54 protein-coding genes and 1 pseudogene are annotated in these 56,464 nt (G+C 61.1%); 21 read left to right on the plus strand and 34 right to left on the minus strand.

All coding sequences use genetic code 11. The features are described 5' to 3' along the window. Positions 1-146 precede the first annotated feature (146 nt). From AC4PS6_RS26345 to cmoB, 4 genes are read left to right on the plus strand one after another with little or no spacing between them, the layout of a single operon-like run. Positions 147-536, plus strand: a complete 390-nt coding sequence (locus AC4PS6_RS26345) for a protease inhibitor I42 family protein (protein ID WP_014717082.1) — start codon at positions 147-149, stop codon at positions 534-536. A 1-nt stretch (position 537) separates the two neighbouring features. Beyond that, positions 538-1,194, plus strand: a complete 657-nt coding sequence (locus AC4PS6_RS26350; RefSeq protein WP_336826986.1) for a lysoplasmalogenase — start codon at positions 538-540, stop codon at positions 1,192-1,194. A 36-nt stretch (positions 1,195-1,230) separates the two neighbouring features. Further along, positions 1,231-1,974 carry a carboxy-S-adenosyl-L-methionine synthase CmoA gene (cmoA, locus tag AC4PS6_RS26355; protein WP_014717080.1) on the plus strand — a complete coding sequence of 248 codons (744 nt, stop codon included), beginning with the start codon at positions 1,231-1,233 and terminating at the stop codon, positions 1,972-1,974. Next, positions 1,971-2,927, plus strand: a complete 957-nt coding sequence (cmoB, locus tag AC4PS6_RS26360) for a tRNA 5-methoxyuridine(34)/uridine 5-oxyacetic acid(34) synthase CmoB (RefSeq protein ID WP_020301206.1) — start codon at positions 1,971-1,973, stop codon at positions 2,925-2,927. Before cmoA ends, cmoB begins: the two co-directional genes overlap by 4 nt. A 140-nt stretch (positions 2,928-3,067) precedes the next feature. Here cmoB and tadA read toward each other — a convergent pair whose 3' ends face one another. The 10 genes from tadA to lptF form a co-directional block, all read right to left on the minus strand. Then, complete coding sequence (tadA, locus tag AC4PS6_RS26365) at positions 3,068-3,565, minus strand: tRNA adenosine(34) deaminase TadA (protein WP_019817664.1); 498 nt, start codon at positions 3,563-3,565, stop codon at positions 3,068-3,070. Then, positions 3,565-4,947, minus strand: coding sequence for a multicopper oxidase family protein (locus AC4PS6_RS26370; RefSeq protein ID WP_336826987.1), 1,383 nt, complete (start codon positions 4,945-4,947; stop codon positions 3,565-3,567). Before AC4PS6_RS26370 ends, tadA begins: the two co-directional genes overlap by 1 nt. 225 nt (positions 4,948-5,172) lie before the next feature. Further along, complete coding sequence (pdxJ, locus tag AC4PS6_RS26375) at positions 5,173-5,916, minus strand: pyridoxine 5'-phosphate synthase (protein ID WP_014717076.1); 744 nt, start codon at positions 5,914-5,916, stop codon at positions 5,173-5,175. Between the two features lie 51 nt (positions 5,917-5,967). After that, positions 5,968-6,654, minus strand: a complete 687-nt coding sequence (gene recO, locus AC4PS6_RS26380; RefSeq protein WP_019817662.1) for a DNA repair protein RecO — start codon at positions 6,652-6,654, stop codon at positions 5,968-5,970. Positions 6,655-6,808: 154 nt separating this feature from the next. Continuing rightward, positions 6,809-7,711 carry a GTPase Era gene (gene era / locus AC4PS6_RS26385; protein ID WP_005785147.1) on the minus strand — a complete coding sequence of 301 codons (903 nt, stop codon included), beginning with the start codon at positions 7,709-7,711 and terminating at the stop codon, positions 6,809-6,811. Beyond that, the gene (rnc, locus tag AC4PS6_RS26390; protein ID WP_003188856.1) at positions 7,704-8,393 is read right to left on the minus strand and encodes a ribonuclease III; all 690 of its coding nucleotides are present in this window, start codon (positions 8,391-8,393) and stop codon (positions 7,704-7,706) included. Before rnc ends, era begins: the two co-directional genes overlap by 8 nt. A 144-nt stretch (positions 8,394-8,537) precedes the next feature. Beyond that, complete coding sequence (gene lepB, locus AC4PS6_RS26395) at positions 8,538-9,392, minus strand: signal peptidase I (RefSeq protein ID WP_003188855.1); 855 nt, start codon at positions 9,390-9,392, stop codon at positions 8,538-8,540. Between the two features lie 5 nt (positions 9,393-9,397). Next, on the minus strand, positions 9,398-11,197 hold the full coding sequence (gene lepA / locus AC4PS6_RS26400) for a translation elongation factor 4 (RefSeq protein WP_003188853.1): 1,800 nt from the start codon (positions 11,195-11,197) through the stop codon (positions 9,398-9,400). Between the two features lie 222 nt (positions 11,198-11,419). After that, the gene (gene lptG, locus AC4PS6_RS26405) at positions 11,420-12,499 is read right to left on the minus strand and encodes an LPS export ABC transporter permease LptG (protein ID WP_003188851.1); all 1,080 of its coding nucleotides are present in this window, start codon (positions 12,497-12,499) and stop codon (positions 11,420-11,422) included. Beyond that, on the minus strand, positions 12,492-13,610 hold the full coding sequence (gene lptF, locus AC4PS6_RS26410) for an LPS export ABC transporter permease LptF (RefSeq protein ID WP_034128657.1): 1,119 nt from the start codon (positions 13,608-13,610) through the stop codon (positions 12,492-12,494). Before lptF ends, lptG begins: the two co-directional genes overlap by 8 nt. Before the next feature lie 284 nt (positions 13,611-13,894). Between lptF and AC4PS6_RS26415 the strand changes: the two genes are divergently transcribed. The 5 genes from AC4PS6_RS26415 to rlmF all read left to right on the plus strand — a co-directional run bounded on the left by AC4PS6_RS26415 (position 13,895) and on the right by rlmF (position 20,583). Beyond that, positions 13,895-15,385, plus strand: a complete 1,491-nt coding sequence (locus AC4PS6_RS26415) for a leucyl aminopeptidase (RefSeq protein WP_014717073.1) — start codon at positions 13,895-13,897, stop codon at positions 15,383-15,385. A 74-nt stretch (positions 15,386-15,459) separates the two neighbouring features. Beyond that, positions 15,460-15,888, plus strand: coding sequence for a DNA polymerase III subunit chi (locus AC4PS6_RS26420; RefSeq protein ID WP_336826988.1), 429 nt, complete (start codon positions 15,460-15,462; stop codon positions 15,886-15,888). A gap of 7 nt (positions 15,889-15,895) precedes the next feature. After that, positions 15,896-16,270: a DNA polymerase III subunit chi gene (locus AC4PS6_RS26425; protein ID WP_336827020.1), complete on the plus strand. Its 375-nt coding sequence runs from the start codon at positions 15,896-15,898 to the stop codon at positions 16,268-16,270. A gap of 210 nt (positions 16,271-16,480) precedes the next feature. Beyond that, positions 16,481-19,327, plus strand: a complete 2,847-nt coding sequence (locus AC4PS6_RS26430) for a valine--tRNA ligase (protein ID WP_005785134.1) — start codon at positions 16,481-16,483, stop codon at positions 19,325-19,327. 239 nt (positions 19,328-19,566) lie between these two features. Beyond that, the gene (gene rlmF / locus AC4PS6_RS26435; RefSeq protein WP_038449024.1) at positions 19,567-20,583 is read left to right on the plus strand and encodes a 23S rRNA (adenine(1618)-N(6))-methyltransferase RlmF; all 1,017 of its coding nucleotides are present in this window, start codon (positions 19,567-19,569) and stop codon (positions 20,581-20,583) included. Positions 20,584-20,765: 182 nt separating this feature from the next. Here the strand turns inward: rlmF and AC4PS6_RS26440 are convergent, their stop codons facing one another. Continuing rightward, on the minus strand, positions 20,766-21,047 hold the full coding sequence (locus AC4PS6_RS26440; RefSeq protein ID WP_003188840.1) for an HU family DNA-binding protein: 282 nt from the start codon (positions 21,045-21,047) through the stop codon (positions 20,766-20,768). Positions 21,048-21,444: 397 nt separating this feature from the next. Here AC4PS6_RS26440 and yejK point away from each other — a divergent pair, with 397 nt between their 5' ends. Beyond that, positions 21,445-22,449 (plus strand): nucleoid-associated protein YejK, encoded by a 1,005-nt coding sequence (gene yejK, locus AC4PS6_RS26445; RefSeq protein ID WP_014717069.1) that lies wholly within the window; start codon positions 21,445-21,447, stop codon positions 22,447-22,449. Continuing rightward, positions 22,449-22,799: a glutaredoxin family protein gene (locus AC4PS6_RS26450; RefSeq protein WP_020301210.1), complete on the plus strand. Its 351-nt coding sequence runs from the start codon at positions 22,449-22,451 to the stop codon at positions 22,797-22,799. The genes yejK and AC4PS6_RS26450 overlap by 1 nt, the downstream gene beginning before the upstream one ends. 136 nt (positions 22,800-22,935) lie before the next feature. Here the strand turns inward: AC4PS6_RS26450 and AC4PS6_RS26455 are convergent, their stop codons facing one another. The 6 genes and pseudogenes from AC4PS6_RS26455 to AC4PS6_RS26480 form a co-directional block, all read right to left on the minus strand. Further along, complete coding sequence (locus AC4PS6_RS26455; RefSeq protein WP_020301211.1) at positions 22,936-25,176, minus strand: TonB-dependent receptor; 2,241 nt, start codon at positions 25,174-25,176, stop codon at positions 22,936-22,938. Positions 25,177-25,331: 155 nt separating this feature from the next. After that, entirely contained in the window at positions 25,332-26,309 is a 978-nt protein-coding gene (locus tag AC4PS6_RS26460) for a FecR family protein (RefSeq protein WP_032903315.1), read from the minus strand. Continuing rightward, positions 26,306-26,884 carry an RNA polymerase sigma factor gene (locus tag AC4PS6_RS26465; RefSeq protein WP_014717065.1) on the minus strand — a complete coding sequence of 193 codons (579 nt, stop codon included), beginning with the start codon at positions 26,882-26,884 and terminating at the stop codon, positions 26,306-26,308. The genes AC4PS6_RS26460 and AC4PS6_RS26465 overlap by 4 nt, the downstream gene beginning before the upstream one ends. A 7-nt stretch (positions 26,885-26,891) precedes the next feature. After that, a pseudogene (locus tag AC4PS6_RS26470) lies at positions 26,892-27,218 on the minus strand (DUF3325 domain-containing protein). Beyond that, positions 27,218-28,792, minus strand: coding sequence for a PepSY-associated TM helix domain-containing protein (locus AC4PS6_RS26475; RefSeq protein ID WP_336826989.1), 1,575 nt, complete (start codon positions 28,790-28,792; stop codon positions 27,218-27,220). The pseudogene AC4PS6_RS26470 and the gene AC4PS6_RS26475 overlap by 1 nt, the downstream one beginning before the upstream one ends. Continuing rightward, a complete protein-coding gene (locus AC4PS6_RS26480) occupies positions 28,789-29,091 on the minus strand; it encodes a DUF3649 domain-containing protein (protein ID WP_014717062.1) in 303 nt (100 codons plus the stop codon). The genes AC4PS6_RS26475 and AC4PS6_RS26480 overlap by 4 nt, the downstream gene beginning before the upstream one ends. Positions 29,092-29,262: 171 nt before the next feature. On the opposite strand from AC4PS6_RS26480, the gene AC4PS6_RS26485 reads away from it, so the two are divergent. From AC4PS6_RS26485 to fecA, 3 genes are all read left to right on the plus strand, one after another. Then, the gene (locus AC4PS6_RS26485; RefSeq protein WP_014717061.1) at positions 29,263-29,751 is read left to right on the plus strand and encodes a sigma-70 family RNA polymerase sigma factor; all 489 of its coding nucleotides are present in this window, start codon (positions 29,263-29,265) and stop codon (positions 29,749-29,751) included. Further along, complete coding sequence (locus tag AC4PS6_RS26490) at positions 29,748-30,689, plus strand: FecR domain-containing protein (protein ID WP_201915589.1); 942 nt, start codon at positions 29,748-29,750, stop codon at positions 30,687-30,689. The genes AC4PS6_RS26485 and AC4PS6_RS26490 overlap by 4 nt, the downstream gene beginning before the upstream one ends. Before the next feature lie 91 nt (positions 30,690-30,780). Further along, a complete protein-coding gene (fecA, locus tag AC4PS6_RS26495; RefSeq protein WP_336826990.1) occupies positions 30,781-33,117 on the plus strand; it encodes a TonB-dependent Fe(3+) dicitrate receptor FecA in 2,337 nt (778 codons plus the stop codon). 64 nt (positions 33,118-33,181) lie between these two features. On the opposite strand, the gene AC4PS6_RS26500 is transcribed toward fecA, so the two are convergent. Then, entirely contained in the window at positions 33,182-34,054 is an 873-nt protein-coding gene (locus tag AC4PS6_RS26500; protein ID WP_019817650.1) for a LysR family transcriptional regulator, read from the minus strand. A 104-nt stretch (positions 34,055-34,158) separates the two neighbouring features. Here AC4PS6_RS26500 and AC4PS6_RS26505 point away from each other — a divergent pair, with 104 nt between their 5' ends. Further along, positions 34,159-35,670 carry an MFS transporter gene (locus tag AC4PS6_RS26505; protein WP_014717057.1) on the plus strand — a complete coding sequence of 504 codons (1,512 nt, stop codon included), beginning with the start codon at positions 34,159-34,161 and terminating at the stop codon, positions 35,668-35,670. 56 nt (positions 35,671-35,726) lie between these two features. On the opposite strand, the gene AC4PS6_RS26510 is transcribed toward AC4PS6_RS26505, so the two are convergent. After that, a complete protein-coding gene (locus AC4PS6_RS26510; protein ID WP_003188815.1) occupies positions 35,727-36,137 on the minus strand; it encodes an HPF/RaiA family ribosome-associated protein in 411 nt (136 codons plus the stop codon). Between the two features lie 213 nt (positions 36,138-36,350). Then, positions 36,351-37,298, minus strand: a complete 948-nt coding sequence (locus tag AC4PS6_RS26515) for a LysR substrate-binding domain-containing protein (protein WP_014717056.1) — start codon at positions 37,296-37,298, stop codon at positions 36,351-36,353. A 137-nt stretch (positions 37,299-37,435) separates the two neighbouring features. Here AC4PS6_RS26515 and AC4PS6_RS26520 point away from each other — a divergent pair, with 137 nt between their 5' ends. The 3 genes from AC4PS6_RS26520 (at position 37,436) to AC4PS6_RS26530 (ending at position 40,746) form a co-directional block, all read left to right on the plus strand. Continuing rightward, a complete protein-coding gene (locus AC4PS6_RS26520) occupies positions 37,436-38,812 on the plus strand; it encodes an L-serine ammonia-lyase (RefSeq protein ID WP_103452160.1) in 1,377 nt (458 codons plus the stop codon). Positions 38,813-38,873: 61 nt separating this feature from the next. Then, entirely contained in the window at positions 38,874-40,163 is a 1,290-nt protein-coding gene (locus AC4PS6_RS26525; RefSeq protein WP_336826992.1) for a serine/threonine transporter, read from the plus strand. Positions 40,164-40,428: 265 nt separating this feature from the next. After that, positions 40,429-40,746 (plus strand): DUF3509 domain-containing protein, encoded by a 318-nt coding sequence (locus AC4PS6_RS26530; RefSeq protein ID WP_020301218.1) that lies wholly within the window; start codon positions 40,429-40,431, stop codon positions 40,744-40,746. Here AC4PS6_RS26530 and AC4PS6_RS26535 read toward each other — a convergent pair. The 4 genes from AC4PS6_RS26535 to AC4PS6_RS26550 form a co-directional block, all read right to left on the minus strand. Beyond that, positions 40,743-41,231, minus strand: coding sequence for a phosphate-starvation-inducible protein PsiE (locus tag AC4PS6_RS26535; RefSeq protein ID WP_014717052.1), 489 nt, complete (start codon positions 41,229-41,231; stop codon positions 40,743-40,745). The two genes, AC4PS6_RS26530 and AC4PS6_RS26535, sit on opposite strands and share 4 nt — an antisense overlap. Before the next feature lie 169 nt (positions 41,232-41,400). Beyond that, positions 41,401-41,670, minus strand: a complete 270-nt coding sequence (locus AC4PS6_RS26540; protein WP_014717051.1) for a type II toxin-antitoxin system RelE/ParE family toxin — start codon at positions 41,668-41,670, stop codon at positions 41,401-41,403. Continuing rightward, positions 41,660-41,848: a type II toxin-antitoxin system RelB family antitoxin gene (relB, locus tag AC4PS6_RS26545; RefSeq protein ID WP_014717050.1), complete on the minus strand. Its 189-nt coding sequence runs from the start codon at positions 41,846-41,848 to the stop codon at positions 41,660-41,662. The genes AC4PS6_RS26540 and relB overlap by 11 nt, the downstream gene beginning before the upstream one ends. A 151-nt stretch (positions 41,849-41,999) precedes the next feature. Then, positions 42,000-42,245: a DUF6124 family protein gene (locus AC4PS6_RS26550; protein ID WP_014717049.1), complete on the minus strand. Its 246-nt coding sequence runs from the start codon at positions 42,243-42,245 to the stop codon at positions 42,000-42,002. A gap of 420 nt (positions 42,246-42,665) precedes the next feature. Here AC4PS6_RS26550 and AC4PS6_RS26555 point away from each other — a divergent pair, with 420 nt between their 5' ends. Beyond that, entirely contained in the window at positions 42,666-42,926 is a 261-nt protein-coding gene (locus tag AC4PS6_RS26555) for a YebG family protein (protein WP_003188807.1), read from the plus strand. 55 nt (positions 42,927-42,981) lie between these two features. Here AC4PS6_RS26555 and AC4PS6_RS26560 read toward each other — a convergent pair whose 3' ends face one another. After that, complete coding sequence (locus AC4PS6_RS26560) at positions 42,982-44,001, minus strand: Glu/Leu/Phe/Val dehydrogenase family protein (RefSeq protein ID WP_014717048.1); 1,020 nt, start codon at positions 43,999-44,001, stop codon at positions 42,982-42,984. A 187-nt stretch (positions 44,002-44,188) separates the two neighbouring features. On the opposite strand from AC4PS6_RS26560, the gene AC4PS6_RS26565 reads away from it, so the two are divergent. Continuing rightward, a complete protein-coding gene (locus AC4PS6_RS26565) occupies positions 44,189-44,992 on the plus strand; it encodes a transglutaminase family protein (RefSeq protein ID WP_198833000.1) in 804 nt (267 codons plus the stop codon). On the opposite strand, the gene AC4PS6_RS26570 is transcribed toward AC4PS6_RS26565, so the two are convergent. From AC4PS6_RS26570 to hmgA, 4 genes are all read right to left on the minus strand, one after another. Next, positions 44,978-46,309: an MFS transporter gene (locus tag AC4PS6_RS26570; RefSeq protein ID WP_014717046.1), complete on the minus strand. Its 1,332-nt coding sequence runs from the start codon at positions 46,307-46,309 to the stop codon at positions 44,978-44,980. The two genes, AC4PS6_RS26565 and AC4PS6_RS26570, sit on opposite strands and share 15 nt — an antisense overlap. Positions 46,310-46,562: 253 nt before the next feature. After that, positions 46,563-47,198 (minus strand): maleylacetoacetate isomerase, encoded by a 636-nt coding sequence (gene maiA / locus AC4PS6_RS26575; RefSeq protein WP_020301220.1) that lies wholly within the window; start codon positions 47,196-47,198, stop codon positions 46,563-46,565. Between the two features lie 12 nt (positions 47,199-47,210). Next, positions 47,211-48,497 carry a fumarylacetoacetase gene (fahA, locus tag AC4PS6_RS26580; protein WP_102666716.1) on the minus strand — a complete coding sequence of 429 codons (1,287 nt, stop codon included), beginning with the start codon at positions 48,495-48,497 and terminating at the stop codon, positions 47,211-47,213. 3 nt (positions 48,498-48,500) lie between these two features. Next, entirely contained in the window at positions 48,501-49,784 is a 1,284-nt protein-coding gene (gene hmgA, locus AC4PS6_RS26585) for a homogentisate 1,2-dioxygenase (protein ID WP_020301221.1), read from the minus strand. Between the two features lie 120 nt (positions 49,785-49,904). On the opposite strand from hmgA, the gene AC4PS6_RS26590 reads away from it, so the two are divergent. After that, complete coding sequence (locus AC4PS6_RS26590; RefSeq protein WP_014717042.1) at positions 49,905-50,684, plus strand: IclR family transcriptional regulator; 780 nt, start codon at positions 49,905-49,907, stop codon at positions 50,682-50,684. A 1-nt stretch (position 50,685) separates the two neighbouring features. Here AC4PS6_RS26590 and dacB read toward each other — a convergent pair whose 3' ends face one another. The 5 genes from dacB to AC4PS6_RS26615 all read right to left on the minus strand — a co-directional run bounded on the left by dacB (position 50,686) and on the right by AC4PS6_RS26615 (position 56,389). Continuing rightward, on the minus strand, positions 50,686-52,143 hold the full coding sequence (gene dacB, locus AC4PS6_RS26595; protein WP_014717041.1) for a D-alanyl-D-alanine carboxypeptidase/D-alanyl-D-alanine endopeptidase: 1,458 nt from the start codon (positions 52,141-52,143) through the stop codon (positions 50,686-50,688). A 169-nt stretch (positions 52,144-52,312) separates the two neighbouring features. After that, a complete protein-coding gene (locus tag AC4PS6_RS26600) occupies positions 52,313-54,727 on the minus strand; it encodes a TonB-dependent siderophore receptor (protein ID WP_336826993.1) in 2,415 nt (804 codons plus the stop codon). A gap of 128 nt (positions 54,728-54,855) precedes the next feature. Further along, on the minus strand, positions 54,856-55,137 hold the full coding sequence (locus AC4PS6_RS26605) for a GIY-YIG nuclease family protein (protein WP_014717039.1): 282 nt from the start codon (positions 55,135-55,137) through the stop codon (positions 54,856-54,858). A 37-nt stretch (positions 55,138-55,174) separates the two neighbouring features. Continuing rightward, complete coding sequence (locus tag AC4PS6_RS26610; protein WP_020301224.1) at positions 55,175-55,645, minus strand: nuclear transport factor 2 family protein; 471 nt, start codon at positions 55,643-55,645, stop codon at positions 55,175-55,177. Between the two features lie 99 nt (positions 55,646-55,744). Next, positions 55,745-56,389, minus strand: a complete 645-nt coding sequence (locus AC4PS6_RS26615) for a DUF1120 domain-containing protein (protein ID WP_014717037.1) — start codon at positions 56,387-56,389, stop codon at positions 55,745-55,747. Positions 56,390-56,464: the final 75 nt, after the last annotated feature.

Below are 56,464 nucleotides of genomic sequence, written 5' to 3' on the forward strand. Positions count from 1 at the left end.
GCTTTGTCCCTTCTCCTCCCTTCAAGTCCTAGCATACAAGCGGGCTTGCCCGCGATGGCGCCAGCCGCCACACCGCATGCCCTCTTGTCACACCTTGTCTCATCTTCGGTTATGCTCCCCCTTCGTCGTGTATTAACGGAGCCTTCATGACCGCTGCCCGCCTGTTTCTCCCCTTGAGCCTTGCCCTGCTGGCCGCATGCGCCAGTGCCCCCAAGCAAAACGTCAGCGTGGACAACCAGAGCGCCTGCCCGCTCCAGCTTAAAAACGGGCAAAACCTGATCCTCACCCTGCCCAGCAACCCCACCACCGGTTACCGCTGGGCCATCCAGGACTCCGCGGGCGGCGTGTTGCGCGCCTTGAGCCCTGAGGTCTACAGCAGCACCGAGTCCGGCGTGATCGGCGGGGGCGGCCAGTCCACCTGGCGCTTCCAGGCGTTTGCCGCAGGGCAAGGGCGTTTGCGCCTGACATCCCAGCAACCCTGGGAGCCAGAGGCCGAACCTGTCGAAACCTTTGACTGCGCCATTACGGTGAACTGATATGCCCTGGCTGATCCTTGCCTTGATGGGCGCCGGCACCTTTGTCTACGGCCTGGCGACCCATGCAACGCTGCTGTGCCTGCTGGTCAAGCCGCTGCCGGTGCTGGCGCTGCTGGGTTGGCTGCATGACGCGCCGCCCACCGAGTATCGACGCTGGATCAGCCTGGGGTTGATTTTTTCCGTGGTGGGCGACGTGTTACTTGCCTGGCCAGGCGACCTGTTTATCTTTGGCCTGGGCGCGTTTCTGTTCGCGCATTTGGCTTATCTCAAAGCTTATTTCAGTGACTGTCGGCGCTTGGCGCTGCTGCCGATGGTGCTGGCCCTCGGCGTGGGCGCAATCTTGCTGAGCATCCTGATCTCCCACGGCCTCGGTGAACTGCTGATACCGGTGGTGGTTTACGCGCTGGTGATCAGCGCCATGCTCTGGCGTGCGTTGGCACGACTGGGCAGCGAGGTGCCCAAACGTTCAGCGTGGCTGGCGGCGGTGGGTGCGGTGTCGTTTGTGGTTTCCGACGCGCTGATCGGCATCAACCGGTTTGTGCTGGCGTTCGAGGCAGCGCCGTATTTGCTGATCATCACCTACTGGCTCGGGCAGTGGGGCATCACCGCCTCGGCTTTCCATCAGACAACCCGCGCATCCGAGGAGCAACTTGGCTAAAATGCCGGCCTTTCCCCCATCGTTGCCGGAACAGCCGTGAGCAAAGAACCCGATCGCCTATTCGCCCAGCCCCTGCCCCAGGTGCCGGACTTCGCCTTTAACGAGGATGTGGTGCGGGTGTTCCCGGACATGATCAAGCGCTCGGTGCCGGGCTACCCCACCATCGTCGAGAACCTCGGCGTGCTGGCCGCGCAATTTGCCCAACCGGGTAGCGTGCTGTATGACCTGGGCTCTTCCCTGGGCGCCGTGACCCAAGCCCTGCGTCGCCATGTACGCACCGAGGGTTGCCGGGTGATCGCCGTGGATAACTCCGCCGCGATGGTCGAGCGCTGCCGCGAATACCTCAATGGCCAGGACTCGATGTTCCAGGAGTTGCTGCCGGTGGAGGTGATCGAGGGCGACATCCTCGCCCTGCAATTCAAGCCCGCCTCGGTGGTGGCCCTGAACTTCACCCTGCAATTTATCGCCCCCCAGGAGCGCCTGGCGTTGCTGGGGCGCATTCGCCAGGCGCTGCTGCCGGGCGGGGCGTTGATCCTCTCGGAAAAGCTGCGCTTTAACGATGTTGAAGAGCACGCGCTGCTGACCGACCTGCATATCGCCTTCAAACGCGCCAACGGCTACAGCGAACTGGAAATCGCCCAGAAGCGCAGCGCCATCGAAAACGTCATGAAGCCCGACAGCCTTGAAGAACATCGCGAACGCCTGCTGGCGGCCGGGTTCTCGAAAGTCGTGCCGTGGTTCCAGTGTCTTAACTTTGCCTCGTTGATTGCCTTGCCATGATTGATTTGTCCCCCCTCGCCCGCCATCTGGTCGGCACTCCCCTGGCCGTGTGGGCCCAGGGCCTGCAAGCGCAGCTCGATAGCAAGATGGAAAAAGGCCATGGCGACCTGGAGCGCTGGCAGAGCGCCTTGGATGCACTGCCGAAGATCCAGCCCAACAGCGTAGATTTGCTCAACGGCCTGGTGCTGGACACCGATTGCGACGACGCCACCCGCGAACAGATGCACACGGCGCTGATGGGCCTGAGCCCCTGGCGCAAAGGCCCGTTCCATCTGTTCGGCGTGCATGTGGACACCGAGTGGCGTTCGGACTGGAAGTGGTCGCGGGTCGCGCCGCACCTGAACCTCAAAGGCAAGCGCATCCTCGACGTGGGCTGCGGCAACGGCTACTACATGTGGCGCATGCTCGGCGCCGGGGCCGACAGCGTGATTGGCGTGGACCCCAACTGGCTGTTCTTCTGCCAGTTCCAGGCAGTGCAGCGCTACTTGTCCGAGCCCAAGGCCTGGCACCTGCCGTTCCCGTTCGAAGACTTGCCGGCGAACCTGGAAGGCTTTGACACGGTATTTTCCATGGGCGTGTTCTACCACCGCCGCTCGCCCATCGAACATTTACTGGCGTTGAAGGACACCCTGGTCAAGGGCGGCGAGCTGGTATTGGAAACATTGGTGGTGGAAGGCGACCAACAACAAGTGCTGGTGCCAGAAGACCGTTACGCCCAGATGCGCAACGTGTGGTTCCTGCCGTCGGTGCCGGCGTTGATGCTGTGGCTGCGCCGGGCCGGGTTCAGTGACGTGCGGTGCGTGGATGTGAGCGTGACCACGGTTGAGGAGCAGCGTGGAACGCAGTGGATGAAGTATCAGTCGCTGAGTGATTTCCTGGACCCTGAGGATCACAGCAAGACCATTGAAGGGCTGCCGGCACCGATGCGGGCGGTGATCATCGCGCGCAAATAACACCACGCTCGTCCTGAAAAAATGGAGATCAACGGTGGGAGCTGGCTTGCCTGCGATAGCGGTGGGTCAGTCAATATTGGGCTGACTGACAGATGGCTATCGCAGGCAAGCCAGCTCCCACATTGATATTTCAGTGTTCTTTAGAGTGGTGGCTTGGCCCGGCGAGCTTTGAAGAACTCGCTCAGGACAGCCCCACACTCCTCGGCCAATACCCCGCCCTCAAACAACACCCGATGGTTAAGAAAACCCTGGGTAAAAAACTGCCCCTGGCTTTGCACGATGCCCGCCTTCGGCTCCAACGCGCCATACACCACCCGCGCCACCCGCGAATGCACGATCAGCCCGGCACACATGCTGCACGGTTCCAGCGTCACGTACAGCGTGCTGCCCACCAGCCGATAGTTACTGATCGCTTGTGCAGCAGCGCGGATCGCGACCATTTCGGCATGGGCGCTGGGGTCGTTGCCACTGATGGGGCAGTTGAAGCCGCGGCCGATGATTTCACCGCCCTGCACCAGCACCGCACCCACCGGCACTTCGCCCAATGCAGCACCTTGGGCGGCGAGCGCCAGGGCTTCGCGCATAAAATCCTGGTCGCGGCTGCGGTCGATAATCGCGGCGGGGCGAATCTGGCGCATCACGCCACCTCGATGGCGGCCATCAGGCCGGTTTCCATGTGGTCGATCACATGGCAATGGAACATCCACACCCCTGGGTTATCCGCCACCAAGGCCACGCGGGCGCGTTCGTTCTTGCCCAGCAGGTAGGTGTCGGTGAAATACGGGATCACCTTGTGGCGGTTGGACGCAAGCACCTTGAAGCTCATCCCGTGCAGGTGGATCGGGTGCTGGTATTGGGTCATGTTCTTCAATTCGAAAATGTAGCTCTTGCCCTTCTCCAGCTTGGCAATCGGGCGGTCGGCACAGGTCTTGTCGGTGATGTCCCAGGCCTGGCCGTTGATCTGCCACAGGCTCGGCGGCTTGCCGTTTTCGACATTAACCGACACTGAACCGACCCATTCGAAATTGAAGTTGAGTTTCTCGGCATTGGCCAGGTCTGGCTCGGCAACCGGGTTGGCCGGCAATGCCGGTGGCCACAGGGTAGGCGCGTCGGTATTGGCCACCGAGCGGAAGGTGCCAAGGCGCACCGGGCCGTTGCGCAACGACAGTTCTTCGCCCGCCGGTGGCGCCTTGATCGCCAGGCAAATACGCATGCCCGGGCCCAGCCAATATTCCTTGCCCAACGGGCGCGGCTCGATGGGGTTGCCGTCCAACGCGTAGATCTGCGCTTCGACCCCGGGAATATTGAGGCGATAGGTCACAGTGTTATCGAGGTTGAGCAGGCGCACGCGGGTGATTTGCCCAGCCGGCAGGTCGATGACCGCCTGGGGCACCCCATTGATGGTCGACAGGCGCCCGGCCGTGCCGCCACGCGCCGCTTCACGGGGGATGCTGAACTCGACAAACCCGCCCTCTTCGTCGATGTGCCAGTTCTTCAGGCTCAAGGTGCGTTCGTACTTGAAACCGGTGGGTTCGCGCTCTTCCACGATCAACGGGCCGACCAGGCCACGGCCGAGTTCTTCGCTGCTGCTCACGTGAGGGTGATACCAGTAGCTGCCGGCATCGGGTACGCGGAATTTATAGTCGAAGTATTCGCCAGGCAGCACCGGCAATTGCGAGACGTAGGGCACGCCGTCCATCTCCAGCGGCAGGCGGATGCCGTGCCAGTGGATGGTAGTGGCGACTGGAAGTTGGTTGATAAAGCGCACCCGCAGCCACTCGCCTTGGCGCACCCGCAACTCGGTGCCTGGCGCCGAAGGGCCGAACGCCCAGGCTGGGGTTTTGTGCCCCGGCACCAACTCTACGTCCAGGGGCGCGGCGATCAGCTCGTAATCGTGCCCTGCCTCGGACTCAGCGACTTTCCCCAGCCAGTAGCGGTAGCCACCACCGGCACCGACGCCTACTACGGCCAGGCCAGCAAGACCACCCAGGATTTGTCGACGGGAAAAGGATCGGGACACAACAACCTCGCGTATCTGCCGCAGGCCAAGGGCCCGCAAAGGGCTGATACGATACACCTGCGTCGGCTAAACAGTAAGGCTTCGCATTGCCGCATGCCAAAAACGCCGACGACTCATCATGTGGGAACTGGCTTGCCTGCGATTGCAGTGGGCCAGTTACGAATGCGTCAACTGACACTCCGCTATCGCAGGCAAGCCAGCTCCCACATTGATCTTCATTGTTTATCAGTGCTTGGCAGCGGCCAGAATCAGGGCTTTCATCTCGGCCACGGCGCCTTTGAAACCGACGAAAAGCGCGTGCGCGACCAGCGCATGGCCGATGTTCAGTTCGTTGATGCCCTTGATCGCTGCCACGGCTTCGACATTGTGGTAATGCAAGCCATGGCCGGCATTGACGATCAAGCCTTCGCTGAGCCCGCAGTTCACGCCGTCGATGATGCGTTGCAGTTCGTCGGCCACTTCGGTCGGCGTGGTGGCATCGGCATAACGGCCAGTGTGCAGCTCGATCGCCGGGGCGCCGACGCGGCGGGAGGCTTCGATCTGGCGTTCGTCGGCGTCGATAAACAGCGAGACTTCGCTGCCGATCCGCGACAGGCGCTCCACCGCGGCCTTGATCCGCGCTTCCTGGCCGGCGACGTCGAGGCCGCCTTCGGTGGTCAGCTCCTGGCGAGTTTCCGGTACCAGGCAGATATGCGCCGGGCGAATGCGCTCGGCGAACGCCATCATTTCTTCGGTGACGCCCATTTCGAAGTTCATGCGGGTTTGCAGCACGTCCTTGAGCAGCAGCACATCGCGCTCCTGGATGTGACGGCGGTCTTCGCGCAGGTGCACGGTGATGCCGTCGGCGCCCGCTTCTTCGGCGTCCAGCGCGGCCTTGACCGGGTCAGGGTAACGGGTGCCCCGGGCCTGGCGCAGGGTGGCGACATGGTCGATGTTGACGCCAAGAAGAATGCGATTGCTGGTGGTCACGGAAGCGCTCCTGAAAAGGGAAAGAATCGGTGCACAGCATACACGGGGATGTCAGGGCTTTCGAAACAACTCGCGACTGACCAGCGGACGCCCGCCCAGGTGCACGGCCAGGGCCTGGCGCATCAGGCGCTTGGCGGCGGACAGCGCACCGGGAGCGTGCCAGTCGGCCTCACTCATGGCCAGCAGTTCGGTGCCCTGAAACAGGCCGGGCTGCAGCAGGTACACGCGCTCAAGCCCCGCATCGACTTGCAGGCGATACATGCCATCGGCGGCGATGGGCTCTCCGTGCAAGTCGTTGGCCAGTTCGAAGCCGTAGCCAAGGTCGTCGAGCAAACGCCATTCGAAAGCGCGCAGCAGCGGTTCCAGCGGACGGCCTTCAGCGAGGGCCAGCAAGGTGGCAGCGTAGTGATCAAAGACTGCCGGGTGCGGGTCTTCGGCGGGCAGCAGGCGGATCAGCAGCTCATTGAGGTAAAGGCCGCTGAATAACGCATCGCCATTCAGCCAGGCCGAGGTGCCAACGCTTTCCAGGCGGCCGACGTTTTTCAGCTCGCCCTTGCCGCGAAACTCCACGTCCAGCGCCACGAACGGCCGCGCCAAGGTGCCCGCCTTGCCCCGCGCGCTGCGCAATACCGCGCGCAGGCGGCCTTGGGGCGTGAGGAAGTCCACCAGCGCACTGGTTTCGCGGTAGGCGCGGCTGTGCAGGACATAGGCAAGTTGGCTGGGGGGGGAGGCGGACATGAGGCTCTCTCGCAGAACGTGAAACAGCGCCGATCCAATGTGGGAGCGGGCTTGCCCGCGATGGCGGCGTCACAGTCAACATCTCTGCCGAATGTTACATCCTCATCGCGGGCAAGCCCGCTCCCACAAAGTTTTGCAGTGTGTTCGAGGCCCGTTACAGGTCGCCGTAGCCCAGGGAGCGCAACGCACGCTCATCATCGGACCAGCCACCCTTCACCTTCACCCACAGGTTGAGCATGATCTTGGAGTCGAACAGCAACTCCATATCCTTGCGCGCTTCGGTGCCGATGCGCTTGATGCGCTCGCCCTTGTCGCCAATGATGATTTTCTTCTGGCCGTCACGTTCGACGAGGATCAACGCATGGATATGCAAGGTCTTGCCCTGCTGCTTGAACTCTTCGATTTCGACGGTGATCTGGTACGGCAGCTCGGCGCCCATCTGGCGCATGATTTTCTCGCGGACCAGTTCGGCGGCAAGGAAGCGGCTGCTGCGGTCGGTGATCTGGTCTTCCGGGAAGAAGTGCTCGTTTTCTGGCAGGTAACCGGCGATAACGCGCTCCAGGGCTTCGAGGTTGTGGCCGTGCTGGGCCGAGATCGGCATGATCTGGGCGTTCGGCAGTTGCTCCTGCAACCAGGTCAGGTGCGGCATCAGCTCGGCTTTGTCTTCGATACGGTCGGTCTTGTTCAGCGCGACGATCAACGGGCCGGTCACGTATTGCACACGCTCGAGGACCATCTGGTCTTCGTCGGTCCACTTGGTGCGGTCAACCACGAAGATCACCACGTCGACGTCTTTCAACGCGGCCGAGGCGGTCTTGTTCATGTAGCGGTTCAGGGCTTTCTCGCCGCCTTTGTGCATGCCAGGGGTATCGACATACACCGCTTGCACGTTGCCTTCGGTCTTGATGCCCAGCATGTTGTGGCGGGTGGTCTGGGGCTTGCGCGAGGTGATCGCGAGCTTCTGGCCGAGGATGTGGTTGAGCAGCGTGGACTTGCCCACGTTCGGGCGGCCGACGATGGCAACATAGCCACAGCGTGTTGCGGTTGAATCAGTCATGGCCATTCTCCACGCCCAGGGCAATCAGTGCTGCAGCGGCCGCTACCTGTTCGGCAATACGACGGCTCACACCCTGACCTCGGCTTTTTTCGTTCAATAAAGTGATTTCACATTCCACGAAGAACACCCGGCAATGGGGCTCGCCCTGGATATCCACCACTTCGTAGCGTGGCAGTTCGCAACCGCGGGACTGCAGGTACTCTTGCAGGCGGGTCTTGGGATCCTTGTTGGTGTCTACCAGCGTCAGGCTTTCGATTTCCGAGGCCAGCCAGGCGACAACGCGTTCCTTGGCCGTCTCCATCCCGGCATCGAGGTAGATCGCACCGATCAAGGCTTCCAGGGCATCAGCCAGGATTGACTCGCGACGGAAACCGCCGCTTTTCAACTCACCGGAACCCAGCCGCAGGTACTCGCCCAGGCCAAAGCCTCGAGCCAGCACAGCCAGGGTCTCGCCTTTCACAAGGCGTGCGCGCAGGCGCGACAGCTGGCCTTCTCGCGCTTGGGGGAAGCGCTCGAACAGCGCCTCGCCGGCGGCGAAATTGAGGATAGCGTCACCGAGGAATTCCAGGCGCTCGTTATTGCGCCCTGCAAAGCTGCGGTGTGTGAGGGCAAGGACCATCAATTCCTGGTCCTTGAAGGTGTAGCCGAGCTGACGCTCGAGACGACTTAGAGAAACGGTCACGGTTTATCCATATCTAGTTGATGGCACCGGCGGCCATCGACGATTGACGCAGTGTTCAAATTCAAATCCTGATGGGTACCGGGCATCGGAAAATGTCCAAGCCCCAGAAAAGCATTCGGCGCTGTGTTCACAGCGCCGCTTGTATTACTTGATCAGCCCGACCCGCGAGAAGTTCGGCAGGTGGCTGAGCTTGGGTTCCGGCCAACTCATCCAGACCGCGAAGGCTTTGCCGACAATGTTCTCGTCGGGCACCATGCCCAGCAGGTCCTTGGGAATGTTGGGGTCATCCCAGTAGCGGCTGTCGTTGGAGTTATCGCGGTTGTCGCCCATCATGAAGTAATGCCCGGCAGGCACTTTCCACTGGCCATCCGGCATCGCGCGGTAGCGGCTCATTTCCTTGCGGATTTGGTGCTCCACCGCGCCGAGTTTTTCCTGGTACAGCTCGGCGCTGCCCAGGGTATTCGGCTCGGCGCCCAGCAGCTTCTCGGCCACCGACTCACCGTTGATGAACAGGCGCTTGTCGCTGGTGTAGCGCACCACGTCGCCCGGCAGGCCGACCACACGTTTGATGTAGTTGACGTTCGGGTCGCTTGGGTAGCGGAACACCATCACATCGCCGCGCTGCGGGTCACCCACGGGGATGACTTTCTTGTCGATCACCGGCAGGCGAATGCCGTAGGAAAACTTGTTCACCAGGATGAAGTCGCCCACATCCAGGGTCGGTTTCATCGACCCCGAAGGGATCTGGAACGGCTCTACCAGAAACGAGCGCAACACCAGCACGATGAACAACACCGGGAAGAACGACTTGCCGTACTCAACCAGCAAGGGCTCTTTGTTCAGCTTCTCGACCACCACCGCATCGGGCTGGCTGACGCTGCCCTGATAGGAAGCAATGGCCGCCCGACGACGCGGGGCGAAGAACACCAGATCGAGCAACGCCAGGAGACCACAGACGGCAACGGCAATGACCAGCAACAGCGGGAAATTTAGTGACATAGGACCTAACTATCCAACCTGAGCACCGCAAGGAAGGCTTCTTGTGGAACTTCCACGTTGCCTACTTGCTTCATGCGTTTTTTACCGGCCTTTTGCTTCTCAAGCAGTTTGCGCTTACGGCTTACGTCACCGCCGTAGCATTTGGCCAGTACGTTCTTTCTGAGAGCCTTGACGGAGGTCCGTGCAATGATCTGCCCGCCGATGGCGGCCTGGATCGCGACGTCGAACATCTGGCGCGGAATCAGTTCTTTCATCTTCTCGGTCAGTTGGCGACCTTTGTAATGCGCGTTGTCCTTGTGCACGATCAGTGCCAGGGCATCTACCTTGTCGCCGTTGATCAGCACATCCAGTTTCACCAGATTAGCCGATTGGTAACGATCGAAATGGTAGTCCAGCGAAGCATAGCCGCGACTGGTGGACTTGAGACGGTCGAAGAAGTCCAGGACCACTTCGTTCATCGGCATATCGTAGGTCACTTGTACCTGAGTACCGAGGAACAGCATGTCGCGCTGCACGCCACGCTTTTCGATACACAGTGTAATGACGTTGCCCAAGTGTTCCTGCGGTACCAGGATATTGGCCCGCACGATCGGCTCGCGCATGTCTTCGATGGCCGACAGGTCCGGAAGCTTGGAGGGGTTGTCGACGTAAATCGTTTCACCGGTTTTGAGCAGCAACTCAAAAATAACGGTTGGCGCGGTGGTGATCAGGTCCAGGTCGTACTCGCGCTCAAGGCGCTCCTGGATGATCTCCATGTGCAGCATGCCCAGGAACCCGCAACGGAAGCCGAAGCCCAGGGCGTCGGAGCTTTCCGGGGTGTACTGCAACGACGAGTCGTTGAGGGTCAGTTTTTGCAGGGCTTCGCGGAAATCTTCGAAGTCATCGGAGCTGACCGGGAACAGGCCGGCGTAGACCTGTGGCTGGATGCGCTTGAAGCCGGGCAGCACGTCGACGTCTGGCGTGGAGCTCAATGTCAGGGTGTCACCTACTGGCGCACCATGAATGTCCTTGATGCCGGCGATAATGAAGCCTACTTCACCGGCTTTCAGATCAACGGTAGCGGTGTGCTTGGGGTTGAATACACCGACGCTGTCCACCAGGTGGATCTTGCCGGTGGACTTGACCAGGATCTTGTCGCCCTTCTTCACACGGCCATGGCGCACGCGCACCAGGGACACAACGCCCAGGTAGTTGTCGAACCAGGAGTCGATGATCAACGCTTGCAGCGGATCTTCGTAGTTGCCGGTCGGCGCGGGAATGGTGTGCACCAGGCGTTCGAGCACTTCGTCGACACCCAGGCCGGTCTTGGCGCTGCAGGTGACGGCGTCGGTGGCATCGATGCCGATGATCTTCTCGATCTCTTCCTTGACGCGCTCAGGCTCGGCCTGGGGCAGGTCGATCTTGTTGAGCACGGGCATGACTTCCAGGCCCTGCTCGATCGCGGTGTAGCAGTTGGCAACCGACTGCGCCTCGACGCCCTGGCCGGCATCGACCACCAGCAACGCACCTTCACAGGCCGCCAGCGAACGGCTGACTTCGTAGGTGAAGTCAACGTGGCCAGGGGTGTCAATGAAGTTCAGTTGGTAAGTGATGCCGTCTTTGGCCTTGTAGTACAGCGTGACGCTGTGGGCCTTGATGGTGATCCCGCGCTCGCGTTCGAGGTCCATGGAGTCCAGTACCTGGGCTTCCATTTCACGCTCGGCAAGGCCGCCGCACATCTGGATAAATCGATCGGCCAGCGTCGACTTGCCATGGTCAATGTGGGCGATGATGGAGAAATTGCGGATATGACTCAAATCACTCACGGATCAACACTCAAAAAGGCTGCAGGCAGATTGCCCGCTGAAAAATAGCCGGGAATTGTACCTGATGCTCAGGCCAGACGTCATCTTTGCTGACCAATACAAAAAAGCCCCACTTTAATGGGGCTTAAAACTGTAGGAGCGAGCTTGCTCGCGAAAATCGCCAACGATAACGCGCTTATTCTGGATAAACGCGGCGTTTCGCAGACTTTCGCGAGCGCGGCTTCAACCCGCCCGGCGCAGCAGCCAGAACCCAGCCACGGCACAGATGGCCGTAGGCACCAGCACCGCAAACAGCGGCGAGAAGCCGAATACCAGGCTCGACGGCCCAAGCAAATCCTGGGCGATGCGGAAGGTGAAGCCCACCAGCACGCCGGTAAATACCCGTTGGCCCAGGGTCACGGAGCGTAATGGCCCGAAAATGAAGGAAATCGCCATCAACACCAAGGCGGCGGTAACCACCGGCTGCAAGACTTTCACCCAGAACGCCAGCCAGTAGCGGCCATTGTTCAAACCCTGCTCCTTGAGGTAGTGGATATAGCTCCACAAACCGGAGATCGGCAGGGCTTCCGGCACCATGACCACGGTATTGAGCAATTCCGGCTTGAGGGCGATATCCCACTGTTCGGTCGGCACGTTGACCACTTCGGTGCTGGACTGGGTGCCCTGGCCCACGTTACGGAAGTGCGTGGTGGTGACGTCGCTCAGTTGCCATTGCTCGCCACTGTACTGCGCGCGCTTGGCGAAGCTGGACGACAGCATGTGCCGTTCTTTGTCGAAGGTGTAGCGGGTCACCCCGATCAACAGGCCACCCGGCTGCACGGCATTGATGTGGATGAACTCGTCACCTTGGCGGTGCCACAGGCCATGCTTGGCGCTTTGCGCATCGCCCGAACCCTGGGCCAGGGCGCGATTGGCCTGGGCGGTGGCTTCGGCCGGTGGCGCGACGTACTCACCGATCAGCACGCTGCACGCCATCAGCAGCAGCATCGGCTTCATCACCGCCCAGACGATACGGCCGATAGACACCCCGGCGGCGCGCATGATGGTCAGCTCGCTGTTGCTGGCCAGGGTACCCAGGCCGATCAGGCAACCAATCAGCGCGGCCATTGGCATCATGTCGTAGAGACGACGCGGCGCGGTCAGTGCGACGTAGCTCAGCACGTCCGTGACTGTGTAAGTGTCAGTAACGTTGCCCACTTCATCAATGAAGGCGAACAACAAGGCCAGGCCGAGGATGATGCCCAGTACCGCGAGGATGGCGATCAGTACGCTAATGCCGATGTAGCGATCAAGCTTAGCCACGGGCCAACTCCTTCAGGCCACGACGGCTCTTCATTTTCAAACGGATAGGTTCCCAGTAGAGCAGCCCCAGGCCGATCATCAGGAAAACCCCGTGCACCCACCACAGGCCCAGCGCTGGCGGCAACTTGCCCTTTTCCAGGGAACCACGGGCAGAAATCAGGATGGTCAGGTAGGCCATGTACAGCAGGATCGCCGGCAGCAACTTGAGGAAACGCCCTTGGCGCGGGTTGACGCGCGACAGCGGCACGGCCATCAAGGTCACGATAAACACCAACAGCGGCAGGGACAGGCGCCATTGCAACTCGGCGATGGAGCGCAACTCCGGGCTGCCGAACAGCGATGAGGTGGGCAGTGCGTCGCGGTCGGTGACCTCGTCACTGATCTCGGCCTTGGGCAGCATGACGCCGTAGGTGTCGTACTTGATCGCCCGATAATCCGCCAGGCCAGGGCTGCCGTCGTAGCGGTAGCCGTTTTCCAGGATCAGGTAGCGGTTGCCATCGGGGCGGATTTCCTGGCGCCCGCTGTCGGCCACCAGAATCGAAATACCCCGATCCTTCTGGTTCTGACCGAGGTTCTTCTGGGAGATGAACACGCCGCCAAGGTTGGAGCGGTCGTCGGTCATGGTTTCAGTGTAGGTCACCCGCGAGCCGTCGCTGAGCGACTGGAAGCGACCGGGCTCGAGGGTGTCGAACTCAGTCATCGCATCCTGCTTGTTCAGCAGCAGTTGGAACTGCATAGCCCCCTGGGGCGCCAGGCTCATGCTCAACCAGGCCACCACCAGGGCAACGCCGGCGGCAGGCACCATGGTCATGGCCAGCAGGCGCTGCTGGCTCATGCCGGTGGCCGACAGCACGGTCATCTCGCTTTCCAGGTACAGCCGGCCATAGGCCAGCAATATGCCGAGAAACAGGCCAAGCGGCAGGATCAACTGCAGCATGCCGGGCATCCGGTAGCCCATGATCAGGAACAGTGAGCCCGGATCCAGGGCGCCAGCGGCGGCTTGGGCCAGGAACTTGACGAAACGACCACTCATGATGATGACCAGCAACACCGCACTCACGGCACTCAGGGTCAACAGGACTTCGCGGGACAGATAACGGAAGACAATCAAACCAGACACTCCAGGGTTGTCAGGCTAAGGCGGCCAAACAAGCAAGCATACCGAGTCGACCCGTTTACCACGGGCCGGCTAAAAAGATGGCGCATTATCCTGTGATTGACCGCGCCTGTCACGGAGCTTACTCATGCGCACGCACAAAGCGTGCGCCAAGGGTTGTCAGGCTCCGCTGGCGAGGTTCAAACTGCGGCCTTTGTCGCTGGCGGTTTACAACGCTGCCGAGCTTTAAAGCCGGAGTACAAGCTCCCGGCTCACAGACCTTGATAAGGGACCCGAAAATGGAATTGGTTGTAAAAAGCGTTAGCCCCGAAACGTTGAAAACCGCCACCCTCGTGGTCGCTGTCGGCGAAGGCCGCACACTCGGCGTCGCCGCCAAGCAACTGGACGAACTGAGCGGCGGCGCTATCAGCGCAGTGCTCAAGCGCGGTGACCTGGCCGGCAAGGTCGGCCAGAGCCTGCTGCTGCAGAGCCTGCCCAACCTTAAAGCCGAGCGCGTTTTGCTGGTGGGCGTGGGCAAGGATGCCGAACTGGGCGACCGTCCGTTTCGCAAGATCGTCAGCGGCCTCCTCACCACCCTCAAGGGCCTGGGCGGCAGCGATGCGGTGCTGGCACTCGATGAAATCGTGGTCAAGGGCCGCGACAGCTACGGCAAGACCCGACTGCTGGCTGAGTCGCTGGTGGACGGCGGCTATATTTTCGACCAGTTCAAGAGCCAGAAAGCCGAACCCCGCGCCCTGAAGAAAATCACCCTGCTGACCATCAAGGCTGCCCAGGCTGAAGTCCAGCGCGCCGTCACCCACGCCCAGGCCATCGCCAACGGCATGTCGTTCACTCGCGACCTGGGCAACCTGCCGCCGAACATCTGCCACCCGACGTTCCTGGGCGAACAGGCCAAGGCATTGGGCAAAGAGTTCAAGGGCCTGAAGGTTGAAGTGCTGGACGAGAAGAAGATCAAGGACCTGGGCATGGGCTCGTTCTATGCCGTGGGCCAGGGCAGCGACCAGCCGCCACGCCTGATCGTGATGCAATACAACGGCGGCAAGAAGTCCGAGAAACCTTACGCCCTGGTAGGTAAAGGCATCACCTTCGATACCGGCGGCATCAGCCTCAAGCCGGGCGCCGGCATGGACGAGATGAAGTACGACATGGGCGGCGCCGCCAGCGTGTTCGGCACCCTGCGTGCCGTGCTGGAACTCAAGCTGCCGATCAACCTGGTGTGCATCCTGGCCTGCGCCGAGAACATGCCGAGCGGCGGCGCGGCTCGCCCGGGCGATATCGTCACCACCATGAGCGGCCAGACCGTAGAGATCCTCAACACCGACGCCGAAGGCCGTCTGGTGCTGTGCGACGCCCTGACCTACGCCGAGCGCTTCAAGCCCCAGGCCGTGATCGACATCGCGACCTTGACCGGTGCCTGCGTAGTTGCCCTGGGCGCCCACACTTCGGGCCTGCTGGGCAACAACGACGAACTGATCGAGCAACTGCTCAGCGCCGGCAAGGCCGCCGACGACCGCGCCTGGCAACTGCCGCTATTCGATGAGTACCAGGAACAGCTCGACAGCCCGTTCGCCGACATCGCCAACATCGGTGGCCCGAAAGCCGGCACCATCACGGCGGCCTGCTTCCTGTCGCGCTTTGCCAAGAACTTCAACTGGGCTCACCTGGACATCGCCGGCACGGCCTGGACCAGCGGCGGCAAGGACAAGGGCGCCACTGGCCGTCCGGTGCCCCTGTTGACCCAATACCTGCTGGATCGCGCCAAGGCTTAAGCGGCCCCTGCGCCCCTCTGTAGGAGCGAGCTTGCTCCTACAGAGGGGCCATCAGGCCAACCCCAGGATTTTCAATGCCCCAAGTCGACTTCTATATATTGCCCAGCGCCGATCCCCTCGCGCGCCTGGACTTTGCCTGCAAACTCACCGAAAAAGCCTGGCGTATGGGCCATCGCATCTACCTGCACTGCAGCGATGCCGCCCAACGTGACGAACTTGATGCCCGTCTGTGGCGCTTCAAGGGCGAAAGCTTCGTGCCCCACGGCCACGCCGAAGCCGAACCTGAAAGCCTGGTTGTGCTGGGCTTGGGAGACAACTGCGGCGATCACCATGACTTGCTGGTCAACCTCGACCTGAAAGTACCGGCCTTTGCCCAAGCGTTCGCCCGTGTGGCGGAAGTGGTGGTGGAAGACCCGGCTATTCGTCAGGCCGCGCGGGAGAGTTTCCGTTTCTACCGCGAACAGGGCTATCCTCTGCAAGATCACCGGCTACAACGACTTTGAGTACATGATGGACACTCCAAACCCGCTGAAAAAAGACGACCACCTGCTGGATGACCTGGAGTCGATCCGTCAGTTGCTGGGTGATGACAACCTGCAACCGCCGCTGCTGACCGAGACGGCCGATGGCGAGGTACAGATCCCGCTGCTGTTCGACATGGTCGGCGGCAAGCCTGCCGCGCCGGCACCTGTGGTTGCTGAACCCGCCCCAGCCGCCGAAAAAGCCCCCGATGCCCTGCTGCTGCACCTGGACAACGAACTGCGCGCCGCCGCGCAATTGATCATGCAGGATGTGATCGACGACTTTGCGCCGCATATCGACGCCGAGATCAAGCGTCGGATGGATGCGCGGATGGAGCGGTTGCTCAGCCAATACCAGAACTGAAAGTCCCCCCCATCCTTGTGGGAGCTGGCTTGCCTGCGATGGCGGCGCATCAGTCGCCGAAGATGCTGACTGAAACACCGCCATCGCAGGCAAGCCAGCTCCCACATTAATTCTGCATCGGTCTTAACCGTCTTCGCCTCGCCCTCGCCCCTATCCCCCGTTATACTTGCCGGCTTTCCTGAATAAATGCCAACTAGGGTCCCGCCGCGCATGGATAAGACCTACCAGCCCCACGCTATCGAAACTTCCTGGTACAACACCTGGGAGTCCGAGAACTATTTCGCCCCACAAGGTGCGGGCGACTCGTACACCATCATGATCCCGCCACCGAACGTCACTGGCAGCCTGCACATGGGCCATGGCTTCAACAATGCGATCATGGATGCGTTGATCCGCTTCCGCCGCATGCAGGGTCGCGACACCCTGTGGCAACCGGGCACCGACCACGCCGGCATCGCCACCCAGATGCTGGTGGAACGCCAACTGGAAGCCACCGGCCAGAACCGTCACGACCTGGGTCGCGAGAAATTCCTGGAGAAAGTCTGGGAATGGAAAGACCAGTCCGGCGGCAATATCAGCCGTCAGATCCGTCGCCTGGGTTCGTCCGTAGACTGGAGCCGCGAGCGCTTCACCATGGACGACGGCCTGTCCGAAGCCGTAAAGGAAGCCTTCGTGCGCCTGCACGAAGACGGCCTGATCTACCGCGGCAAGCGCCTGGTCAACTGGGACACCAAGTTGCACACGGCGATTTCCGACCTTGAAGTGGAAAACCACGACGAGAAAGGCTTCCTGTGGAACCTCAAGTACCCGCTGGCCGACGGCGCCAAGACCGCTGAAGGCAACGATTACCTGATCGTCGCCACTACCCGTCCGGAAACCATGCTCGGCGATGCCGCCGTCGCTGTTAACCCGAACGACGAGCGCTACCAGGCGCTGATCGGCAAGTTTGTCGAACTGCCGCTGGTTGGCCGCCGCATCCCGATCATCGCGGATGACTATTGCGACCCTGAGTTCGGCACCGGCTGCGTGAAAATCACCCCGGCCCACGATTTCAACGACTACGAAGTCGGCAAGCGCCACAACCTGCCGCTGCTGAACATCTTCGACAAAAATGCCGCCGTATTGCCGGCCTGCCAGGTGTTCAACCTGGACGGCTCGCTGAACGACAGCATCGACGGCAAGATCCCCGCCGAATACGCAGGTCTGGACCGTTTTGAAGCGCGCAAGCAGATCGTAGCTGCCTTCGACGCCGCCGGTTTGCTGGTCAGCGTCGACGACCACGGCCTGAAAGTGCCGAAGGGCGACCGCTCCGGCACCGTGATCGAGCCGTGGCTGACCGACCAGTGGTACGTGTCCACCAAGCCGCTGGCAGAACCTGCGATTGCCGCCGTGGAAGATGGCCGCATCCAGTTCGTGCCCAAACAGTACGAAAACATGTACTTCTCGTGGATGCGCGACATCCAGGACTGGTGCATCAGCCGTCAGCTGTGGTGGGGCCACCGTATTCCGGCCTGGTACGACGAGTCGGGCAAAGTCTACGTAGGCCGCGACGAAGCCGAAGTGCGTGCCAAGCACAACCTCGGCGCCGACATCGCGCTGCAACAGGACAACGACGTACTGGACACCTGGTTCAGTTCGGGCCTGTGGACCTTCTCTACCCTGGGCTGGCCGCAGCAGACCGAGTTCCTGAAGAAATTCCACTCCACCGACGTGCTGGTCACCGGCTTCGACATCATTTTCTTCTGGGTTGCCCGGATGATCATGCTCACCATGCACCTGGTGAAGAACGAAGACGGCACCCCGCAGGTACCGTTCAAGACCGTGTACGTACACGGCCTGGTACGCGACGGCCAGGGCCAGAAGATGTCCAAGTCCAAGGGCAACGTCCTGGACCCGCTGGACATCATCGACGGCATCGACCTGGAAACCCTGGTGCAGAAACGCACCTCGGGCCTGATGCAGCCGAAACTGGCGAAAAAGATCGAGAAGCAGACCCGCGACGAATTCGCCGACGGCATCGCCAGCTACGGCACCGACGCTCTGCGCTTCACCTTCTGCTCGCTGGCCTCCACCGGTCGCGACATCAAGTTCGACATGGGCCGCGTCGAAGGCTATCGCAACTTCTGCAACAAGATCTGGAACGCGGCGCGCTACGTGCTGGACAAAGGCGAAGACTGCGGCCAGAACGGCGAAGCCTATGAGCTGAGCCTGGCGGATCGCTGGATCATCTCGCAGCTGCAGCGCACCGAAGCCGAAGTGACCCGCCAGCTCGACCAGTTCCGTTTCGACCTGGCCGCACAGGCCCTGTACGAGTTCATCTGGAACCAGTATTGCGACTGGTACCTGGAACTGTCCAAGCCGGTACTGTGGGACGAGAACGCCCCGGTCGAACGCCAGCGCGGCACCCGTCGCACCCTGGTGCGCGTGCTCGAAGTGGCGCTGCGCCTGGCGCATCCGTTCATGCCGTTCATCACCGAAGAAATCTGGCAGCGCCTGGCGCCGCTGGCCGGTATCGAAGGCAAGACCATCATGCTGCAACCTTGGCCGGTGGCCAACGAAGCGCGCATCGATGAGGCCGCCGAAAGCGATATCGAATGGCTCAAGACCCTGATGCTCGGCACACGCAACATCCGCGCCGAGATGAACATCGGGCCGGGCAAGCCGCTGGCCGTGTTCGTCAAGAACGCCAGTGCCGAAGACCAGCGTCGCCTCAGCGAGAACGATGCGCTGCTCAAGAAACTGGCCAAGCTGGAGTCGATCACCGTATTGGCTGCCGATGCCGAAGCACCGTTGTCTGCCACCGCGTTGGTCGGTGATATGGAAGTGCTGGTGCCGATGGCCGGCCTGATCGACAAGGGCGCGGAACTTGCCCGCCTCGACAAGGAAATTGCGCGCCTGCAAGGCGAAGTGCAGCGAGTGGGCGGCAAGCTGTCCAACGCGGCGTTCGTTGACAAAGCGCCAGCTGAAGTGATCGAGAAAGAACGCGCCAAGTTGGCCGAGGCTGAACAGGCCTTGGGCAAGCTGGCGGAGCAACACGCGCGGATTTCCAGCCTGTAAGGCTTGCGCCGTGTAAAAAAAGAGGCCTTCGGGTCTCTTTTTTTGTCCAGGCAAACGACACCATTTCCCAATCAAAACCCTATCCCTGTGGGAGCTGGCTTGCCAGCGATAGCATCACCTCAGTCTGCCTGATACACCCAGTCGCCTGCATCGCAGGCAAGCCAGCTCCCACATTTGACCGAGTTGTCCCCGGGAATGTGTGACAATGACCGCCACTTTGAGCCAAACCCAGAATCATCATGACCGCCCCCACTACGCCCAAACCTCCGCGCAAGAAGCCTAAAACCGCCGCCACGGCCAAACCCGTCGCGCCACGCAAAGAGGCCACCCTGCACCCGCGCAACCGCCACACGGGCCGTTACGACTTCCCGGCGCTGATCAAGACCACGCCTGAACTGGCCAAATTCGTGATCATCAACCCCTACGGCAAAGAGAGCATCGACTTCGCCAGCCCGGATGCAGTGCGGGTGTTCAACCGGGCGCTGCTCAAGTCGTTCTATGGCATCCAGCATTGGGATATCCCGGCGGACTACCTGTGCCCGCCAGTGCCGGGGCGTGCTGACTATGTGCATTTCCTCGCCGACCTGCTGGCCAGCGTCAACGACGGCAAGATCCCGCGAGGCTCGATCGTCAAGGTGCTGGACATCGGTATGGGCGCCAACTGCGTGTACCCGCTGATTGGCTATATGGAGTACCGCTGGAACTTCCTGGGCTCGGAGGTCGACCCGATCGCTGTGTCCGCCGCCAAGGCCATCGTGCAGTCCAACGACTTGAACAAAGTCATCCAACTGCGCCAGCAACCCAACCCCAAGCAGATCCTGTTGGGCCTGCTGGAGCCGGGTGAGCGCTTTGACCTTACGATGTGCAATCCGCCCTTCCATGCATCCATGGACGAAGCCACCAAAGGCAGCGAGCGTAAATGGCGCGCCTTGGGCAAGGCCGACCCGAAACGCAAGTTGCCGGTGCTTAACTTCGGTGGTCAATCGGCCGAACTGTGGTGTGAAGGTGGCGAAGCGCGGTTTGTGACGCAGTTGATCGCCGAAAGCGCGCACTTTGCGCATAAAGTGCTGTGGTTCAGCACCCTGGTATCCAAAGCCTCCAACTTGCCGGCGATCGAAACGGCGCTGAAAAAAGCCGGCGTGCTGGAAAGCCAGGTAGTGGAGATGTCCCAGGGGCAGAAGCAGAGCCGCTTTGTGGCCTGGACGTTCCAGACCAAGAACGAGCAGCAGATCTGGCGCCAGCGCTGGGTTCGATAAGAATCATTGTGGCGAGGGAGCTTGCTCCCGCTGGGCAGCGCAGCGGCCCCAAAATCCTGGGAGCGCTGCGCACTCCAGCGGGAGCAAGCTCCCTCGCCACAATAACCGCGCTCTACAATAAAAACGCAGGCAATAAAAAACCGTGCCCGGATCACTCCGAAGCACGGTTTTTTTGCTGCGTCTTACTTGTTAACAGCGTCGGTCAGGCCTTTAGCCACAACCAGCTTGATAACTTTCTTGGCAGCGATTTCGATGGCAGCGCCAGTCGAAGGGTTACGGCCAGTACGGGCAGGACGCTCGGTCACTTTCAGTTTGCCAACGCCTGGCAGAGTGATTTCGCCGCCATTTTCCAGCTGATCAGCAACAACTTGGCTCAGTTGGTCCAGCAGAGCACGCACGGTAGTTTTCGGTGCGTCTACTGCTTCAGCCAGGTCAGCGATCAGTTGGTCTTTAGTAATAGCCATTGTGGTGTTCCTTCCCTATCAAATTCATATGGATTGCAGAGTGCAGTGTCAGCCGTCGAGCCCGACCGTCATGGCCTGGCATCCCCGGCCATAACCACGGAGATCGGGGTTATAGATGCTTGAAACGGGGATTGGTTCGACCTGACAAATGCTGAATGCACGCTTAACGCCGAGACTTGGCGTAAGACGGGGCAAAACTAGCACAGAGACGGGGAAATATCCGCCTCAACATACCCATTTGGTCAGCTTTATCGCTCTAAACCGTGAAAAAAAGGCATATGGCCAGTCACAGGGCGTGCAAAATGCCGTTCGGGGCACGTCTTGACCAATGGGTGCGGTACACTGGGCGACTTTTCGGGGAGGCCAACCGCTCCCCCTTCAACCAGCCGAGAAGCCTATGCCGATCCGTCATTGCATCGTCCACCTGATCGACAAAAAACCCGACGGCACACCCGCAGTTCTTCACGCCCGCGACACGGAACTGGCCGAGTCCGCCGCCATCGAGAACATGCTTGCCGACCTCAACGAGAGCTACAACGCCAAACAAGGCAAGGCCTGGGGTTTCTTCCATGCCGAGTCCGGCGCGCACCCGTTCAGCGGTTGGTTGAAGGAGTACTTTGACGGTGGCCAGGACTTCACCAGCTTCAGCCGCACGGCGGTAGAGCACCTGCAGAAGCTGATGGAGGAATCCAACCTCTCCACCGGCGGCCATGTGCTGTTTGCCCATTACCAGCAAGGCATGACCGACTACCTGGCCATCGCCCTGCTGCACCACAGCGAAGGCGTGGCGGTGACCGATGAGCTGGACGTGACGCCCTCGCGCCACCTGGACCTGGGCCAGTTGCACCTGGCGGCGCGTATCAACGTCTCCGAGTGGCAGAACAACAAGCAGTCCAAGCAGTACATCTCGTTCATCAAAGGCAAGAACGGCAAGAAGGTCTCGGAGTACTTCCGCGACTTTATCGGCTGCCAGGAAGGCGTGGATGGCCCGGGCGAAACCCGCACCCTGCTCAAGGCGTTCAGTGACTTCGTCGAAAGCGAAGACTTGCCCGACGAGTCCGCCCGCGAGAAAACCAAGACCCTGGTGGACTACGCCAGCAGCCAGGCGAAGCTCGGCGAACCCATGGGCCTGGAAGAGCTCTCGGGCCTGATCGATGAAGACCGGCCAAAAGCCTTCTACGACCACATCCGCAACAAGGATTACGGCCTGTCGCCGGAAATTCCGGCCGACAAACGCACCCTCAACCAGTTCCGCCGCTTCACCGGGCGCGCCGAGGGCCTGTCCATCAGCTTTGAAGCGCACCTGCTGGGCGACAAGATCGAGTACGACGAAGCCGCCGGCACCTTGATCATCAAGGGCCTGCCGACCCAACTGACCGACCAGCTCAAGCGCCGTAACTGATGCTGGGCGGGGTACTCAAGAAAGTCCTGCTGGTGCTGCTGGTGGTGGTTGCGATCCAGAACTGGGGCAAGGTGGAGCGGCTGTTCAACCCGTCCCAGGTGGCGCCCGAGCACGTACGCGCCTCGGCGCGGGTGGTGCTCTATGCCACCGAGTGGTGTGGGTACTGCAAGCAGATCCGGCGTTTTCTGGACCAGAAGGGTATCCCGTACCAGGCCGTCGATATAGAGAAGGATGCCGAGGCGCGCAAGGCGTACGAGGCACTGGGCGGTGGCGGGATTCCGTTTGTGGATGTAAACGGGACCTTGATTCGCGACTACAACCCTGAAGCGATCATGGCCGCCCTGAAGTAACACCCAATCAAATGTGGGAGCTGGCTTGCCTGCGATGGCGGTGTAATAGGTTCAATACCTGTGACTGACACACCGCTATCGCAGGCAAGCCAGCTCCCACACAAGTCAGCTCTGCACATTGGGCTTGCGGGTGGGCTTAGAAGTTGGCTTCCAGCGACACCATCGCCGTGCGCTCCTCACCCACGTTGTAATACGCCGTGCTCGCCCCCAACCCGTTCACCGGCGCCGAGTTGAACGCCACCGTACGCGCCGAGCTCAAGTACTCCTTGTCGAACACGTTGAGCATCGAAAACCGCAGTGCCGCCGACTTGATGACCTTCTTATCCACCGGCAAATAAATACCCGCGTTCAGGTCAAACACCGTACGGCCTTCGATCTTCTCCTTGTTGGTCAAATCGCCATAGAAACTGCCGACATATTTGCCTGCAATGTTGCCGTAGAACCGCGAATCGTCATACCCGAACACCAGGTTGAACATGTTTTCCGGCACGTTGGCCAATTGCTTGCCCGAGGTTGGTAGCAGCACGTTCTTGCTGAGCAGATCGTCCTTCTGCTCAGACTGGGTGTAGGTATAGGACGCGTAGTAATTGAAGTTGTGCGGCAACAGGCCGCTCCATTCCAGCTCCAAGCCTTTGTTATCGACAGTGCCGACGTTGAGCACCATGTAGTCACCGCTGGCGTCGGTGGTCGAGACCTGGCGATCCTTGAAGCTGATGTAGAACAGGGTCGCACTCAAGGCCATGTCGTCTTCGGTGTAGCGCCAGCCCAGTTCCTGGTTCCAGCTCAATTCGGACTTGAGGCTGACGGAGTCGCCCTTGTTGTACAGCACGTAGTTGGGCGGCGTGCGCATATTGCGGGTGACGTTGTAGAACGCCTGGTTGCTTTCATCGACCTGGTACTTGGCGCTGAAGTTGGGCAGGAACTGGTGGTAGCGGGTGTTACGCTTCTCCGGTGTGTCGTACAGGCTGCCGAGGTTGTTGCCGTCACGCTCGACATATTGGTAGGCCACGCCGCCAACAAAACTCAGGTCCGGTGTGGCTTGCCAGTTGTCCTGTACCCAGAGCTTCTGCGCGGGAGTGACGGTGTAGTAGTGACGGCCCTGGACCGTAGCGCCGTTTTTGTCGACCACCTGGCCGCCGCTGTTGTAGTCGCCCCACACATCGTCGGGGGCACCTTCGTTGTTAATGCCGATAAAGGGCTGGGTCTGGCGCTGGCGTGCGCGTTCGTACCAGTAGCCATAGTCCAGGCTGTGTTCTTCGTTGATGTCCCACTTCATTTTCGCCGTGAAGCCAGGGCGCCAGGTTTCGGTCCACGAAGGGCGGTAATAGTTGGCCGATTGCAGGTTACTCAGGTCGTAGTTGCCGGCCTTGTCGGACTTTGGCCCCAGGTTGGAAGCCGTCTGGCCGCTGAAGCTGCCACCGTTGGCCCAGTAGTAATACGGCGTGAGCGTCAGCGACAAATTGTCCTGCAGTTGCCAGCGCTGGGTCAGCGTAGCGTTGACGCTTTCGAACGGGTTGCGGTTGAGCTTGTAGGACGCCGACAGCAAACCAGCCTTGTACACCGGGCTTTGCGCGTAATCCTTACGCCGTCCTTCGGTGTCGAACTGCGCCTTGCTAAGGCTGTTGTAGTTGTAGTTTTCCTGCTTGTTGTACTTGATCGTGGCCAATGTGGAGTTGCCGTTATCCCCTTCGAACAGGCTGCTCCACTCGATCTTGTCGCTGCGCAGAGTGCCCTTGCCGCGCCATTTGTCACCTTCCAGGTGGGATGCCGACACCCAGGTTTTCAGGCCCCCCACATCCCCGGTGTTCGCTCGCACGAAGGTCTTGCGCAGGGCGTTGGCACCGACGATCTGTTTGGCGAAAACCCCGGCGTCCTTGGTCGGGCGAATGGTGATCATGCCAATGTTGCCGCCGCTGGAGCCGATGTGCGGGCCGTCGGCCTCGGAGGAACCTTGGGTGGCGAACACTTCGGCCAGGTTTTCCGGGTCGCCTAACTGATTGGAGTACACACTGTAGTTGCCCGAATCGTTGATCGGCACGCCGTCCACCGAGACGCCGACCTGGTCGGAACTCATGCCCCGCATGGTAAAACTGGTGCCACTGGTGCCGCTGGCGTCATCACTGGAAACGTTGATGCCCGGCGTGTACTTGAGCTTGTCGATGGCGTTGGCGGTGGCCGACATTTCGTCCATGGCTTGCTTGGTCACCGTCGAGCGTGCCTTGGCACTTTCTTCGAGAATCATGTGGCCGCTGCCAAGGGTTTGCTTGCCGGCGATGTTCACCGAGCCTACATCCTGGGCATCATCGGCCAAAACCAGCGGCGCAAAGCCGCCCAGGCCCGATGCGAGGAGCAGGGCATAAAGAGTGTTGTGGTTCACGTGTAGATCCCTTACTGACATTGTTGTGTTGTATGGGGCAGATGCGAGCTTCCTGACCACTTGTTCAGGAACCCAGGGATGATCCACGGCACGTGTAACCGTTTGGTGACAGGTTTTGGCGATTGCGATGAAGGTTCGATGAAGGCGCTGCGGGCCTAGCGCAACACAATCATTCGGCCCAACAAGGTGTGCTGTTCAAAGCCCAACACCGCTTGCAAGGCGTTCAAGACCGCTACAGGGTCCTGGCTCGGAAAGCTGCCGCTGACGCGTTTGGCGGCCATGTTTTCGTTAAGCAGAAGAATTCGGCCGGGGTAATAACGCCTCAGGTCCTGGACCACATCGGCCAGGGGTGCCCTGTAGTAGTTGAGCCAACCTTCGCGCCAGGCCAGGCGTGAGGCGCTGTCGACCCCATGCAAAGGGTCGGCAATACCGTCGGCATAGGCCACTTGCTGGCCCGCTGTCAGCACCTGTTGCTGGCCCTGTTTGGAGGGCGTCACACCCACACGGCCGGACAGCACGGTGACCTCGGCGCCGTCAGGTTGCAGGCGCACTTCAAACTGCGTTCCCATTACCCGCGTTTCACCGCCGCTCGCCTCCACCACGAAGGGTTGGCCGGTGTGGGTCACACTGAAAAAACCTGCACCACGGCGCAATTGGATGTGCCGTTCGCCCTGGCTGAAATCTACAGAGATGGCGCTGTCGGCGTCGAGGGTGACCTTGGATTGATCGGCCAGGGTGAAGGTCTTTACCTCACCCGGCGCCGTCACATAATCGGCGCCCCACTCATCGACCCAGCGTGACGGCTGCCAACCGGCGCCCATCGACACCATCAGCAGCAGGCAGGCGGCGACGGCCAAGGCACCAGACCAACGCGCTACCCGGGAGCGTTTGGAGGCGTTGATCGTATTGAGGTAGCGCTGCAAGGCGAGCGCGTCCTCATCGGCCAGTTGGCGCGCCGGTACTTCGCTTAATTCCCAGAGCACCTGGGCTTGGGAGTACGCCTCAACGTGTGCGGGATCTGCACGTAACCAGCGGCTGAACGTGGCCTGGTCGCCGCTGCTAGGCTGGTCATGCAGCAGGCACAACCAATCGAGTGCGGCCTGTTCCTGGGCGGGCGTGGGCGTGAGGTTCACGGGGCTTTCCCTGGCATGCGTGGAGGCGGTGGTTCGCGAAGGCTGGCCTTGCAGGCTTCGAGGGCGCGCATCATATGTTTTTCCACGGCGCTTTGGGACAGGCCCATGGCCTTGGCGATTTCGGCGTACTTGCGGCCGTGGATGCGGTTAAGCAGGAAAATCTGGCGGGTGCGCTCGGGCAAGCTGCGCAAGGCGGCTTCCACATGGCGCAGATCATTGCCCGCCTCCAACGCTGCCTGGGGTTCGCAGCCTTGGTGGTCAGATTGTTCCGGCAGCCAGCCTTCGCTGCTGCGTGCTCGCGCGCCTTCGCTGCGCAGGTGGTCGATGGCGATGTTGCCGGCGCAGCGCAGCAGGTAGGTGCTCAATTCTTCGACCTGCACCAGCGGGCGACGCCAGAAGCGCAGGAACAAATCCTGCACCAGGTCGGCTGCCGTGGCGCGGCAACCCACACGGCGGCTGACCAACGCCTCCATTTGCGAGCGCTGGGACAAAAACACCTGCAGGAAATGCGCGCGTCCCCCCGCTGCATCCGCGTGCGGAGTGTCCTGAGGAGATTGCGGTCGATGGCTCCTCATGGCCGGCTCAAGAGAGAGCGAACGCCGCAACAGGGCTGGCCAACAGGGCGAGCCCCGCCAGGATCAAGGCCAGCCTTGGCCGATACGGCAACAGCAACACCAGCAGCAAGGCGCTGAGCATCAACACCGCGCACCACTCCACCAGGCCCTGGCTCCAACCGGCGCCCAGCACCGAGGGTCAGATCGACACGCCCAGCAACAACCAACCGCCCACCCGCAACCCCAGGCGCCGAATGGCTGTGGGTTTGCTGTGCAGCAATTCGCCGTGGTGACGGTCGGTGGACAAGCACAGTGCCATGAACCCGGCGTAGCACATCAATAGCGCTAGAAGCATCAGTTGGCCTGCTGCTTGAGTGTTAACCCGCGGGCACGCTCAGCCTTGGGTAGCGGCGCGCTGCGGTGGTGCATCTTCCAGGCTGCCCAGGCGAGGAACGCGCCACTGGCCAGGCAGGTGAGGTCGAAGCCGGCCATCGCCCAGTCGCCGCTTGGCACAGAGACACCCAAGTGATGCGAGGTGGTGATGGCGTTGAGCAATGGAATGGCGGCAAACAACAGCGCGCCGAAGCTCAGTTGCTCGACCCAGCCCTGGCGACCGCGCCGCAGCAAGGCGTGCAACAGGCTCAGGGCCCAGGCGATAAAGAACGCCTGCACTTCCCAGTCGGAACGCGCGGTGAAGCTCACCGGCAGCAGGCGGTTAGCCCAGAAAAACGCCGCGATGGCGATCATCAAGCCAGACATGCTGGCAATATTCAGCACTTCTACCAACCGCAGTTCAAAGGGCATCACCGAGGCCTTGGCATGCTTGAGCTGGCGCTTGCCCAGCCAGATCACCAAGCCTGTGCCGATCATCGCCGTGCCCGCCAAGCCGCAGATAAAGTACAGCCAGCGCAGCACCGGGCCGGCGAAATGGCCCATGTGCAAACCGTAGAAACTGCCACCGATGGCCGTCGCCAATGACGGCTCGGCACTGCCTCGCAACAGCTCGCCGGTGGTGCCGTTGAACGACAACGTACTGCCGGAGGCATGCACCACGCTGTCGGAGCCAGCGCGCGACACGTTGACCGACGCGTTGACATCGCCGGGGTTGTTGACCGCCACACGCCCCACATGCCCGCCCGCCCACTGTTCCCGCGCCTGCTGGTACATCGGCATCAACGGCAGCAGTTTGCCCGGCTGGCCGAGGGCCGGCGCATTGTCGGTAGCGGGGAACAGCTCACTGAAAAACGCCCGGCTGTCGTCGCCGTAGGACGCCACGATGGGCGCAGGCATGACCATGCTCATGAAAATCACCAGGCTGCTGTAGGTGATCATCAGGTGAAACGGCAGCACCAACACACCCACCGCGTTGTGCCCGTCCAGCCAGGAGCGCTGGCCTTTGCCCGGGCGGAAGGTGAAGAAGTCCTTGAAGATTTTCTTGTGGGTGATGATGCCGGTGATCAGCGCGACGAACATCACCATGGCGGCGATGGTCGACAGCCAGCGGCCCCACGGGTAAGGCATTTGCAGTTGGAAGTGGAAACGATAGAAGAACTCGCCGCCCTTGCTGTCGCGGGCCTGCACCGGTTGGCCGGTGACGGGGTCGAGGACTTTCTGGATGAAGGTACCGCGCTTGCCGGGTTCGAGCTTGTCTTGCCACATCACCGACAAACCGGGGTCGCGGCGGTTCGGCAAGGTAATGAACCAGCGTGCGGCGGTAGGCGCCTGCTGTTGCAGGTAGTTTTGCGCGACGGCGAGGCTGCGCCCATCGTCCAGGGGATGGGCCTGCACTTCGGGCTGCATCCAGTGGGTTATTTCATCTTTGAAATAGGCCAGGGTGCCGGTCAGGAAAATCGCGAACAGCAGCCAGCCGAAGATCAAGCCTGCCCAGGTGTGCAGCCAGGCCATGGCCTGGCGAAAGCCCTCTTTCATGTGCGAGCCATCCAGAAACCGATGCCGGCCAGGGTGGCCAAGAGTGCGCTCGGCACCATCACCCCTGCCCAGGCGCGCCATGCCGTGCGGCAGGCAAAACACCAGAGCACCGCCAGCAGGTAGAACACAAAGGAACTCATCATGCCGGTGACCACCGCATCGGCACGGGAGGTGGGCAGCCAGAGCGCCAGGCAGATGGCGGCCAGGGAGGCCATCAGATAACCGCCAATCACCGCCGCCAGCACGCGCGAGGTGACGGCGAGGCGGTAGGAAACGGGCAATGAGGTTTTGCTTTTCATGCGGCAGGCGCCTGGTTCATCAGCGCGCAATATTAATGATAAATATTCTCATAAGCAAAAGAGAACGGATGAATCACCTGCCTTGGCCGATTGCCGAACCTTGTCATGCGCCCTACAATGCGAACAATTCTTGTTCTCTAAAGCATGTCGAATGCTTGCGGAGTGATCGCGTTGCAGCCGTCCAACCCCGTCGAAGTGTTGTACAACGACCATCACCACTGGCTCACCGGCTGGTTGCGACGCAAGCTCGGCTGCCCGGAAAACGCCGCCGACCTGGCTCAGGACACCTTTATCCGCGTGCTCAGTGCCCGGGAAGCGCCAACGCTGATCGAGCCGCGCGCCTTCCTCACCACCGTGGCCAAGCGCGTGCTGTTCAACTTCTACCGCCGCCAGGACCTGGAGCGCGCCTACCTCGAGGCCTTGGCTCAGATGCCCGAACACGTGGCACCGTCGGAAGAAGACCGCGCAATCATCCTGCAAACCCTGCTGGAACTGGACCAACTGCTCGACGGCTTGCCCAAGCAGGTCAAACGCGCTTTCCTGCTGGCCCAACTCGACGGCCTGACCTACGCGCAAATCGGCGCGCAACTGGGCATCTCCATCGCCACCGTCAAACGCCACCTGACCAAAGCGGCCATGCGCTGCTACTTCGCCCTATGAATGTCTCCAGCCAAGTCGCCGAACAAGCCGTGCACTGGTTGCTGGAAATGCAGCAAGGCACGCTCAACCCACGCCAGCAGGCGGCCTGGCAGCAATGGTTGAATGCCCACAGCGAACACCAACGCGCGTGGGAGCAGATCCAGAGCGTCAACCAACGCCTGCGCGGCGTGCCCTCCCCCCTGGCCCACGCGGCGTTGAACGCGCCTACCTCCCGCAGCCGGCGTCAGGCGCTTAAATTACTGTTGATTGTGGGTGCCGGCTCGGCCGCCGCCTGGAGCCTGCGCCAGCAACATATCCTGCCGCCGCTGACGGCTGACTATCGCAGCCCGGTGGGCCAGCGCCGCACAGTACAACTGGCCGACGGCAGCCAGTTGCAGCTCAACACCGGCAGCGCGGTGGATGTGCATTTCGACGGCCAACAGCGCCTGGTGCGCTTGCTTGAAGGTGAAATCCTGCTCACCGCCCGTGCAGGCCAGGCGCCGTTGCACGTGCTGACCGGCCAGGGCCTGCTCAGCAGCCAGGCGGCGCGCTTGACTGTGCGCCAGTTCAACGACCACACCCAACTGGCGGTACTGGCCGGCCAGGTCGAGGTGATGCCCAACCGCTACAACGGCTTGGCGCTGAGGGTCGATGCCGCGCAGCAGGTCAATTTCACCCGCAAAGGCTGGGACACCCCACGCCCCACCGACGCCAACAGCGGCGCCTGGGCCGACGGCATGCTGGTGGCCGCACACATGCGCCTCGAAGACTTCCTCAATGAACTGGGACGCTACCGTCGCGGCCAGCTCCAGTGCGATCCACACGTCGCCAACCTGCTGCTGTCCGGCAGCTACCCGCTGGACGACAGCGAACGCATCCTCGACCTACTGGAAATCAGCCTGCCGGTGAAAGTGCGGCGCTTTACGCGTTATTGGGTGACCGTGCAGGCACGGGTCTGAATTTATTTTACTTTTGTGTGAGCCGTTTTCCGCACCTGGCGTGACAGAGAAAGAAAGCCACCTTGATCCTTCCTTCTCAGGACCGCCCTTCATGCCCCAGCACCCGACGCTTCTCGCCCGTACACTGCGCCAACTCCTGCTCGGTGCCAGCCTCAGCCTGACCACACTGCCGGCGGTGATGGCAGCCGACGCCAAGGCGTACCACATCGCACCTACTACCCTGGAAGCGGCCCTGAATCAATTCGGTCGCGAAGCCGGCGTGTTGGTGTCCTTCGGTTCCGCCGTGACGGCCGGGATGCAAAGCGCTGGGTTGTCGGGCAGCTACAGCGCTGCCGAGGGCTTGCAAAAACTACTGGAAGGCACCGGCCTGCAAGCCCGCGCCGAGGGTGACAACGCTTACAGCCTGCAACCGGCTGGCGCCCCTGCGACCCTGGAGCTGCAGACCTCCAACGTGGTCGGCGACTGGCTCGGTGACGCGGCGCAAACCAACGTGTTCGAGCACCCCGGCGCCCGTGATGTGATCCGCCGCGAAGAATTCGAACGCCAGGGCGCCACTCAGGCTCGCGATGTGCTCAACCGCATCCCTGGCGTCAACGCCCCGGACAACAACGGCACCGGTAGCCACGACATGGCGCTGAACTTCGGCATTCGCGGGCTCAACCCGCGCCTGGCGTCGCGCTCCACCGTGCTGATGGATGGCATCCCGGTGCCCTTCGCGCCTTACGGCCAGCCGCAACTCTCCTTTGCGCCGATCAGCATGGGCAATATGGACGCGGTGGACGTGGTACGCGGCGGCGGTGCGGTGCGCTATGGCCCGCAAAACGTCGGTGGCATCGTCAACTTCGTCACCCGTGCCATCCCGGATGCGCCCACGGTCAAGGGCGGCTTGCAGACCGAGACCAGCCCCTCCTCCAGCCACGACGGCTTCAAGACCACCGGCAACTTGCTGGCCGGCGGCACTGCCGACAATGGCTTGGGGGGTGCGCTGCTGTACTCCGGCACCCGCGGCGGCGACTGGCGCGAAAACAGCAACACGCGCATCGATGACCTGATCCTCAAGGGCAAATACCAACTGGACGACGCCAACAGCTTCAACGCCATGGCACAGTACTACGAAGGCCAGGCCGACATGCCCGGTGGTTTGAACGTCAAGGACTACAAGGCCGACCCGTATCAGTCCACTCGGCCCTACGACAAGTTCTGGGGCCGCCGCACGATGTTCAACGTCGGCTACCGCTACGAGCAGGACCGCCGCGAATTCACGGTCAACAGTTTCTTCACCAAGACCCTGCGCAGCGGTTACCTGGACCAGGGCAGTTTCCTGTCGCTGTCGCCACGGGAATATTGGGTGCGCGGCCTGGAGACGCGCTTCGCCCAGGGCTTCGACCTGGGTCCCACCAACCATGAAGTGGGTGTGGGCTACCGCTACATCAATGAAGCCGGCCACGAACTGCGCTACCGCACTCCGATTGCCGCCAACCAGCAAATACCCACCACCAACAGCCGCAACGACCGCGATACGCGCGGCGGCACCGAAGCCAATGCGTTCTTCATCGACGACCGCATTGATATCGGCAAGTGGACCATCACCCCGGGCGTACGCTACGAGATGATCAAGTCCCAGCAAACCAACAACCTGAGCAACGTCAAATACAAGGGCGACTACAACACCGCACTGCCGGCGCTGAACGTGCTCTATCACCTCACCGATGACTGGAATCTCTACGCCAACACCGAAGGCTCGTTCGGCAGCGTGCAGTACAGCCAGATGCCCAACCGCGTGAACAGCGGCGAAGTGAAACCGGAAAAAGCCCGCACGTGGGAACTCGGCACGCGCTATGACAACGGCAATCTGCGTGCAGAAATCGGCGCGTTCCTGATTAACTTCGACAACCAGTACGACAGCAACCAGACCAACGACACGGTGATCGCCCGCGGTGAAACTCGCCACCAAGGCATCGAGTCGAGCATCAACTACGCCCTCGACGGCCTGAGCCCGGCGCTGGCAGGGTTTGATGTGTACGCCGCCTACGCCTATGTGGATGCGACCATCCGCGAAGACGGCCCGAACAAAGGCAACCGCGTGCCCTTCTCCTCCAAGCACAAAGGCACCCTCGGCGTGGGTTACACCGAAGGCCCATGGAAGCTGAATGTGGACAGCAGCTACCAGAGCAGCCAGTTCGCCGACAATGCCAACACCCAGGCCGAAAGCGCCGACGGTGCCAATGGCCGCATCCCCGGCTACATGCTGTTCAGCAGCCGCGCAGCCTATGACTTCGGCCCGCAGTTGTCGGATCTGAATGTGGCGGTGGGGGTGAAGAACATCTTCAACAAGCAGTACTACACCCGCTCGTTCGACGACAACAACAAGGGCAAGTACGTGGGTGAGCCGCGCACGGTGTATGTGCAAACCTCTATCGCGTTCTGACTGCAATCTGCAGACTGCAACGCCTCCCACAGTTGATTGTCGGTGTGTTTAGGATTGAATGGGGCTAGCTACCCGCCAGGCAACTCGGGGTGGCGGCCACCAACGCGTCAATGGCACACCGCGTCTTGGCCGGCATATGCGCCGCCGTCGGCCAGATCACATGGATCGGCGCAGGTTGCTCACGGTAGCTGGGCAGCACGGCCTGCAACTGCCCGCGCAGCGCATAGTGGGCAATCAACCAACTCGGCAACCAGGCCAGGCCTACGCCCGCGATAGCGGCATCGGCTACCGCCTGGAGGTCGTCCACGATCAAGGGCGAAGCCAGGCGCGAGCGCTGCGCGGTGTTGCTGCGGTAGGCAATGCCACGATGAGCGGCCAGGTCTTCGATACTGCCAATAGCACCCTTGCGCTGCAAATACGCCGGTGACGCCGCCAGCCCCATGGCCTGCTGACCCAAGCGGCGGGCACTCAGGCGATCGGTGTCCGGCAACGGGCCGATGCGCACGGCCATATCGAAGCCTTCCTGCACCAAGTCGATCATGCGGTCGGAAAAACAAATGTCGATTTCCAGTTCCGGATAACGATCCAGCAAAGCCCATAACGCCGGCGCGGCATAGTGATGACCAAACGCCAGGGGCACGCTCACTCGCAAACGCCCGCGGGGTTGCTGACGGCCGCTTTCCAGCACGGACTCGGCGGCCTCCAGCTCCGCCAATGCGCGCAAGCAATGCTCGTAGTACGCCTGGCCATCCTCAGTCAACCGCTGGCGCCGGGTGGAACGCTGTAACAGGCAAGTGCCCAAACGCGCTTCCAGACGCGCCAGGCCCTTGCCCACCGCTGAACGCGTGAGGTTCAGGCGCTCGGCGGCTTCGGTGAGGTTGCCGCTTTCAACAATCTGCAGAAAGAGTTCGACACCATCAAAACGTGGGGTAGCCATGCTTAATTGTCGCCTTGTATTCCCTTGTCTAAGGAAAAGTTATCGCCAATAAAGAACCTGATTCCCGAGAGAATAGCCTCTCCCGCTTTCGAAAGGAATGTCGTATGTCCCGCGCCGCCGCACTCTCGGCCCTCACTCCCCCGCGCACCGCCAGGAACGGCCTGGCCCTCACCGCCGTCTGCCTGGTGGCCCTGATGTTCGGCCTGGAAATCTCCAGCGTGCCGGTCATCCTGCCGACGCTGGAACAGGAGCTGGGCACGGGCTTTCAAGACGCCCAATGGATCATGAATGCCTACACCCTGGCCTGCACCAGCGTGCTGATGGCGGCGGGGACCCTGGCGGATCGCTTCGGTCGTCGGCGTGTGCTGGTGGTGTGTCTGTGGGTATTCGCCCTGGCCTCACTGGCCTGTGGCTTGGCCAACGATGCGCCGACACTGATCGCGGCGCGGTTCGTCCAGGGCATTGGGGCCGGGGCCATGATGATTTGCCAGTTCGCGATCTTGTCCCATCAGTTCCGCGAACCGGCAACGCGTGCGCGGGCCTTTGCGATATGGGGCGTGATCGCTGGCGTGGGCCTGGGTTTCGGACCGATGGTGGGAGCCTTGATCCTGGCCGTGGCGGACTGGCGCTGGGTGTTCCTGGTGCATGTACCGCTGACCCTGTTCACCTTGGCGTTGTTGCACATCAGCGTGCAGGAATCCCGCGACCCGGCCAACCATCGCCTCGACATCGCCGGCATGCTGACCATGACACTCACGGTGTTTGCGCTGGTTTATTTCATCACCCAGGGCAGCGAAATCGGCTTTGGCGCCCCGGCGATGCTCGGCTGGGCCGGCCTGGCGGTCTTCGGGCTGCTGCTGTTTATCTTGATTGAGCGGCGCAGCGCCCATCCGATGTTCGACTTCTCGGTGTTCCGCATCCAACGCTTCAATGGCGCGTTGATGGGCTCGATCGGCATGAACTTCAGCTTCTGGCCGTTCATGATTTACCTGCCGTTGTACTTCCAGGCAGGCCTGGGTTACGACACGCTGACCACCGGCGCCGCCCTGCTCGCCTATACCTTGCCCACTTTGCTGGTGCCGCCGCTGGCCGAACGCCTGGCCCTGCGCTTTGGCGCCGAACGCATCATTCCCTTGGGCCTGGGGACAATGGGCGCAGGGTTCATGGGGATGGCCGCCGTTAATTACGCCGGACAACCCAGCACCGCGCTGGTGCTGCTCAGTTGCGTGATCGCCGGTATCGGGCTGGCGTTGACCAATTCGCCGACCACCAACACCACCACCGGCTCCGTCTCGAATGACCGCGCAGGCATGGCCTCGGGCATCGACTTCAGCGCACGGCTGATCACCCTCGCGCTCAATATCGCGCTGATGGGCCTGGTGCTGTTGTTGGGGATCAGCCACAACCTGGCCCACGTGCTGCCTGACAGCACAACACTGGAGTGGACAAGACTCAGCCAGCATATTGCCGCCGGCAAGCTGGATGCGCCGGGGCTGACCGTTCAGGATGCGCAAACAGCGCTGCGCAGCGGCGCCGGCTGGGCCATGTTGTTTGCGGGGTTGGGCGCCTGCGGGCTGGCGATGCTGAGCCGGCATTTCTTCCGGCGTGAGCGCTGAACGAAAAACGGGCCTGCATGTGCAGACCCGTTTTCAGTGGGGGAATAAAAAAACAATCAGCCGTTAATAGCAGCGTTTTCGTTTTCCAGGAATTCCTCTTCCAAAGCGTCTTCGTTCACTTTGTTGATTGGCTGGTTTTTACCGGCAGCGCGCGGCTTGCCTTGCAGTTTGCCAAACAGATGTTCCAGTGCGTGGTCGAGCTTGACTGCGGCGCCATCGATCGCTTGCTCCAGCGTATCGGCTTTATGGCACACGGAAACTGGTTGATGGCCCTTTGGCCGTGCTTCCAGACGGCAACTCAAATCGTGAGGGCCGGGCTTGTCGCCGTTCTCGTCTCGCAGGTAGACCTCTACACGGGTCAGGTCTTCTTCGTAGCGTTCGAGCGTGCTCTCAATGGTAGTACGTACCCACTCCTCCAGTCGGATGCTGCTTTCAATATGGTTATCGCTATTGACTTGGATTTGCATAGTTCTTCCCTTATTTCAGCTAGCTCGCCAGAGGTCACAAACTGCAACACCGGGGTGGTGAAACCATGACCTCTTGATTACACAATTGAGCACCTGCTGAAACATTTCAACCCCTTTGCAAAGATAAATCCTACATTACAAATTAACCCTGACGACGAGCAAAAACGCTGGTAGGGTGGGGAGTTAGTTACAACTTCTTACGTCCTGTTTTCCTCACAATTGCTCCTCTCCCAACGGGTGCAAGCTGCGAAAAATCCCCGCTTCCTCCACCAGCCAATCATGCACCGCACGCACGCCCGGATGGTTCAACGCGCCCGGCGCATACAGCAGTACATAGCGTTTATGGTTGGGCACCGCCAGGCCGAACGGCACGATCAGGGTGCCGCGCTCCAGCTCATCGTTCAGCAAGGTGCGCCGCGCAATCGCTACGCCCATGCCGGCAATGGCGGCTTCGATGGTCAAGTGGTTGCGGTTGAAGGTGTGCCCGCGCCGTACGTCGGCACCGTGGTAGCCGATGGCATTGAGGTAAAACTCCCACTCGGCATATTCATAACTCCCACGCCAGGCCGTGATGTCGTGCAGCAGCGGGAAATGCGCCAAATCCGCCGGGCCATGCAAGGGCGGGCGGCCACGCAACAGGCTGGGGGCGCACACCGGGAATATCTGTTCATCCAACAGGGCTGTGGATAACAACCCAGGGTAGCTGCCGTCGTTCAGGTCGATGGCCAGGTCGAAGTCGCCTTCATGCAGGGCGATGCTGCTGTCTTCGGCGACCATGCGCAGTTGAATGTCCGGAAAACGCTGCTGAAAACGTGGCAGACGCGGGGTCAGCCACTTGCCCAGAAACGAGGGGATCGAACGCAGGCGCAAGGTGCCGCTGATCATCCCGGCGTCCAGGCGCTGCAGTTCGGCATCAATGCTGCCATAAGCCTCCCCCACCACGGCCGCCAGGCGCTGCCCCTCGGCGCTGAGTTCAACGCCTCGCGCACGCCGATGAAACAGTCGAAAGCCCAGGCGCTCCTCCAGTTGGCGAATTTGCTGGCTCACCGCTCCGGGCGTGATGTGCAGTTCTTCGGCGCAGCGGGTGAACGACAGATGCCGTGCGGCGCAGGAAAACACATGCAACCAGACATAGGTCTGGCCGTGGAGGGGGCGAGTCATAGTGTTTAGTCCTGCTAAAGGGTGTCTTAGGATAATTCGTTGGTCAGTGCCGAGCCAGAGGCTCAGTATCGCGCCAATTCCGCCTGCTCTACAAAACATGGCAGCGATTTCTACTCCATTGCTTGTAAGGCTTTAGCATGGCTATCAGTGTTTTCGATCTATTCAAGGTGGGCATCGGCCCATCCAGTTCCCACACCGTCGGCCCGATGCGCGCTGCCGCGACGTTCGCCCAAGCCCTGACCGACCAGCATGTGCTCAGCCAAACCCGTCGCGTCGAAGTGCGCCTGTATGGCTCGCTGTCCGCTACCGGTGTCGGCCATGCCACCGACCGCGCCTGTGTCATGGGCTTGATGGGTGAATGGCCAGACCGCGTCGACCCCACCTCGATCAATGCGCGTATCCAGCAACTGCGCGAGTCCGGCCAATTGCTGCTGGCGGGCTCTCACGCAATTGCTTTCAACTGGCACACCGACTTGCTGCTGCTGGACGAAAGCCTGCCGTACCACCCCAACGCCATGTCCTTGCACGCCTATGGCGACAGCGGCCTGCTGAGCGAACAAACCTATTACTCGGTGGGCGGTGGTTTCATCATCGAAGCCGCCGAAGCTGCATCAGGCATTGCGCCCACCAGCGATGTGCAATTGCCCTATGATTTTTCCAGTGCGGTGGAACTGCTGGCCTTGTGCAACAAGCACGGCCTGCGGGTATCCGAACTGATGATGGCCAACGAACGGGCGTGGCGCAGCGACGAAGAAATCCGCAGCGGCCTGCTGCATATCTGGTCGGTGATGCGCGAGTGCGTGGAACAGGGCCTGCGCGATGAAGGCATCCTGCCCGGTGGCCTGGATGTACCCCGTCGCGCCGCGAAGCTGCACCGCAGCCTGTTGGAAATCGGCAAGCCCAACGTGATCACCTCGACCTTGTCGGCGATGGAATGGGTCAACCTGTTCGCCCTCGCCGTCAACGAAGAAAACGCCGCCGGCGGACGCATGGTCACCGCCCCGACCAATGGCGCGGCCGGAATTATCCCGGCAGTGCTGCATTACTACATGAAATTCAACGCCGACGCGTCTGACGACGACGTGGTCAATTTCTTCCTGGCCGCCGCTGCCGTCGGCATCCTCTGCAAGAAAAACGCTTCCATCTCCGGCGCCGAAGTCGGCTGCCAGGGCGAAGTGGGTTCGGCCTGTGCCATGGCCGCTGCCGGCCTGGCCGATATCCTCGGTGCCACCCCGGAGCAACTGGAAAACGCCGCCGAAATCGGCCTGGAACACAACCTCGGCCTGACCTGCGACCCGGTCGGTGGCCTGGTACAGGTGCCCTGCATCGAGCGCAATGCCATTGCGGCGGTCAAGGCGATCAACGCCACGCAGATGGCCCTGCGCGGCGACGGCAAACACTTCATCTCCCTCGACCGGGTCATCCGCACCATGCGCGATACCGGCGCCGATATGCATGACAAATACAAAGAAACTTCACGGGGCGGCCTGGCGGTCAGCTGGGTGGAGTGCTGATCGGAGCACTGCTACCCGCCCCAACGTGAGCCCGCGCAAAAATAATAACGAGGCAATACCGATGACTGATGTACGTACACCTGCTGCCGAAAATCCCGATGTCAGAGAAAGCACAGTAACCACCGGCTGGACCAAACACGACACCACCTGGATGCTCGGCCTCTATGGCACCGCCATCGGCGCGGGCACCCTGTTCCTGCCAATCAATGCCGGCGTCGGCGGCTTCTGGCCGCTGATCGTGCTGGCGCTGCTGGCATTTCCGATGACCTTCTTCGCCCACCGTGGGCTGACGCGCTTTGTGCTGTCGGGCAAATCCGGCGACATCACCGAAGTGGTCGAGGAACACTTTGGTGTCGGCGCCGGCAAGCTGATCACCCTGCTGTATTTCTTTGCGATCTTCCCGATCCTGCTGGTGTACAGCGTGGCGCTGACCAACACCCTGGGCAGTTTCATGGAGCACCAATTGCAGATGGCGCCGCCGCCACGGGCGATTCTGTCGCTGGTGCTGATCCTCGGCCTGATGGCCATCGTGCGTTGCGGCCAGGGCGTGATCGTCAAGGCCATGAGCGTGCTGGTGTACCCCTTCGTGGCCGCCTTGCTGCTGCTGGCGTTCAGCCTGATTCCCAACTGGAACGGCGCGTTCTTCGCCTCGGCCAGCGAAGGCATGCCGTTGCCGCTGTTCTTCAAGACGTTGTGGCTGGCGATCCCGGTAATGGTGTTCTCGTTCAACCATTCGCCGATCATCTCCGCCTTTGCCGTGGACCAGAAGCGCGTCTACGGCGCCCAGGCCGAGCGCAAAAGCAGCGGCATCCTGGCCACCGCCCACGGCATGATGGTGCTGACCGTGATGTTCTTCTGCTTCAGCTGCGTGCTGGCGCTGTCACCGGCGGACCTGGCCGCTGCCAAGGCGCAGAACATCTCGATCCTGTCGTACCTGGCCAACCACTTCCAGACGCCGGTGATTGCCTACGCCGCACCGTTGATCGCGCTGGTGGCGATCACCAAATCCTTCCTGGGCCACTACATTGGTGCCAGCGAAGGCTTCCAAGGCTTGATCGTCAAATCCCTGCGCGGGCGCAACCGTTCGATGTCGGCGAAATGGCTGGAACGCTGCACCGCGTTGTTCATGGTGCTGACGTGCTGGGCCGTGGCCACCTTCAACCCGAGCATCCTGGGCATGATCGAAACCATGGGCGGACCGATCATCGCGTGCCTGCTGTTCCTGATGCCGATGTACGCGATTCGCCGCGTGCCATCTTTGCGCCAGTATTCAGGTCAGGTATCGAATGTGTTTGTGGTGGTCATTGGCCTGATTGCGCTGTCTGCGATCGTTTTTTCCGTAATGCCCTGAATTAGCTCACGACATACATCCAATGTGGGAGCGGGCTTGCCCGCGATAGCGATCATTCAGCCAACTATTGATTGGCTGATACACCGCAATCGCGGGCAAGCCCGCTCCCACATCTGGATTTCTGTGCCGGGTAAATCGCTGTACGGCACGGCCTTTGCTGTAGAGCTTTTGAGGAAAACGGAATTTGGCCAGTGGTCAGGCAATGCGAACTAATCCCGACACCGGCCGTCAATGACTGCATGTTCTTATCAGGCGGTAACGCACCATGGACAATCCTTTTCAGATCATCACCGACACGTTCAGCCCCCAATACCGCGTCAACCTGAGCATTCAACGGCTGGACGGCAGCATCATGCTCACCCTCTCGAACGAGACCGGCGTAGTGGCCAAGCGCATGATCAGCGCCGAACAACGCAACGACCCGCAACGCCTCAAGCGCCTGGTGCAAAGCATCCAGTTCGGCATCGCCATCGAACAAGGCCATAGCGCTGTAGAAATCCTGGAGCTGATGACGGACGGCGACAGCCACAAACTCCTGCAGCGACCGCCCGCCCGTACCCTGCCCTTCAGCGTGGGGCTTTAAAGCTCGCCTTTCTCGGTCTCAAGGCTCGCTTCGCCCTTGCGACGCGGGCTTTCGACCTTCACCGAAGGAAAGGCAGACGACGCGTAGCGCACCACCAGGATCGCAAACGCCAACAGCAGAATCCCGCCGCACAGGTAGATGATGCCCAGATCCGGCGGGTTGTGATGAGACACGTTGGAGATCAGCAAACGCGTGAGCGCGGTAATCGCCACGTAGATCAGGAAGCGCACCGGCATGTGGTTGGTCTTGAAGTAAATCCCGACCATGGCACCCAGTTCCAGGTAGATGAACAGCAGCAAGATGTCATCGATCTTGATGTGCCCGTTCTCCAGCATCCCCAGAAATTCCATCACCGCCGCCCATGCGGTCACCGCACCAATGGCGAACAGCGCCAGGTAATGGAACGACTCGACAAACAGATTGCCCAGGGACTCGGCTAGCCCGTGCACTTGCTGGCGCAGCCTTTCGGCCCAGTTGATTTTCACGATGATGCTTCCTTAGGTCGATTCGACCGGATAATGCCGGTTGGACGTGACGGTTGTTCTGTATGCAGAAACAAGGCCAGAGGGCAGGCATGAGATGATGACTGGCTAGCATGAGGCACGCAGGAGGATGAGCAGAGTAGATCTTTTGCTCATCCGAAAAACGAAAACTTCAAGGATATCGCTGGCGTGCGTGTAAAACCGAGAGAATCCGAATATTGTCTGTCACTTTGTATACAACCAGATAATTCGGATGTACCACCATCTCTCGTGTTCCGCCGATTCTGCCGGGGCGGTAAAGATGGGGTCTGCGCGAGAGGGCAAGCACTGAAGCTTCGATTGATCGCTTAAGCTCAAGCGCTGCTACAGGATTACGATGACTGAGGTACTCAATAATTTGCCGGAGTTCTACCCGCGCTGCGGGCAGCCATTCAATCAGCATCGCCTTTCTTGAGTTTAGATTCGATCAGCGCTTGCATCTCGGCCATCACCTCGTCGTGAGGAATGCCAGGGCTTGGGTCATCAAGAGCGGCCTGCACTCTCGCGCGAAACCAGCGGTCGTAGCTGTCAGCCTGCTCTTCGATATCTGCTTGGATACCTGAGGAAAAGGAAGTGTCCATAAAAGCCTCCGTTGTTGATGTAAAAGGAGTCTAGTCGCTAGCGTTTTCGCTGTCGTGCTCCCGGCGATGAAGTGAGTAACAGAAAAAATCCGTGTTCACCAATCACTTTTTAGACCGTCCCCACAGGCGTGGGAACGATCAGATCATGGCATCAAGCTGGTGCAATTTGCTCCAGCGCTCGATCGACCAGCAGACCGCCCATTTCAATCAGTTGATGAATCGCCAGGACCAAGCTTCGCTGTGGACCATCAAGGTCGAATGCCAGGGTACTGGCCATCTCACGGGCGCTGTTCAAGGTTTCGCTGGCGTTTGCCAGCAAGGTTTCTGTATCAGCTTCAGGAGTGACACTGAAAAGCACTGACTCGGTAGACGGGGGGGTGGGTGTGTGTTTCTTCATCGACTAGTTCCTTAGTTAAGAAACCATCACCGTCTGCCGCCAAGCAGATTGGGTGACGGATTGCACAAGGTTGGCGGACCGGTAAGGAACAACCCGGCACCCCGAAGGGTCCATGCGCAACCCGCCATAAAAACAAGAGTGCCGTGTAAAAACCCAGCAATCTCATAGGGGGTCGTTGCGCTTCCTTGGTGGGCCGCCAAGCCCGCTCGCTGCAAATGCAGCGCCCGAAGAAGGTAAGCCACCGGACAATTCCAGCGCAACCCCGGCAAGTTGTCAGAAATTTCCGGTGTAGCAAACCCCAATTTCCCAACTACATTAAAAACCTACTACCCAAACCCCAGCGTTTGGCTTATCCTTTTCGCTGTATATAAATACAGTAGTCGCAAAAGACAACTATCGTGAAGGCATGTGAGGTGGTGAATGGCCGTCGAAGTGGTATACCGCAGCAGCCGAGATCTGGAGCGTTTGTTCATGGATAAAGCCGAAGCTGACCGTCATGACAAGATGCTTGAACTCGCTGAGTTGCTGGCAGAGGTGTTGCAAAAAGCCGTGCCGTCGTTGAGCGAGCAGCAGGTGGAGGAAGCCGGGATTTACATGGCGAAGAACCGTGATGTATTTGCCAAGGCGTTCAAGAGCCAACCGGACGCGCTGTCCGAGTTGCTGAACCCGGCAGCCGAGTAAAGCCCGAATTGAACAGGCCCTGAATCATGGATTCAGGGCCTTTTTAATGCCTGGCCTATTTGTACAGCAAGCGTTCGGCCAGTTCATCGGCCACCCGCGCGGGGGAGCGTTTTTCGGCTTGGGCGTGGGCAAAGATTTCGGTCAGGCGGCTGCCGATGTTCGACAGGTGTGCGGTGATGCCAGGCAGGTCGGTGCCGGCGTGTTTGAGGGCGACGTAGATCAGCCCGCCAGAGTTGATCACGTAGTCTGGCGCGTAGAGGATGCCGCGGCCTTCCAATTGGTCGGCGATGTCCAGGTTGGTCAGTTGTGCGCTGGCCGCACCCGCCACGGCGGCGCAACGCAACTGGCCGACGCTGTTACGGTTGAACACGGCGCCGACGCCGCACGGTGCGAGGATATCGCAGGGGGTGCTGAGCAAGGCGTCGTTGGCAATCGGGTGGGCGCCCAGTTGCTCCATGGCCAGTTGCACCTTGCCGTGGTCGATATCGCTGACCAGCAGTTCGGCACCGGCGGCGTGCAATTGTTCGGCCAGGGCATAACCGACATTCCCCAGGCCTTGCACCGCGACGCGCAGGCCCTCGAGGTTGTCGCTGCCCAGGCGCGCCATGGCGGTAGTGCGGATACCGGCAAACACCCCCATGGCAGCATGAGGGGCAGGGTCTCCGGCGGCGGTGGTGCTGGTGACAAAGCGAGTGTTCTGGGCGATGCAGTCCATGTCGGCAACCGAGGTACCGCTGTCGATCGAGGTGATGAAGCGGCCGTCGAGTTTTTCCACACAACGGCCAAACGCCTCGAACAGCGCCGCACGGCTTTCCACGTGCACGGGGCGGATGATCACCGCCGTGCCGCCGCCCACCGGCAGCCCGGCCAGTGCCGCTTTGTAGCTCATGCCTTGCGCCAGGCGCGCGGCATCGGCCACGGCGGTTTCATCATTAGGGTAAGCCAGGTAACGACAGCCACCCAACGCTGGGCCCAGGCGACTGTTGTGGATGGCGATGATCGCCTTCAAGCCGGTCACCGGATCAACGCTCAGGTGCAGCGATTCAAGGCGGGTGCTGTGCATGAGCGCAAACATCAATGAGCTCCCGAATCACTTCTGGTAGTGGGCCAAGTATAGGCTTGCGGCAGAAAACTGCTGGATTGCGCTGGAATAAGCCGCGCGTTTTCGTGGGATCTACGACATAAGAGTTTGGGATATCTCTCAAGATGCTGGACGAAAATTCGCAGCAAGGCTAAAACGGGGGCATACGCCGGAGAACTCAATGAATCCCCGCACAGCCTTTTTCGCCTGCCTGGACCGTTCACCCCTCGCGCTGTTTGAAGCCGCGTTGTGGATTGCTGCCGAGCATGACGCCAGCGTGCAGCCCGCGTTGATCCTGCACGACCTTGGTGCGCTACAACAACAGGTGAGCCTGGGCTTGCCCTTGCTACCGGCGGATGAACTCGGCCAGCCGCTACTGCGGCGCATGAATGACCTGGGGTTTGCCCAGGATGACCATACGCCGTTGCGCCCCGCCGCCGCGCTGCTGGACAAAGTGCTGCAACGCAAACGCGGGCAACCCTTGGCCATGGGCCTGATCGCCCTGGAGATGGCACGGCGCCTGGATATCCCCATGGTCGGCGTGAACTTCCCTGGGCACTTCCTGCTGCGGGTACCGGGAGCCGATCACCTGTTGGACCCTTGCGGCGGCCGGCGCCTGTACCCCAACGACTGTCGCGAGTTGCTGGCGCGCCAATATGGGTCGAAGCTGAAATTGCAGGCCGACCACCTGCTGACCGCCGAGCCACGGGCCATCCTGCAACGGCTGTCGCGCAACCTGCGCCAACTCTACCTTGCCAACGACGAACCGTTGGCCGCCCTGGTGGACGCCGAGCGCGTACTGGAACTGGGCAACGCCAGCGCCTCCGACTACCTGGCGCGGGCCAGCCTGTATCAACGCCTGGACTGCCCCAGCGCCGAACGCTTCGACCTGGAACACGCGCTGCTGCTCAGCGACGACCCGATCCAGCGCTTGCGCCTGACCGAGCGGCTGGGGCATCTGCCGCCCAACTCAGTGGTGCACTGACCCCACTGTAGGAGCCCGCACTTGAATAATCAACAACGCTGCAATCACCGCCGGAATCGCGCAAAAAAAGAAAATCTGCTCGACCGGTATATGCATCGCCAACAACAGGCTGCCAAACAGCGGCCCTAGAATCGACCCGAATCGCCCCACACCCAACGCCCAGCCTGTGCCGGTGGCGCGCACGTGCGCCGGGTAGAAGTTGCTCGCGAAGGCATTGAGGGTCAGTTGCCCGCCGATGATGCAGAACCCGGCAGCGAACACGCAGGCCACCAGGTAGCGTGGGTTGTCGTGGTTCAAGCCCAGCAGGACGGTGCACAACGCTGCCGCCGCCAGCACGCCGGACAGCAACCGTACTTTGCTTTTCAGGCGGTCGGCAAACCAGGCCATGAGAATGGCGCCCAAGGTGCCGGCGAACAGGAACATGGAGGTGACCAGGTTGGCTTCGTTCAACGCCAGGCCGCTTTCGAGCAATAGCGACGGCAACCAACTGATCATGAAATACAGCAGGATCAGGCTGACGAAAAAAGTCGCCCAGATCAGCAGCGTCGGGCGCGCGTAGCCGTTGCGAAACAGCTCCACTACCGTCAGTTTGCTGCCTTGCTCCTTCAAGTTTTCCGCTTCGGTCGCGGGCGGTGGCTGCCAGTCGGGCAGCATCCGCGCCGTGACTCTGCGCAAACGCAGATAGGGCGGCGCATCGCGCAACAGGCGCGGCAAGGATTCGGGCAACAGCCACACCAGGAACGGGAACAGCAGCAACGGCGTCACACCGCCGGCCAGGAACACCGCCTGCCAGCCAAAGCTGTCGATAAACCCCGCCGCCACGAAGCCACCCGCCGCGCCGCCGAACGAAAAGCCGCACGCAGCCAGGGTCACCATCAAGGTACGCAGGCGTGGCGGCGAATACTCTGACATCAACGCCATGGCACTGGGCATCGCACCGCCCATGCCGATCCCGCAGATAAACCGCGCCGCCATCAACGTGGTCAGGGAATTGGCGAACACCATCAATACCGTGAGGCTGGCGTAGATCAGCACGCATGCCAGCAGGATACGTCGCACGCCAAACCGATCCGCCAGCGGCGTCACCAACAGCGAGCCGAGGGTGAGGCCCAGCAGGTTGGCGCTGAACACGGGGCCAAACGCGGATTTTTCCAGGCCCCAGTCCTGAGCCAGCGCCGGCACTACATAGCCCAATACCTGGGCGTCGTAGCCATCGGTGACCAGTAGCAGTGCCAGCAGCAGGAGAATCAACCATTGGTAGCGCGACACCGGACGGGCGTCGAGTGCCGCGCGAAAGCTGGCAATCTGATTGTGCATCGCAAGGTACCTTTATTTTTTATTAGGTTGGCGCGATCAAATGTGGGAGGGGTTTACCCCAATGCCAGTCAGTTAAGCGCGAATCCCCTGTGGGAGCGGGCTTGCCCGCGAAGGCGGTGTGACAGTCACCGCATCTGCTACTGCACTAACGCTTTCGCAGGCAAGCCAGCTCCCACATTTGATCTTCATGGCTGTGAGCATTGCGCTCGCTTGACTGAACGGCATTGGGGCTTTCCCCCCTCCCACAGGGGGCCTAGGGTGTGTCAGGCTGACTGGCGGGGTGGGCCTGCACGAAGGCCGGATGTTGGGCCGCCAATGCCGCCACCCGCCCAATGCGTGGGTACGCCGCCAAGGGCACCTTGAAACGCTCGGCCGCGTACAGCTGTGGAATTAGAAACGCATCGGCCAAGCCCGGCTGCTCGCCAAAGCAAAACCCGGTGTCGCCAATCAACTGCTCCACCGCGCCCAGGCCCTGGCTGATCCAGTGTCCGATCCACTCCAGCAATTGCGCCTCATCGTGCCCCCATTTACGCAGCAAGTTCTGGGTACTGGAGTTATGCAACGGGTGGATATCACAGGCGATGATCGACGCCACCGCCCGCTCATGAGCGCGCGCTACCAGGTCTTTGGAGAGCAACGGCACCTGGGGATAACGCTCCTCCAGGTACTCAATGATCGCCTGTGACTGGATCAGCAACGCCCCTTCATCAGTACGCAACGCCGGCACGCGCCCTTGGGGGTTGATTGCCAGGTAGTCAGGCTGGCGGTTGGCGCCGCCAGCCGGCACCAGCAGGTTGACCGGCAGCGCGGTGAAATCCAGGCCTTTGAGGGCCAGGGCAATACGTACTCGATACGACGCGGTAGAACGGTAGTAGGTATAGAGTTCCATGACCCTGCCCTCTCAGCGCGCCGCGACCACGGTACCGCGGCATTCGCCGAAGCCGATGGAGGCAAAGCCCTCGCGGCTGCAACGGGCACGCAGAATGATTTCGTCGCCATCCTCGAGGAATTTACGCACCTCGCCCGAAGCCAGTTCAATCGGCTTTTTACCGCCTTCGGTAATCTCCAACAGGCTGCCAAACTGCCCCGGCTGCGGGCCAGACAACGTGCCCGAACCAAACAGGTCGCCGGCCTGCAACTGGCAGCCATTGACGCTGTGGTGCGCCACCATTTGCGCCACGGTCCAGTACATATGCTCGGTGTTGCTCAGGGTCAAGCGATGGGCGGGCAGGTTTTGCTCACGCATCGAGGCCGTGGTGAGCAGCACTTCCAGTTCGATATCAAAGGCGCCCGCGTTCTGATCACGCTTATCCAACAGGTAAGGCAGCGGTTGCGGATCACCTTCAGGGCGCGGCGGCTGGGCTTTGCGGAAGGGCTCCAGGGCTTCGGCAGTCACCACCCACGGCGAGATGCTGGTGATAAAGCTTTTCGACAAGAACGGCCCCAGCGGCTGGTACTCCCAGGCCTGGATATCCCGCGCCGACCAGTCGTTGAGCAGGCAGAAACCGGCGATATGCTCGGCGGCATCGCCAATGGCAATCGCATCGCCCATGGCATTGCCCTGGCCGATCCAGATGCCCAGCTCCAACTCATAGTCCAGGCGCGCGCAGGGGCCAAAGGTCGGTTCGGACTGGCCGGCCGGCAGGGTCTGGCCTTTAGGGCGTCGCACCTCTGTACCCGAGGGACGAATGGTCGAGGCACGGCCATGGTAACCAATCGGCACGTATTTGTAGTTCGGCAACAGCGGGTTATCGGGGCGGAACAACTTGCCGACGTTTTGCGCGTGCTCGATGCCGACGTAGAAGTCGGTGTAGTCATTGATCTTGGCCGGCAGGTGCATCTGGCAATCGGCGGCACGGTGCAGCACGTGCGCTTCGCGGTTTTGCAGCTCGCTGCCTTCGGCCAGTAGTTCCAGCAGGCGCTCGCGCAGGGCAACGCGAGGGCCACGGCCCAGTTCGAAAAACGCGTTCAACTGCCCGCCCGCAGTGGCTTCGACGGCGCGTCGGGCTTCGCCCTCAAACGCGTCCAGTGCGGCATGCAGGTCGAGAATCGCATCGCCAATCGCCACGCCACTGCGCGGTGCCGAGCCGTTGATACTGAACACGCCCAGGGGCAGGTTTTGCAGGGGGAAATCCGCGTGACCGTTGGCCGAGGCCACCCAGCTGCGAGTCTGCGTTGGTTGCGTCATGGGTTATCTCCGGTTCGGGTTGAAGGTGGCGGGCAGCGCGGCCCAGCACGCGTCGTAAGCAGGTTGCAGTTGTGGGCACTCCAGGGCGAACTGGGTCGGGCGCAGCACTTGGCTGGTCTCGAACATGAACGCCATGGTGTTATCGATCTTGTGCGGCGCAAGGTCCGCGTTGATGGCCTTGGTGCAGGTCTCGCCATCCGGGCCGTGGGCGCTCATGCAACTGTGCAGCGATGCGCCGCCCGGCAGGAAGCCTTCGGCCTTGGCGTCGTAGGCGCCCTGGATCAGGCCCATGTATTCGTTCATCAGGTTGCGATGGAACCACGGCGGCCGGAAGGTGTTCTCGGCCACCATCCAGCGCGGCGGGAAGATCACGAAGTCGAGGTTGGCCAGGCCATGCACGCTGGTGGGCGAGGTCAGCACGGTGAAGATCGACGGGTCCGGATGATCGAAACTCACCGTGCCAATGGTGTTGAAGCGACGCAGGTCGTATTTGTACGGCACATTGTTGCCGTGCCAGGCGACCACGTTGAGCGGTGAATGGTCCAGCTCGCAGGCCCACAGTTCGCCGAGGAACTTCTGTACCAGCGTAGTCGGTTGCTTGAGGTCTTCGTAGCGGGCCACCGGCGTAAGAAAGTCGCGGGGGTTGGCCAGGCCGTTGCTGCCAATCGGCCCCAGGTCAGGCAGACGCAGCGGGGCGCCGTGGTTCTCGGCGACGTAACCGCGTGCTTGCGCATCCAGCAGCTCGATACGGAACTTGAGACCACGGGGCAGCACGACAATTTCCAGCGGCTCGACATCCAGCACGCCCAGTTCGGTGGCGATGCGCAGGCGGCCCTGCTCGGGGACGATCAGCAGTTCGCCGTCGGCATTGAAGAACACGCGCTCCATGGAGCGGTTGGCGCGGTAATTATAGATGCTGATGCCCGCTGGTTTTTCCGCCCCCGAATTGGCGACCATGCCCACCAGGCCGTCGATAAAGTCCGTCGGCTCACTCGGGATATCCAACGGGTTCCAACGCAAGCGATTCGGCGTGACCGCGCCCAACGGGCCACCGGCCAATTGCCGCGCAAGCTTGACGAATGCCGGGTGGTTGGCCGACGGCTGGATGCGGTAAAGCCAGGTGCGACGGGCTTCGCTGCGGGCCATGGTGAAGGCGGTGCCGGAAAACAGTTCGGTGTAGAGGCCGTAAGGGGCTTTCTGCGGCGAGTTCTGGCCAACCGGCAGCGCGCCGGGCAAGGCTTCGCTGGCGAATTCATTGCCGAAGCCCGACAGGTATTCGAGGTTCATGGATCGTCCTCTGAGGGTCAGTTGTATTTATCGTAATCCAGTTACGCATAACGTAATTTGATCACTATCGACCGTCAAGCTATAAAGACGCCCATTCATCTCTCGGATTCTCGCCCTTCCATGGAAAAGCCTCGCGACACCGGTAAACAGAAAGTCCGCTCGGCGGAAGTCGGCACCGATATCCTCAAGGCCCTGGCCGAACTGTCCCCGGCCACCTCGTTGTCACGCCTGGCCGAACATGTGCAGATGCCGGCGAGCAAGGTGCACCGCTATTTGCAGGCCCTGATCGCGTCGGGTTTTGCCGAACAGAACGCAGCCACCAACCATTACGGCCTGGGCCGGGAGGCATTGCGAGTGGGGCTGGCGGCGCTGGGCAGCATGGATGTGTTGAAAGTCGGCGCCATGCCCCTGGCCGAACTGCGCGATGAATTGAACGAAACCTGCTTTCTGGCGGTGTGGGGCAACCAGGGCGCGACCGTGGTGCAGATCGAGCCGGCAGTGCGCGCCGTTACCGTGGTGACGCAACTGGGCTCAGTGTTGCCGCTGCTCAGCTCTTCCACCGGGCTGGTGTTCAGCGCTTATCTGCCGTCACGGGAAACTGTAGAACTGCGCGAACGCGAGGTTCAGGCCGGCACCGCCCACAGCTTGGCGGACGATCAGGCCTATGCCAGCGTGTGCGAGCAAATCCGCCGCCGTGGCCTGCACTTTGTGCATGGCTTGCTGATGCCCGGCGTGGATGCATTGTCGGCGCCGGTGTTCAATGCGGTCGGGCACGTGGCGGCGGTGATGACCGTGGTCGGCCCAACCTCGCTGTTCCATGCCGATGAAGATGGCCCGGCGGCGCAGCACTTACTGGCGGCGACCCGGGCCGTGAGTTGGCGCATGGGCTATCAGCCCTGAATCACTCGTCGCTGCGCGCCAGCGCCACTGCCACGTGATCCTCGAGCGCCTTGACCTGGGCGCCGGCCACCACGTAGTTGTTGGTCAGCATCGAAAACACCAGCTTGCGCCCGCCGGCGTCGGTGATGTAACCACTCAATGACGACACGCCGCCCATGGAGCCGGTCTTGGCGTGCAGGTTGTTTTGCGCCTGCGTGTCGCGCAGACGATAGCGCAGGCTGCCGCCGGTCATGCGGTCGGTGTTGCCGGCAATCGGCAGCGCGTTGTACCAGGCGTCGAACCACGGCTGTTTGCTGGCGGCCAGCAACAGGTCGGTGAGGGTTTGCGACGACACCAGGTTGCGCCGTGACAGGCCGGAGCCGTCGACCTGGTTGAACGTGGCGGTGTCCAGCCCCTGACGCTTAAGGAACCCGGCCACCGCCACAGCGCCCGCCGCTGCCGTGCCGCTATTGGCGGTCTGGCGCCCCATGGCCTTGAGCAAGGCTTCGGACATGTTGTTGTTCGAAAGCTTGAGCAACGGCGTGATCAAATCCTGTAACGGCGCCGATTGGTGCTCGGCCAGCACCGTTACCGCCGTCGGGCTTGCCCCGCCCATCACCCGACGCCCCAGTACGGTGATGCCCTGTTGCGCCAAGGCTTGTTCAAACAGATTCGCGACCAGTTGCGTTGGCTCCCAGACGCTGACCAATTGCTGGCTCTGCTTTCCCGGCGCCACTGCGCCACTGAGTTGCAACAGGTTGGTGCCATGGCGACGGTTGATCCCATAACTGTTGCCCGGACCGCTCATGGCACGGTTGCTCAGTTGCAGGTAATCAGTAGGCGGGAAAATATCGACACTCACCGGGGTGCCGGCCCGTAACGGCGCCTTGGCCGTGACCAGCACACTGCCTGCATCAAAGTCCGCATTGGGTGCCACAGTCAGCGCCGAAATCTGCGCGCCGTAGTAGGTGGTTTCATCGTCATGGGACCAATCCACCCCCAATCGCTCAGCATCGAACCAGGTGTCGTCGAACACCAGATCGCCCTGTACCTGGCGTACGCCTTGGCTGGCCAACTGCGCGGCCAGCGCCTGGTAGTCGGCAAACTGAATGCTCGGGTCGCCCAGGCCACGCAGGTACAGGTTGCCGGCCAGGCGGTCGCCCTGGCGTATGCCGTTGCTCAGCAGTTGGGTGGCGAAGCGGTATTGCGGCCCCAGCACATCCATGGCCGCCGCCGTGGTCAACAACTTGAGGTTGGACGCGGGCACCAACCGGGTGCGTGGGTTGTGCTGATACAGCGTGGAGCCCGTGCGGGCGTCACGTACCATCAGCGAGACCGTAGCACCTTGCAGCGCCGGATCGCTCAGCAGTTTATCCAGGGTTGCCGGCGTGGAAGTTTGGGAGACGCTGGCGCAGCCGCCCAGTAAAAAACTCAAACCGACCAGCAGGGTGCCGGTGCGTAACCATTTTCCAAAGTACATCAGTCGCGTTTTCCATAAGCATGCAATGGCGGCAACGCTAACAGCTCGCTATCAATGTGGCGACCGCTTTCCTGTGGGAGCTGGCTTGCCTGCGATGCAGACAACTCGGTGTATCAGGCAAACCCGGTCGATGCCATCGCAGGCAAGCCAGCTCCCACAGATAAATGAATCAGAAGGTCAAGGTGCTGGACACCGACACCTGCCGCGCATCGCCCATGGACACAAACTGCGTATTCACCGAGGACGTGTAGTAGGTACGGTCGAACAGGTTCTTCACATTGAGCTGGAACTTGACCTTCTGCCCCTCAAGCCTGGTGTCATAGCTGGCGAACACATCGGCCACGGTGTAGCTGGGCAGTTCGAAACTGTTGGCCGCGTCCCCTGCCCGCTCGCCGACATAACGCGCCCCGGCGCCGACGCGCAGTTGATCACCGCCCAGGATGCTGCCGAAGTCATACACCGCCGACAACGAGCCGGTGCTTTTTGCCACATTCTGCAGGCGATTGCCTTTGAGCTTGGGGTCTTCGGTGACCTCGGCATCGGTGTAGGCATAGCTGCCGATCAGGCTCCACTTATCCGTCAGCTGGCCGCTGGCATCCAGCTCCAGGCCGCGAGAGCGCACCTTGCCGGCCACGCTGTACTCCGAGGTCAGGCCCTCGCCCACCTGCACCAACACGTTGCGTTTATCGATGGTGAACAGCGCCGCACTGGCAGTGATGCGCCCCGGCAGGTCGAACTTGATACCCAACTCCCAGGCCTTGGATTCTTCCGGCTGCAAACTGCCGTTCAACACGGTTTTATTGGCCAGTGGCGCGATGGTGGAGTTGGGCTTGAACGACTCGGTATAGCTGCCATAAAACGACAGTTCATCGCTATAGCGATACACCAGCCCAGCCCGCGGCACCCACTTCTGGCCATTGCCGTCGGTGTTGGCGGTGAACGGCACGCCTTTGCCGGCGTATTGGTCGTACATCTGGTAACGCGCACCGCCGACCAGAATCCATTGCTCGTTGAGGTGGATGGCATCCTGGAAGAACAACGAATCGCTGCGCAGCAGATCGGTCTGGTTGCTGTCCGGCGCGCTGACTTTGGAACCGGCGACTTCGTTGCCGTACACCGGGTTGTTGTAATCGAAGCTGCCTCGCGGTGCCTGGCGGATCAGGTCGGCGCGGTAGATCTTGCGGTATTCATCGTCCAGGCCAAATACCAGATCGTGCTGCATACCCGCAACATCGACCTTGCCTTCGAGGCTGGCGGTGGCGAAGCGGTCGGTGGTCAGCGCGCCCTGAGTGCCGTCCATGCTGCGGGTCAGGGTGCCGTTGGGGTTGACCTTGACCACGCGCACCTGGCTGGCGTCGTAGGTTTCGCGGTTCCAGCTGTAGCCGAAGTGGGCTTTCCAGTCGTCGTTGAGATCATGATCGACAGTCAAGCGGTACAGATCGGAGCGGCCTTCCATGTTGTTGAAAGGCTCATCCAGACGGCGGGTGGCGGGGATGTTCAACGGATGGTTGGTCTTGGGATCGATGGCGGTGCCCCGGTCGAACGGCGCGAGAAATTCGCGATGTTCATAGGCTAGCACCACTTGGGTGGTGTCGCCGTACCAGGCCAGGGACGGCGCCACCAGAGTCTCGCGGTGGGTGCCGTAGTTGCGCCAGTAGTCTTCGTCTTCATGGTCGACGATCAGGCGATAGGCCAAGCCACTGTCACCGAGGGGGCCGGTGGTATCGAGGTTGCCGCCGCTGCCATTCTTGCCGCTGCCGAAGGTAGAGCCGCGCGCTGTCAGGGAGGTGGACTGCACCCGTTCAGGCTTTTTGCTGACGATATTGACCACACCGCCCGGGTCCTGGATGCCATACAACAGCGATGACGGGCCCTTGAGCACTTCGACACGCTCGGCGGTAGCGTTCAACGCCCGGCCCTGCACCACTGGCATACCGTCCTTCATGATCGAGCCATTACGGTTGTCGCCGAAGCCGCGCAACATCACCGCATCCTGGGTGCTGCCCAGGGTATTGGACTGAGTGATGCCACTGATATTGCCCAGCGCATCATCCAGGTTGCGCGGTTGTTGGTCGCGCAGCACTTGAGCCGGGACTACGTTGACGGTCTGCGGGGCTTCCAGCAGCAACCCCTGGGAGCGCATCACCGAACTGGTCGGCGGCGGTTGGTAGCTGGTGCTGTCCTGAGCGAGGTTGGTGCCGCTGATGGTAGTAGCGCCGAGGTTGACCGCGCCATCGGTAGGCACCGGCTCCAGCGCCAGGGTTCGGGCGTCGATCTGGCGGAAGGTGAAGCCGGACTGGCTCAACAGACGTTGCAGCGCCTGGCTTGCAGTCATCGGCCCGCTGACCGCCGGGGCATTGAGGCCGTAGGGCGCTTCATCGGTGTAGATCACGCTGATACCGGTGATCCGGCTGAACTCGCTCAGCGCCTGAGGCAATGGCTTGGCCGCCAGGGCAAACTTGAATTGAGTGCTTTGCTGCTCCTGCGCCTGGGCAATGCCAAGCGGCAACAACGCCAGCCCCGATACCGCTAATGCCGAGGCTCCCAGCCACTGTTTGATCCAACCGCCCGCCGTCGACTTCATGCTGTGAGAACCCGTGTAAAAAACGCTGTTAATGCGAATTGATCGCAGTTTCAAGCATTACACGGATGGGCCGAGGGTTTACCTCACCTTTTTTATGCAAATAACTTTTTTTAGCCGCCCTCGCGTACTCAGGAGGCGTTGGTGGGGGAGCCACTTGCCGCCAGGCACTCCTTGGCGCTCTTTTTCAACTTCTTGATCAAGCGTTCCTGACGCAACGCTTCGCCTTTGCTCGCGCATTGCTCGGTGTACACCAGCGCCACCGCAGGGCTGGAGAGGAAAAAACGCGCCCCCTTACCGCTCTGGTGCTTGGCAAACCGGCGCAAAGGGTCGTTGCTGATGCCGCAATACAACGAACCATTGGCGGCGCGCACCAGATAGACAAACCAGGGTTTTGGTTCAGGAGTATTCACAAGTTGATTCGGTTAACGCAAGGGAGCGCCCAGTCTATCAACGCCCGCTCTGAAATACCTTCAGGCCTTTATTGGCCTGCGCGCGCACGGCGTTTTTCACCAGCGGCGTCCACCCCAGCAACAGGCCCTTGGCACCCAAGGCCTGGCGCGACCAACGCCACAGGTCAAAATGGTCGTGATGCTCGCAGATCTTGCCGTCGCGAAACACGAACCGCGCCTGGATATCGTTGACCACCGTATTGCCCGTCGCACTGAACAGATACGTCGCCACCCAGTGGGCACTGCCACCCGTGTCATCGCTGCGCACTTGATCGAACACCAGGGAAAAGTCCTTGGCTCGCGTGGTGAGCATGCGCCACATGTCGCCGGCATCCCGACCGCGCAATTCGCCAAATGCCGGGTCGCTGAACAGCACATCGTCGGTGTAGCAGGCCGCCATGGCTTCGGCATCCAGCCGCTGGAAAGCGCTATAGAACTGGGTGATCAGGGCGTTGTGGGCATCACTCATGGGCAGGTTCCGCACAATGAACAGGGGGCTGAACAATAGTCCGCGTTACAGCAGAAAGCTATGGCTTTACCCGTAAGGAATGCGTGATGCCCCACAGCGTTAAAGGTAGACGACGTCGAGCGTAGCGCTACCGTCTATGTAAACTTCCTCGGCAATCGGCAAATCCCTCTTGCCCGTCAGGGTCGTGGCAACGCCCACTTGCGCACTGAATCTGGTCATTGGAAAAGGCGCACTACTGCTGTCGTGGGCGGTACGCATCCAGCCTGGCTGCCACGTCGAACGGTCGGGTGCATTCACCCAGGTATTACCAGTCGGGGACTCGATTAAACCAACAGGGTTATCGTCGGCGGTAGCGTTAGACGTTGACAGTTCGTACCAACCGATTTTCTTCCCGGCGCTGGTCAGGCCCAGACCAAAACGTGAAAGGTCTTGCGGCTGAGTTGGATACGTGGGAATTGCAGTGCCCGGGCGATTATCCGTGCTCTTGACGGCCATCAGCACCGGCGCATCACAGGCCACCTCGAGCTGCAGCGTGGCCTTTGGAAGTACTTTATAGCCAAACTCCGGGAAGTCCTGAATCGAGATTTTGCCATGGTCCACTACCCCATCACCGGACAATGTGGGTGTACAGGCGGAGGGCGTGATCACACCGACGACACTGAGGTCCACACTGGAGGCGGCCATTGCATTGGAAACACCGGCCAGCACAAACGCGGCGGTAATAAGTACACGAGAGGGATGCATATAAGCGCTCACTTGCGGTCGTTCAACTACACAGGACAAAAGGCACCTGCACGTGCGCCATCAACCTGCATGTTC

The organism is Pseudomonas sp. DW-iso17, assembly GCF_058725345.1.

Excerpts from the sequence above, each read along its gene's own strand:
- AC4PS6_RS26465 (WP_014717065.1), bottom strand. The coding sequence starts at position 26,884 with ATGAGGAGCCATCGACCGCAATCTCCTCAGGACACTCCGCACGCGGAT.
- AC4PS6_RS26555 (WP_003188807.1), top strand. The coding sequence starts at position 42,666 with ATGGCCGTCGAAGTGGTATACCGCAGCAGCCGAGATCTGGAGCGTTTG.
- AC4PS6_RS26425 (WP_336827020.1), top strand. The coding sequence starts at position 15,896 with ATGGACACTCCAAACCCGCTGAAAAAAGACGACCACCTGCTGGATGAC.
- recO (WP_019817662.1), bottom strand. The coding sequence starts at position 6,654 with ATGTCCGCCTCCCCCCCCAGCCAACTTGCCTATGTCCTGCACAGCCGC.
- AC4PS6_RS26565 (WP_198833000.1), top strand. The coding sequence starts at position 44,189 with ATGAATCCCCGCACAGCCTTTTTCGCCTGCCTGGACCGTTCACCCCTC.
- AC4PS6_RS26420 (WP_336826988.1), top strand. The coding sequence starts at position 15,460 with ATGCCCCAAGTCGACTTCTATATATTGCCCAGCGCCGATCCCCTCGCG.
- AC4PS6_RS26345 (WP_014717082.1), top strand. The coding sequence starts at position 147 with ATGACCGCTGCCCGCCTGTTTCTCCCCTTGAGCCTTGCCCTGCTGGCC.
- AC4PS6_RS26430 (WP_005785134.1), top strand. The coding sequence starts at position 16,481 with ATGGATAAGACCTACCAGCCCCACGCTATCGAAACTTCCTGGTACAAC.
- AC4PS6_RS26615 (WP_014717037.1), bottom strand. The coding sequence starts at position 56,389 with ATGCATCCCTCTCGTGTACTTATTACCGCCGCGTTTGTGCTGGCCGGT.
- AC4PS6_RS26590 (WP_014717042.1), top strand. The coding sequence starts at position 49,905 with ATGGAAAAGCCTCGCGACACCGGTAAACAGAAAGTCCGCTCGGCGGAA.
- hmgA (WP_020301221.1), bottom strand. The coding sequence starts at position 49,784 with ATGAACCTCGAATACCTGTCGGGCTTCGGCAATGAATTCGCCAGCGAA.
- fecA (WP_336826990.1), top strand. The coding sequence starts at position 30,781 with ATGCCCCAGCACCCGACGCTTCTCGCCCGTACACTGCGCCAACTCCTG.
- AC4PS6_RS26450 (WP_020301210.1), top strand. The coding sequence starts at position 22,449 with ATGCTGGGCGGGGTACTCAAGAAAGTCCTGCTGGTGCTGCTGGTGGTG.
- AC4PS6_RS26350 (WP_336826986.1), top strand. The coding sequence starts at position 538 with ATGCCCTGGCTGATCCTTGCCTTGATGGGCGCCGGCACCTTTGTCTAC.
- AC4PS6_RS26570 (WP_014717046.1), bottom strand. The coding sequence starts at position 46,309 with ATGCACAATCAGATTGCCAGCTTTCGCGCGGCACTCGACGCCCGTCCG.
- AC4PS6_RS26415 (WP_014717073.1), top strand. The coding sequence starts at position 13,895 with ATGGAATTGGTTGTAAAAAGCGTTAGCCCCGAAACGTTGAAAACCGCC.
- AC4PS6_RS26540 (WP_014717051.1), bottom strand. The coding sequence starts at position 41,670 with ATGCTGATTGAATGGCTGCCCGCAGCGCGGGTAGAACTCCGGCAAATT.
- AC4PS6_RS26480 (WP_014717062.1), bottom strand. The coding sequence starts at position 29,091 with ATGAAAAGCAAAACCTCATTGCCCGTTTCCTACCGCCTCGCCGTCACC.
- AC4PS6_RS26560 (WP_014717048.1), bottom strand. The coding sequence starts at position 44,001 with ATGTTTGCGCTCATGCACAGCACCCGCCTTGAATCGCTGCACCTGAGC.
- AC4PS6_RS26550 (WP_014717049.1), bottom strand. The coding sequence starts at position 42,245 with ATGAAGAAACACACACCCACCCCCCCGTCTACCGAGTCAGTGCTTTTC.
- AC4PS6_RS26440 (WP_003188840.1), bottom strand. The coding sequence starts at position 21,047 with ATGGCTATTACTAAAGACCAACTGATCGCTGACCTGGCTGAAGCAGTA.
- AC4PS6_RS26525 (WP_336826992.1), top strand. The coding sequence starts at position 38,874 with ATGACTGATGTACGTACACCTGCTGCCGAAAATCCCGATGTCAGAGAA.
- AC4PS6_RS26510 (WP_003188815.1), bottom strand. The coding sequence starts at position 36,137 with ATGCAAATCCAAGTCAATAGCGATAACCATATTGAAAGCAGCATCCGA.
- tadA (WP_019817664.1), bottom strand. The coding sequence starts at position 3,565 with ATGCGCCAGATTCGCCCCGCCGCGATTATCGACCGCAGCCGCGACCAG.
- maiA (WP_020301220.1), bottom strand. The coding sequence starts at position 47,198 with ATGGAACTCTATACCTACTACCGTTCTACCGCGTCGTATCGAGTACGT.
- AC4PS6_RS26610 (WP_020301224.1), bottom strand. The coding sequence starts at position 55,645 with ATGAGTGATGCCCACAACGCCCTGATCACCCAGTTCTATAGCGCTTTC.
- cmoB (WP_020301206.1), top strand. The coding sequence starts at position 1,971 with ATGATTGATTTGTCCCCCCTCGCCCGCCATCTGGTCGGCACTCCCCTG.
- AC4PS6_RS26490 (WP_201915589.1), top strand. The coding sequence starts at position 29,748 with ATGAATGTCTCCAGCCAAGTCGCCGAACAAGCCGTGCACTGGTTGCTG.
- yejK (WP_014717069.1), top strand. The coding sequence starts at position 21,445 with ATGCCGATCCGTCATTGCATCGTCCACCTGATCGACAAAAAACCCGAC.
- era (WP_005785147.1), bottom strand. The coding sequence starts at position 7,711 with ATGACTGATTCAACCGCAACACGCTGTGGCTATGTTGCCATCGTCGGC.
- lepB (WP_003188855.1), bottom strand. The coding sequence starts at position 9,392 with ATGTCACTAAATTTCCCGCTGTTGCTGGTCATTGCCGTTGCCGTCTGT.
- relB (WP_014717050.1), bottom strand. The coding sequence starts at position 41,848 with ATGGACACTTCCTTTTCCTCAGGTATCCAAGCAGATATCGAAGAGCAG.
- AC4PS6_RS26500 (WP_019817650.1), bottom strand. The coding sequence starts at position 34,054 with ATGGCTACCCCACGTTTTGATGGTGTCGAACTCTTTCTGCAGATTGTT.
- rlmF (WP_038449024.1), top strand. The coding sequence starts at position 19,567 with ATGACCGCCCCCACTACGCCCAAACCTCCGCGCAAGAAGCCTAAAACC.
- AC4PS6_RS26505 (WP_014717057.1), top strand. The coding sequence starts at position 34,159 with ATGTCCCGCGCCGCCGCACTCTCGGCCCTCACTCCCCCGCGCACCGCC.
- AC4PS6_RS26520 (WP_103452160.1), top strand. The coding sequence starts at position 37,436 with ATGGCTATCAGTGTTTTCGATCTATTCAAGGTGGGCATCGGCCCATCC.
- dacB (WP_014717041.1), bottom strand. The coding sequence starts at position 52,143 with ATGTACTTTGGAAAATGGTTACGCACCGGCACCCTGCTGGTCGGTTTG.
- AC4PS6_RS26600 (WP_336826993.1), bottom strand. The coding sequence starts at position 54,727 with ATGAAGTCGACGGCGGGCGGTTGGATCAAACAGTGGCTGGGAGCCTCG.
- AC4PS6_RS26530 (WP_020301218.1), top strand. The coding sequence starts at position 40,429 with ATGGACAATCCTTTTCAGATCATCACCGACACGTTCAGCCCCCAATAC.
- AC4PS6_RS26515 (WP_014717056.1), bottom strand. The coding sequence starts at position 37,298 with ATGACTCGCCCCCTCCACGGCCAGACCTATGTCTGGTTGCATGTGTTT.
- AC4PS6_RS26475 (WP_336826989.1), bottom strand. The coding sequence starts at position 28,792 with ATGAAAGAGGGCTTTCGCCAGGCCATGGCCTGGCTGCACACCTGGGCA.
- fahA (WP_102666716.1), bottom strand. The coding sequence starts at position 48,497 with ATGACGCAACCAACGCAGACTCGCAGCTGGGTGGCCTCGGCCAACGGT.